54 protein-coding genes and 2 tRNA genes (1 of these 56 running past the window's edge) are annotated in these 56,834 nt (G+C 70.2%); 23 read left to right on the forward strand and 33 right to left on the reverse strand.

Annotated features, from left to right (window positions below):
- Both KZX17_RS00005 and KZX17_RS00010 read left to right on the forward strand, forming a co-directional pair.
- The coding region (locus KZX17_RS00005; RefSeq protein ID WP_248175548.1) for an HNH endonuclease signature motif containing protein at positions 1-1,183 on the forward strand (1,183 nt) is incomplete at its 5' end.
- Positions 1,184-1,302: 119 nt separating this feature from the next.
- On the forward strand, positions 1,303-1,701 hold the full coding sequence (locus tag KZX17_RS00010; protein WP_248171640.1) for a hypothetical protein: 399 nt from the start codon (positions 1,303-1,305) through the stop codon (positions 1,699-1,701).
- On the opposite strand, the gene KZX17_RS00015 is transcribed toward KZX17_RS00010, so the two are convergent.
- Positions 1,692-2,339, reverse strand: coding sequence for a TetR/AcrR family transcriptional regulator (locus tag KZX17_RS00015; protein WP_248171639.1), 648 nt, complete (start codon positions 2,337-2,339; stop codon positions 1,692-1,694). The two genes, KZX17_RS00010 and KZX17_RS00015, sit on opposite strands and share 10 nt — an antisense overlap.
- A 182-nt stretch (positions 2,340-2,521) precedes the next feature.
- Here KZX17_RS00015 and KZX17_RS00020 point away from each other — a divergent pair, with 182 nt between their 5' ends.
- From KZX17_RS00020 to KZX17_RS00045, 6 genes are all read left to right on the forward strand, one after another.
- Positions 2,522-4,186 carry an ABC transporter substrate-binding protein gene (locus tag KZX17_RS00020; protein ID WP_248171638.1) on the forward strand — a complete coding sequence of 555 codons (1,665 nt, stop codon included), beginning with the start codon at positions 2,522-2,524 and terminating at the stop codon, positions 4,184-4,186.
- A gap of 81 nt (positions 4,187-4,267) precedes the next feature.
- Positions 4,268-5,095 carry an ABC transporter ATP-binding protein gene (locus tag KZX17_RS00025; RefSeq protein WP_248171637.1) on the forward strand — a complete coding sequence of 276 codons (828 nt, stop codon included), beginning with the start codon at positions 4,268-4,270 and terminating at the stop codon, positions 5,093-5,095.
- Entirely contained in the window at positions 5,092-5,889 is a 798-nt protein-coding gene (locus KZX17_RS00030; RefSeq protein WP_248171636.1) for an ABC transporter ATP-binding protein, read from the forward strand. Before KZX17_RS00025 ends, KZX17_RS00030 begins: the two co-directional genes overlap by 4 nt.
- On the forward strand, positions 5,886-6,959 hold the full coding sequence (locus KZX17_RS00035; RefSeq protein ID WP_248171635.1) for an ABC transporter permease: 1,074 nt from the start codon (positions 5,886-5,888) through the stop codon (positions 6,957-6,959). The genes KZX17_RS00030 and KZX17_RS00035 overlap by 4 nt, the downstream gene beginning before the upstream one ends.
- 1 nt (position 6,960) lies before the next feature.
- The gene (locus KZX17_RS00040; protein WP_248171634.1) at positions 6,961-7,977 is read left to right on the forward strand and encodes an ABC transporter permease; all 1,017 of its coding nucleotides are present in this window, start codon (positions 6,961-6,963) and stop codon (positions 7,975-7,977) included.
- The gene (locus KZX17_RS00045) at positions 7,974-10,214 is read left to right on the forward strand and encodes a glycoside hydrolase family 3 N-terminal domain-containing protein (RefSeq protein ID WP_248171633.1); all 2,241 of its coding nucleotides are present in this window, start codon (positions 7,974-7,976) and stop codon (positions 10,212-10,214) included. The genes KZX17_RS00040 and KZX17_RS00045 overlap by 4 nt, the downstream gene beginning before the upstream one ends.
- Before the next feature lie 177 nt (positions 10,215-10,391).
- On the opposite strand, the gene KZX17_RS00050 is transcribed toward KZX17_RS00045, so the two are convergent.
- The 4 genes from KZX17_RS00050 to KZX17_RS00065 form a co-directional block, all read right to left on the reverse strand.
- Positions 10,392-10,580, reverse strand: coding sequence for a hypothetical protein (locus KZX17_RS00050; protein ID WP_248171632.1), 189 nt, complete (start codon positions 10,578-10,580; stop codon positions 10,392-10,394).
- 76 nt (positions 10,581-10,656) lie between these two features.
- Positions 10,657-11,550, reverse strand: a complete 894-nt coding sequence (locus KZX17_RS00055; RefSeq protein WP_248171631.1) for a carbohydrate ABC transporter permease — start codon at positions 11,548-11,550, stop codon at positions 10,657-10,659.
- Position 11,551: 1 nt separating this feature from the next.
- The gene (locus tag KZX17_RS00060) at positions 11,552-12,478 is read right to left on the reverse strand and encodes a carbohydrate ABC transporter permease (protein ID WP_157532618.1); all 927 of its coding nucleotides are present in this window, start codon (positions 12,476-12,478) and stop codon (positions 11,552-11,554) included.
- A gap of 5 nt (positions 12,479-12,483) precedes the next feature.
- Positions 12,484-13,764, reverse strand: coding sequence for an extracellular solute-binding protein (locus tag KZX17_RS00065; protein WP_248171689.1), 1,281 nt, complete (start codon positions 13,762-13,764; stop codon positions 12,484-12,486).
- Positions 13,765-13,890: 126 nt separating this feature from the next.
- Here KZX17_RS00065 and KZX17_RS00070 point away from each other — a divergent pair, with 126 nt between their 5' ends.
- The 3 genes from KZX17_RS00070 to KZX17_RS00080 are packed head-to-tail and all read left to right on the forward strand — an operon-like array spanning position 13,891 to position 15,713.
- Positions 13,891-14,550, forward strand: a complete 660-nt coding sequence (locus KZX17_RS00070) for a TetR/AcrR family transcriptional regulator (RefSeq protein ID WP_248171630.1) — start codon at positions 13,891-13,893, stop codon at positions 14,548-14,550.
- Between the two features lie 39 nt (positions 14,551-14,589).
- Complete coding sequence (locus tag KZX17_RS00075) at positions 14,590-15,123, forward strand: RNA polymerase sigma factor (protein ID WP_248171629.1); 534 nt, start codon at positions 14,590-14,592, stop codon at positions 15,121-15,123.
- Positions 15,120-15,713 (forward strand): hypothetical protein, encoded by a 594-nt coding sequence (locus KZX17_RS00080; RefSeq protein WP_248171628.1) that lies wholly within the window; start codon positions 15,120-15,122, stop codon positions 15,711-15,713. The genes KZX17_RS00075 and KZX17_RS00080 overlap by 4 nt, the downstream gene beginning before the upstream one ends.
- Before the next feature lie 24 nt (positions 15,714-15,737).
- Here the strand turns inward: KZX17_RS00080 and KZX17_RS15140 are convergent, their stop codons facing one another.
- The gene (locus KZX17_RS15140; RefSeq protein ID WP_248171627.1) at positions 15,738-16,457 is read right to left on the reverse strand and encodes a response regulator; all 720 of its coding nucleotides are present in this window, start codon (positions 16,455-16,457) and stop codon (positions 15,738-15,740) included.
- Positions 16,454-17,716, reverse strand: coding sequence for an ATP-binding protein (locus KZX17_RS00090; protein WP_248171626.1), 1,263 nt, complete (start codon positions 17,714-17,716; stop codon positions 16,454-16,456). The genes KZX17_RS15140 and KZX17_RS00090 overlap by 4 nt, the downstream gene beginning before the upstream one ends.
- A gap of 138 nt (positions 17,717-17,854) precedes the next feature.
- Here KZX17_RS00090 and KZX17_RS00095 point away from each other — a divergent pair, with 138 nt between their 5' ends.
- From KZX17_RS00095 to KZX17_RS00105, 3 genes are read left to right on the forward strand one after another with little or no spacing between them, the layout of a single operon-like run.
- On the forward strand, positions 17,855-18,877 hold the full coding sequence (locus KZX17_RS00095) for a tripartite tricarboxylate transporter substrate binding protein (RefSeq protein WP_248171625.1): 1,023 nt from the start codon (positions 17,855-17,857) through the stop codon (positions 18,875-18,877).
- Positions 18,874-19,437, forward strand: a complete 564-nt coding sequence (locus tag KZX17_RS00100) for a tripartite tricarboxylate transporter TctB family protein (protein WP_248171624.1) — start codon at positions 18,874-18,876, stop codon at positions 19,435-19,437. The genes KZX17_RS00095 and KZX17_RS00100 overlap by 4 nt, the downstream gene beginning before the upstream one ends.
- A 1-nt stretch (position 19,438) precedes the next feature.
- Positions 19,439-20,962: a tripartite tricarboxylate transporter permease gene (locus tag KZX17_RS00105; protein WP_248171623.1), complete on the forward strand. Its 1,524-nt coding sequence runs from the start codon at positions 19,439-19,441 to the stop codon at positions 20,960-20,962.
- Positions 20,963-21,023: 61 nt separating this feature from the next.
- Here KZX17_RS00105 and KZX17_RS00110 read toward each other — a convergent pair whose 3' ends face one another.
- From KZX17_RS00110 to KZX17_RS00150, 9 genes are all read right to left on the reverse strand, one after another.
- The gene (locus tag KZX17_RS00110) at positions 21,024-21,920 is read right to left on the reverse strand and encodes an SDR family oxidoreductase (RefSeq protein ID WP_248171622.1); all 897 of its coding nucleotides are present in this window, start codon (positions 21,918-21,920) and stop codon (positions 21,024-21,026) included.
- A 40-nt stretch (positions 21,921-21,960) separates the two neighbouring features.
- Positions 21,961-23,775 carry a glycoside hydrolase family 15 protein gene (locus tag KZX17_RS00115; protein WP_248171621.1) on the reverse strand — a complete coding sequence of 605 codons (1,815 nt, stop codon included), beginning with the start codon at positions 23,773-23,775 and terminating at the stop codon, positions 21,961-21,963.
- Between the two features lie 73 nt (positions 23,776-23,848).
- A complete protein-coding gene (locus KZX17_RS00120) occupies positions 23,849-25,360 on the reverse strand; it encodes a SulP family inorganic anion transporter (protein WP_248171620.1) in 1,512 nt (503 codons plus the stop codon).
- A gap of 61 nt (positions 25,361-25,421) precedes the next feature.
- Positions 25,422-26,609: a glycosyltransferase gene (locus KZX17_RS00125; RefSeq protein WP_248171619.1), complete on the reverse strand. Its 1,188-nt coding sequence runs from the start codon at positions 26,607-26,609 to the stop codon at positions 25,422-25,424.
- A gap of 85 nt (positions 26,610-26,694) precedes the next feature.
- On the reverse strand, positions 26,695-27,381 hold the full coding sequence (locus tag KZX17_RS00130; protein ID WP_248171618.1) for a DUF2510 domain-containing protein: 687 nt from the start codon (positions 27,379-27,381) through the stop codon (positions 26,695-26,697).
- A complete protein-coding gene (locus KZX17_RS00135) occupies positions 27,378-27,962 on the reverse strand; it encodes an isochorismatase family protein (RefSeq protein WP_248171617.1) in 585 nt (194 codons plus the stop codon). Before KZX17_RS00135 ends, KZX17_RS00130 begins: the two co-directional genes overlap by 4 nt.
- A complete protein-coding gene (locus KZX17_RS00140; RefSeq protein WP_248171616.1) occupies positions 27,959-30,187 on the reverse strand; it encodes an efflux RND transporter permease subunit in 2,229 nt (742 codons plus the stop codon). The genes KZX17_RS00135 and KZX17_RS00140 overlap by 4 nt, the downstream gene beginning before the upstream one ends.
- A 56-nt stretch (positions 30,188-30,243) precedes the next feature.
- Positions 30,244-30,630 carry a hypothetical protein gene (locus KZX17_RS00145; RefSeq protein ID WP_248171615.1) on the reverse strand — a complete coding sequence of 129 codons (387 nt, stop codon included), beginning with the start codon at positions 30,628-30,630 and terminating at the stop codon, positions 30,244-30,246.
- A 17-nt stretch (positions 30,631-30,647) separates the two neighbouring features.
- Positions 30,648-30,723: transfer RNA gene (locus tag KZX17_RS00150), tRNA-Thr, on the reverse strand.
- A gap of 221 nt (positions 30,724-30,944) precedes the next feature.
- Between KZX17_RS00150 and KZX17_RS00155 the strand changes: the two genes are divergently transcribed.
- The 3 genes from KZX17_RS00155 to KZX17_RS00165 all read left to right on the forward strand — a co-directional run bounded on the left by KZX17_RS00155 (position 30,945) and on the right by KZX17_RS00165 (position 33,601).
- Complete coding sequence (locus tag KZX17_RS00155; RefSeq protein ID WP_248171614.1) at positions 30,945-31,847, forward strand: MetQ/NlpA family ABC transporter substrate-binding protein; 903 nt, start codon at positions 30,945-30,947, stop codon at positions 31,845-31,847.
- A 64-nt stretch (positions 31,848-31,911) separates the two neighbouring features.
- Positions 31,912-32,949: a methionine ABC transporter ATP-binding protein gene (locus KZX17_RS00160; protein WP_248171613.1), complete on the forward strand. Its 1,038-nt coding sequence runs from the start codon at positions 31,912-31,914 to the stop codon at positions 32,947-32,949.
- Positions 32,942-33,601, forward strand: a complete 660-nt coding sequence (locus KZX17_RS00165) for an ABC transporter permease subunit (protein WP_248171612.1) — start codon at positions 32,942-32,944, stop codon at positions 33,599-33,601. Before KZX17_RS00160 ends, KZX17_RS00165 begins: the two co-directional genes overlap by 8 nt.
- An 83-nt stretch (positions 33,602-33,684) precedes the next feature.
- On the opposite strand, the gene KZX17_RS00170 is transcribed toward KZX17_RS00165, so the two are convergent.
- The 9 genes from KZX17_RS00170 to KZX17_RS00210 all read right to left on the reverse strand — a co-directional run bounded on the left by KZX17_RS00170 (position 33,685) and on the right by KZX17_RS00210 (position 42,597).
- Complete coding sequence (locus KZX17_RS00170) at positions 33,685-35,211, reverse strand: alpha/beta hydrolase (RefSeq protein ID WP_308194749.1); 1,527 nt, start codon at positions 35,209-35,211, stop codon at positions 33,685-33,687.
- Positions 35,208-36,362: a DNA polymerase III subunit delta' gene (locus KZX17_RS00175; protein ID WP_248171611.1), complete on the reverse strand. Its 1,155-nt coding sequence runs from the start codon at positions 36,360-36,362 to the stop codon at positions 35,208-35,210. Before KZX17_RS00175 ends, KZX17_RS00170 begins: the two co-directional genes overlap by 4 nt.
- Before the next feature lie 85 nt (positions 36,363-36,447).
- The gene (gene tmk / locus KZX17_RS00180; RefSeq protein WP_248171610.1) at positions 36,448-37,071 is read right to left on the reverse strand and encodes a dTMP kinase; all 624 of its coding nucleotides are present in this window, start codon (positions 37,069-37,071) and stop codon (positions 36,448-36,450) included.
- The gene (topA, locus tag KZX17_RS00185) at positions 37,068-39,734 is read right to left on the reverse strand and encodes a type I DNA topoisomerase (protein WP_248171609.1); all 2,667 of its coding nucleotides are present in this window, start codon (positions 39,732-39,734) and stop codon (positions 37,068-37,070) included. The genes tmk and topA overlap by 4 nt, the downstream gene beginning before the upstream one ends.
- Before the next feature lie 76 nt (positions 39,735-39,810).
- On the reverse strand, positions 39,811-40,137 hold the full coding sequence (locus KZX17_RS00190) for an Rv3654c family TadE-like protein (protein ID WP_248171608.1): 327 nt from the start codon (positions 40,135-40,137) through the stop codon (positions 39,811-39,813).
- The gene (locus KZX17_RS00195) at positions 40,137-40,475 is read right to left on the reverse strand and encodes a TadE family type IV pilus minor pilin (protein WP_248171607.1); all 339 of its coding nucleotides are present in this window, start codon (positions 40,473-40,475) and stop codon (positions 40,137-40,139) included. The genes KZX17_RS00190 and KZX17_RS00195 overlap by 1 nt, the downstream gene beginning before the upstream one ends.
- A complete protein-coding gene (locus KZX17_RS00200) occupies positions 40,472-40,675 on the reverse strand; it encodes a DUF4244 domain-containing protein (protein WP_248171606.1) in 204 nt (67 codons plus the stop codon). The genes KZX17_RS00195 and KZX17_RS00200 overlap by 4 nt, the downstream gene beginning before the upstream one ends.
- Positions 40,676-40,720: 45 nt before the next feature.
- Entirely contained in the window at positions 40,721-41,611 is an 891-nt protein-coding gene (locus KZX17_RS00205; protein WP_248171605.1) for a type II secretion system F family protein, read from the reverse strand.
- Positions 41,608-42,597 carry a TadA family conjugal transfer-associated ATPase gene (locus tag KZX17_RS00210; protein ID WP_248171604.1) on the reverse strand — a complete coding sequence of 330 codons (990 nt, stop codon included), beginning with the start codon at positions 42,595-42,597 and terminating at the stop codon, positions 41,608-41,610. Before KZX17_RS00210 ends, KZX17_RS00205 begins: the two co-directional genes overlap by 4 nt.
- 365 nt (positions 42,598-42,962) lie before the next feature.
- Between KZX17_RS00210 and acs the strand changes: the two genes are divergently transcribed.
- On the forward strand, positions 42,963-44,927 hold the full coding sequence (gene acs, locus KZX17_RS00215) for an acetate--CoA ligase (protein WP_248171603.1): 1,965 nt from the start codon (positions 42,963-42,965) through the stop codon (positions 44,925-44,927).
- A 5-nt stretch (positions 44,928-44,932) separates the two neighbouring features.
- On the opposite strand, the gene KZX17_RS00220 is transcribed toward acs, so the two are convergent.
- The 3 genes from KZX17_RS00220 to KZX17_RS00230 form a co-directional block, all read right to left on the reverse strand.
- The gene (locus KZX17_RS00220) at positions 44,933-45,397 is read right to left on the reverse strand and encodes a hypothetical protein (protein WP_248171602.1); all 465 of its coding nucleotides are present in this window, start codon (positions 45,395-45,397) and stop codon (positions 44,933-44,935) included.
- A gap of 75 nt (positions 45,398-45,472) precedes the next feature.
- Positions 45,473-45,940: a RidA family protein gene (locus KZX17_RS00225; RefSeq protein ID WP_248171601.1), complete on the reverse strand. Its 468-nt coding sequence runs from the start codon at positions 45,938-45,940 to the stop codon at positions 45,473-45,475.
- Positions 45,940-46,158 (reverse strand): DUF4177 domain-containing protein, encoded by a 219-nt coding sequence (locus KZX17_RS00230; protein ID WP_248171600.1) that lies wholly within the window; start codon positions 46,156-46,158, stop codon positions 45,940-45,942. The genes KZX17_RS00225 and KZX17_RS00230 overlap by 1 nt, the downstream gene beginning before the upstream one ends.
- 97 nt (positions 46,159-46,255) lie before the next feature.
- Between KZX17_RS00230 and KZX17_RS00235 the strand changes: the two genes are divergently transcribed.
- From KZX17_RS00235 to KZX17_RS00250, 4 genes are all read left to right on the forward strand, one after another.
- Positions 46,256-48,946: a transglycosylase domain-containing protein gene (locus KZX17_RS00235; protein WP_248171599.1), complete on the forward strand. Its 2,691-nt coding sequence runs from the start codon at positions 46,256-46,258 to the stop codon at positions 48,944-48,946.
- Entirely contained in the window at positions 48,947-49,912 is a 966-nt protein-coding gene (locus KZX17_RS00240; RefSeq protein WP_248171598.1) for a metallophosphoesterase, read from the forward strand.
- Positions 49,913-49,928: 16 nt separating this feature from the next.
- Positions 49,929-50,002 (forward strand) — tRNA-Pro (locus KZX17_RS00245).
- Between the two features lie 86 nt (positions 50,003-50,088).
- Positions 50,089-50,853 carry an HAD-IIB family hydrolase gene (locus KZX17_RS00250; RefSeq protein ID WP_248171597.1) on the forward strand — a complete coding sequence of 255 codons (765 nt, stop codon included), beginning with the start codon at positions 50,089-50,091 and terminating at the stop codon, positions 50,851-50,853.
- Between the two features lie 6 nt (positions 50,854-50,859).
- Here KZX17_RS00250 and KZX17_RS00255 read toward each other — a convergent pair whose 3' ends face one another.
- From KZX17_RS00255 to sigJ, 4 genes are all read right to left on the reverse strand, one after another.
- Complete coding sequence (locus tag KZX17_RS00255) at positions 50,860-51,498, reverse strand: thymidine kinase (RefSeq protein WP_248171596.1); 639 nt, start codon at positions 51,496-51,498, stop codon at positions 50,860-50,862.
- Positions 51,499-51,505: 7 nt separating this feature from the next.
- On the reverse strand, positions 51,506-53,056 hold the full coding sequence (locus KZX17_RS00260; protein ID WP_248171595.1) for a malate:quinone oxidoreductase: 1,551 nt from the start codon (positions 53,054-53,056) through the stop codon (positions 51,506-51,508).
- A gap of 118 nt (positions 53,057-53,174) precedes the next feature.
- Entirely contained in the window at positions 53,175-54,245 is a 1,071-nt protein-coding gene (locus KZX17_RS00265) for an aspartate-semialdehyde dehydrogenase (protein ID WP_248171594.1), read from the reverse strand.
- Between the two features lie 153 nt (positions 54,246-54,398).
- Entirely contained in the window at positions 54,399-55,295 is an 897-nt protein-coding gene (sigJ, locus tag KZX17_RS00270) for an RNA polymerase sigma factor SigJ (protein ID WP_248171593.1), read from the reverse strand.
- A 75-nt stretch (positions 55,296-55,370) separates the two neighbouring features.
- On the opposite strand from sigJ, the gene KZX17_RS00275 reads away from it, so the two are divergent.
- Positions 55,371-56,114 carry an SDR family oxidoreductase gene (locus tag KZX17_RS00275; protein ID WP_248171592.1) on the forward strand — a complete coding sequence of 248 codons (744 nt, stop codon included), beginning with the start codon at positions 55,371-55,373 and terminating at the stop codon, positions 56,112-56,114.
- Between the two features lie 10 nt (positions 56,115-56,124).
- Here KZX17_RS00275 and KZX17_RS00280 read toward each other — a convergent pair whose 3' ends face one another.
- Positions 56,125-56,834, reverse strand: the 3' portion of a protein-coding gene (locus KZX17_RS00280; protein WP_248171687.1) for an aspartate kinase. 577 nt of this gene lie beyond the right edge of the window; the window shows 710 of its 1,287 coding nt (coding positions 578-1,287); its start codon lies off the right edge, out of view; its stop codon occupies positions 56,125-56,127.

Raw genomic sequence — 56,834 nt, forward strand, 5'->3', positions numbered from 1 at the left:
GCACGACATGGCGTTGCGGGCGATCGCGGCGGAAGTCGGCGGGGTCATGCGGGTCGCGGACCGGACCGTGCAACGGCGCATCGACGACGCCCTCGTCATCATCGACGGCTACCCGGCCGCCGTCGCCGCGTGGGAGGCGGGACGGATCGTGCGGGGACACGTGCAGGCGATCGTCGAGGCCGGGAACGCGGTGCCGTTCGAACTGCGGGGTGAGTTCGAAGCGCTCGCGATCGTGCGGTGCGAGCAGGACACGCCCAACCGGGTTCGGGCGGAGCTGCAGATCCTGGCGCAGCGGATGCACCCCCGCTCGTTCGCGGAGCGGCACGAGGATGCCGCCGCCGGGCGGTGCGTGCGGGTGATCCCCGGGCGGGACGGGATGAGCGACCTGATCGCCACCCTGCCGACGGTGATCGCCGAGGGGATCCACGACCGGCTCACGCAACAAGCACGGGCGATCATCGACACCCGGGGCGAGCGGACCACGCCCGACGACGACGTCGCCGCGTCCGACGCGCGCTCGACGGACCAGGTCCGCGCCGATGTGCTCGCCGACCTGCTCCTCGCCGGCACCCCGGCGCTCGATGACACCCGTGACACGACCGCGGGGCCACTCGGGGCGATCCGCGCCCGCGTGCAGATCCTCGTCCCCGCGGCCACACTCACCGGTGCGGACGACGGGCCGTGCGACCTCGTCGGCCGGTCGCCCATCGACCCGAACACCGCGCGGCGTCTCGCAGGTGACACCCGGATCTGGGAACGCTTGTTCCACGACCCCGTCACGAAGGTCACGACCGCGGTCGACTCATACCGGGTCCCGGCCGGGATGCGCCGGTTCCTGCAAGCCCGGGACCAGCACTGCCGGTTCCCCGGATGTCGCGTCCCCGCGATCCGCTGCGAGATCGACCACACCCACGACCACGCCCTCGGCGGCCGCACCGAAACCTGCAACCTCGCCCACCTCTGCCAACGACACCACTCCATGAAGCAATTCACGAAATGGCGGGTCCGACAACTGTCGGGTGGTGTCCTGGAATGGACCTCACCCGCAGGCAGGACCTATAGAGAAGACGCACCCACACCGGCCGTCGCCTTCACCCCTGCCACGCCTCCGGGGTCCGGACCATCCGGAACCGGACCCGGCACACACCAGCCACCACCGGCATCCGACCCCGCACCGTTCTGACACGGGGTGTTCCGCCCGGCATCGATCCACGCATTGCTCCCCCGTCCTGCGCGGGCCCACGCCGTCCCGGTTCATACGGCTCGGCGCCCGCCATCCCACCGCGCGTTACCCTGACGGTCGTGACCTGGACCGCACGAAGCCGACGCACGGCGGCGCTCCTCACGGCGATCGCGTTCCTCACCGCCGCGCTCGTCGCATACGGGCTCCACGTAGCGAGGCTGTGGGTGATGTCCACCGAAGGCGACGTGCCACCGGCATCCGTCCTGCAACTGCCGCCGGGCGCGACCGTCACCTCCGACGAGATCGGGTGCGCCAGCGGCGGATGCAGGCGATCGCTGACGGTGGAGCCCGGGGCGGGCGTCTCATCTGAGCACCTCGCGGAGAGCCTCGACATCACGCCCCAGTTGCGCATCGAGGGGACGCTGCTCGACCCTCGGACCGTCTTCGTCTCGAGCACACCTTGCGATGCGACGCTCGTGATCAGCCTCGACTACTTCTCCGGGCCGAATCAGCCCTGAGCCGGCGCAGCGAGCACCGAGCCTCGAGGCTCCAACACGGCCGCGACGATCGCCTCGATCGCGAACTCCGATGACCGCCCCAAATCGACCGCCGTCGGGTCGAGCAGCCACTGCACCTGCAAACCGTCCATCACCGCGAGGATGCTCGCCGCGCCATCCGCGATCGCGCCCGGCGACGTGATGCCGCGCTCCCTGCACACCCGTTCGAATGCGGTCGTCACCTCGAGGCGCAGATTGCGATACCGCTCCTCGAAGTACGCCCGCCCCGGGTGGTCCTCCGTCACCGACTCCGCCGAGAGCACCGCGAACGCCTGCACGATCCCCGCCCGCCGAGCGTTCGCGAACGCTGTCCGCACGAGGTGACGGAACAGGTCGATGCCACCCGGGATGTGCTGATCCTCGAGATCCGCGACGTCCGTCTCGTCCCGACGCGTCAGCACCTCCAGCAGCAGCTGATCCTTCGAACCGAAGTGATGGAGGATGCCGGCGTGCGTCATCCCGACCTGATCGGCGATGTCCTGCAGCGTCCCGCCGCTGTAGCCCTTCGCGCCGAAGATGTCGAGCGCGGCATCCAGGATGTCGCGGCGGCGCGCGATCGTCGCGGGCCGCGACCGCGGCTGACGGCGGGTGTCGACCATGATCCACCTCTCCTTCGATGCCGGATCAGAGTTTACGCACGGCCCCGACAGCGTTTGCCAGGGGCGCTCTTGAAAACTTACTTACTAGATTGTAAGTTAACTCACGCAATCACACTCAACGCCGAGTGGGACTTCTTCGAAGGGCTCTGCGCGGCGACGTGACCACCCACGAAGGAGAAGCAATGAGGCTCAAGACCTCCCTCGCCGCCGCCGGTCTCACCGCGGCTCTGATCCTCACCGGCTGCGCTGCCGGCGGAGGCTCGAACAACAGCAACGGGGGCGAAGGCTCCGGCGCCGCCCTCACGATCGCCAAGCCCGACGGCGCGATCACCACCGAGTCGCACAACCCCTACCTCGGCGACTCGTCGGCATCGAAGTACGGCTACGCCAAGGTCATCTTCGAGCCGCTCGCCCTGGTCAACCCCACCGGCGACCTCGGCACGACCCCGTGGCTGGCCGAGTCCGTCGAATGGAACGACGACTACACCCAGCTCACCGTCATCCCGCGCAGCGGCGTCACCTGGAGCGACGGCACCGACTTCACCGCCGACGACATCGTCTTCACCTTCGAGCAGTACCTCAGCGGCACCCTCACCGACAGCGCCGGCCTGAACCTGACCGACGTCACCGCCGACGGCGACGCCGTGACGCTCTCCTTCGGCAACTCGAAGTTCACGGCCCAGGCCCGCGTCCTCCACACCCCCATCGTCCCGAAGCACATCTGGGAGGGCATCGACGACCCGAACACCGACCCCCTCACCGGTGAGGGCATGGCCGTCGGCACGGGACCGTACGTCCTCGACAACTGGTCCACCGAGTCGGTCAGCCTCACCGCCAACCCCGACTACTGGGGCGGCGACCTCGCCGTGCCGCAGCTCAACTACATCTCGTACGGCGACAACGCCGCCCTCACCACCGCGCTCGTCTCGGGCGAGGCCGATTGGGCGCAAGCGTTCATCCCGCAGATCGAGTCGAGCTACCTCTCGGCCGACGAAGACAACCAGTTCCTCGTCTCGCCGACCGCCGGCGCCGGCACGCTCTTCATGAACCTGCAGACGAAGCCGTTCAACGATCCCGCGCTCCGCGAGGCGCTCGCGTGGACGATCGACCGCCAGGCCTATGTCGACATCGCCCGCGAAGGCGCGAGCGAGCCCATCTGGAACGTCACCGGCCTCGGCAGCGTCCTCGAGAGCGAGATCATCGACGAGTACCAGGGCGTCGACTACTCGGTCGACGTCGACAAGGCACGCGGTGTGCTCGAGGACGCCGGCTACACGTGGGAGAACGATGCACTCATCGACCCCGACGGCGAAGCGGTGTCGTTCTCGATCTCGGTCCCGGCCGGCTGGAGCGACTGGAACACCGAGCAGGCCCTGCTCGCCGAAGAGCTCGACGAGGCCCTCGGCATCGAGGTCAAGGTCGACCAGCCCGACTGGGGCGGCTGGGATGCCGCTCGCCAGGAGGGCACCTTCCAGGCGATCATCCACTGGCTCGAGGACACCGGCAACGCGTACGGCCTGTACACGTCGACGATGGACCCCAAGTGGATCGTCGACGGGAAGGCCGCCTTCAACTTCGGCCGCTTCGACGACCCGAAGGTGACCGAGGCGCTCAACACCTACGCCAACGCGGCCTCCGACGAGGACCGTCAGGCGGCCTCCGCCGTCCTGCAGACCGCCTTCGCCGAGGAGGTGCCCGCGATTCCGCTCGGCGCCCACCCGCTGCTCGGCGAGTTCAACACCCGCAACTACGTGGGCTGGCCGTCCGAGGACGACCAGTACGCCTCGGGCGACCCGACGCAGCCGGGGATCGTGCAGATCCTCACCGCGCTCGAGCCCGCGGAGTAACACTCCCCTCGCGGGGCGGGTGCCACCGGCATCCGCCCCGCCCTCCCCCTGCCCGCGCCAGCCGAAAGCGAGCCCGCACCGATGCGCGACCCGTTGCTCTCCGTCCGCGACTTCTCCGTCGTGTACGACGTCGACCCTCCCGTCGAAGCCGTGAAGAACGTCAGCCTCGAACTCCGCCGCGGCGAGATCCTCGGTCTCGCGGGTGAGAGCGGATGCGGCAAGACGACACTCGCCTACGGCATCCAACGTCTCCTCAAAGCCCCGGCGATCATCTCCAGCGGCTCCGTCGAGTTCCACGACGGGACGACCGGCGAGACCGTCGACGTGAACGCGCTCCATCCCGAGCAGATGCGCCGATTCCGGTGGGACAAGGTCTCGATGGTGTTCCAGGGGGCGATGAACGCCCTCAACCCCGTCGCGACCATCGGATCCCAACTCGAGGACGTCTTCGAGATCCACCGCCCCGGCATGTCGCGCTTCGAGCGCCGGCGGGCGGTCGTCGAGCTGCTCGAGATCGTGAAAGTCGGCGGCGACCGCATCCGATCGTTCCCCCACGAGCTCTCGGGCGGCATGCGCCAGCGGGTCATGATCGCCATGGCGCTGGCGCTGCGACCCCAGCTCATGGTCATGGACGAACCGACCACCGCGCTCGACGTGCTCGTGCAGCGCGAGATCCTGGCGCAGATCTCGCAGCTGCGCCACGAGTTCGGCTTCTCGGTCATCTTCATCACCCACGACCTGCCCCTCCTCCTCGAGATCAGCGACCGCATCGCGATCATGCGCGAGGGCGAGATCGTCGAGCTCGACACCGCCGAGCGCATCTGGAACGCACCGAAGCACGACTACACGAGGACCCTCCTGTCGTCGTTCCCGAGGCTCACCGGCGAGCGCGGGGTGGTGGCGCGATGACCACCCTCGAGTTCGACGGCGTCACGAAGATCTACAACGTCCGCGGCGCCGGGCAGATCACGGCCCTCGACGACGTCAGCTTCACCCTGACCTCGGGCCGGACGATCGGCCTCGTCGGGCAGTCGGGCAGCGGCAAGTCCACGATCGCGAAGATCCTCACCCAGCTCGAGACGCCCTCGCGCGGCGAGGTCCGACTCGACGGCGCGCCGATCCCCCGGCGCGGCGCGGGCCTGCGCGCCTACCGCCAGCAGCTGCGCATGGTCTTCCAGGACCCCTTCGCCTCACTCAACCCGTACCACTCCATCCGTCACCACGTGGAGCGGCCGCTGCGCCTCGACAAGGTCGTCCCGAAGGACGAGATGGATGCCGAGGTCCGGCGCCTGCTCGACCGCGTCCGTCTGCAGTCCGACGTCATCGACCGCCGCCCGCACGAGCTCTCGGGCGGCCAGCGCCAGCGCGTCGCGATCGCCCGCGCCCTCGCGTCGCGGCCGCGCCTGCTCGTCGCCGACGAACCGGTGTCGATGCTCGACGTCTCCATCCGCCTCGGCGTTCTCAACCTCCTCGCCGACCTGCAGCGCGAAGAGGGGCTCGGGGTGCTCTACATCACCCACGACCTCGCGACCGCACGGCACTTCAGCGACGAGATCCTCGTCCTGAACCAGGGTCGTGTCGTCGAGCGCGGGAGCGCCGACGACGTCATCCTGCGGCCGCAGCATCCGTACACCCAGCAGCTGCGCGCCGCCTCCCCCGACCCCGAGAGCCACTTCGCCGACTACACCGGAGGTGCCAGGTGACCGCCGTCGAACCCCAGATCCCCGTCGAGGACGCACTCGAGGCGGGGACGACGTCCACCGTCGCCGTGAAGGGGCGCAGCCGCATCCCGTGGCGCTTCCTCGGTGGTCGCGCCGCGTTCTACCTGTTCACGCTGTGGGCGGCGATCACGATCAACTTCTTCCTTCCCCGGCTCATGAAGGGCGACGCGGTCGACCAGTACCTCGCCCGCAACCGCAACGTCAGCCCCGAGGCCGCCGACGCACTCCGCTCACTGCTCGGCATCGACACCGACAAGAGCATGTGGCAGCAGTACCTCGACTACTGGGCGCTGCTGCTGCGCGGCGACCTCGGCGTCTCGCTGCTGCACGGCCTGCGCCCCGTCACCGAGGTCATCTCGCAGGCGCTCCCCTGGACCGTCGGCCTCGTCGGCTTCGCGACCATCCTCTCGTTCCTCATCGGGACGATCGGCGGCGCGATCGTCGGGTGGCGCCGCGGCAGCCGGGCGGAGGTCCTCATCCCGATCACGACGTTCCTCAGTACCATCCCCTATTTCTGGCTCGGCCTGCTCGCAATCGCGCTCTTCTCGGTCAACCTCGGCTGGTTCCCGATCGGCAAGGCCTACGGCGTGGGCATGTCGCCCGAGCTCACCCCGGAGTTCATCGGTCAGGTGATCCACCACGGCACCCTCCCGGCCCTCACGATCGTCATCGCCTCGCTCGGCGGCTGGATGCTCGGCATGCGCAACATGATGCTCACCGTCCTCGACGAGGACTACATCACGGTCGCGCAGGCCAAGGGGATGCCGAACTCCCGCGTCCTCTGGCGCTACGCCGCCCGCAACGCGGTCCTCCCGCAGATCCAGAGCTTCGCCCTGTCGATCGGCTTCATCGTCGGCGGCACGATCGTCATGGAGATGGTCTTCAGCTACCCGGGCGTCGGGAAGCTCCTGCTCGACGCCACGAACGCGAAGGACTACGCGCTCATGCAGGGCGTCTTCCTCGTGATCACGCTCTCGGTGCTCGTCGCGAACATCCTCGCCGACGTCGCCTACGCGTTCCTCGACCCGCGCACCCGTCAGACGGAGGCCTGAGATGACGACCACCGCCACCATCCGCATGGCACGCGAGAGCGAGCCCGCCCCGACCACCTTCCTCGCGCGGCTCGGCGCGGCGTTCGCGATGTTCCGCAACGGCAAGTCGATCACGGGGCTCGCGATCCTCGGCTTCTTCGTGCTCGTCGCGATCTTCGCCGACGTTCTCGCGCCGTACTCGCCGACGAAGGTCGACAACACCGCGCGCTTCCAGCCGCCGTCGCCGGAGCACTGGCTCGGCACCACCCACATCGGCGAGGACGTCCTCAGCCAGGTCATCCACGGCACCCGCGGCGTGATCGTGGTCGGCTTCCTCGCCGCCCTCATCGCGACGATCATCGCGATCGTGGTCGGGGTCATCTCCGGGTATCTGAAGGGGTGGCGCAGCGAGAGCCTCTCCGCCCTCACGAACGTCTTCCTCGTCATCCCCGGCCTGCCGCTCATCATCATCGTGGCGTCGATGTTCGAGTCGCCGCCGCTCGTCCTCATCGCCGCCGTCCTCGGCATCACCGGGTGGGCATGGGGCGCACGCGTCCTGCGCGCGCAGACGATGTCGCTCCGCAATCGCGACTTCATCCAGGCGGCCCGAGCCAACGGCGAGCCGCTCGCTCGCATCATCGCGGTCGAGATGCTGCCGAACCTCATGGCACTCATCGCCGCGAGCTTCGTCGGCACCGTCACCGCCGCGATCCTCGGCCTTACGACGCTCTCGTACATCGGCGTCATCCCCGTCGACACGTACAACTGGGGAACGATCCTCAACTGGGCGAGCGCCCAGGGCGCGTTCCGTCAGAACCAGTGGTGGTGGTACCTGCCCCCGGGCCTGTGCATCGCCGCCATCGGCGTTGCGCTCTCGCTCATCAACTTCGGCATCGACGAGTACGTCAACCCGCGTCTGCGGTCGGCCGGCGAGCGCGCCCGCGCCATGAAGAAGAAGGGGCTCGACGTGAACGACGCCGTCACGGCCGTCCGCGCCCCCTCCGCATCCGTCTCCACCTCGAAGGACACCACCGCATGACCGTCGTCGACCTGTCGACCGCCCCCTACCTGGACGCCTCGCTGCCCGTCGAGGAACGGGTCGCCGACCTGCTCGGCCGCATGACCCTCCCCGAGAAGGTCGGGCAGATGATGCAGTTCGACGCCCGCGAAGACCTCGAGCACATCGTGCTCGAGCGCCACGCCGGGTCGATCCTGCACACGTCCCCCGAGAAGGTGCTCCGCGCCGCCGAGCTCACCGCGCAGACGCGGCTGCGCATCCCGCTCCTGGTGGCCGAGGACTGCATCCACGGGCACTCGTTCTGGGAGGGCGCCACGATCTTCCCGACACAGCTCGGCATGGCCTCGACGTGGGATCCCGAGCTCGTCGAGCAGGTCGCGACGGCGACCGCGGCCGAGGTGGCGGCCACCGGCATCCACTGGACCTTCTCCCCCGTCCTCTGCATCGCGCGCGACCTGCGCTGGGGCCGTGTGAACGAGACGTTCGGCGAGGACCCGTTCCTCATCGGCGAGCTCGCCTCGGCGATGGTGCGCGGGTACCAGGGCGACGGCCTGGACGACCCCGACGCGATCCTCGCGACCGCGAAGCACTTCGCCGGCTACTCCGAGACGCAGGGCGGGCGCGACGCGAGCGAGGCCGACATCTCGCGCCGCAAGCTCCGCTCGTGGTTCCTGCCGCCGTTCGAACGTGTCGCTCGGGAGGGATGCCGCACCTTCATGCTCGGCTACCAGACCACCGACGGCGTGCCGATCACCGTGAACGACTGGCTGCTCAGCGACGTCCTCCGCGGCGAGTGGGGCTACACCGGCACCCTCATCACCGACTGGGACAACGTCGGCCGCATGGTGTGGGAGCAGAAGGTGCAGCCCGACTTCGTGCACGCCGCGGCCGCCGCCGTGAAGGCCGGCAACGACATGGTCATGACCACGCCCGGGTTCTTCTCCGGCGCGCTCGAGGCCGTCGAACGCGGGATGCTGACCGAGGCCGACATCGATCAGGCCGTCGCGCGCATCCTGTCGCTCAAGTTCCGCTTCGGTCTGTTCGAGAACCCCCGCCTGCCCGACCGCGAGCGCATCGCCGCGGTCGTCGCCCGCAGCGCCCACACCGACCTCAACCTCGAGGTGACCCGCCGCTCGCTCGTGCTGCTGCGCAACGACGGCACCCTGCCGCTGGCCGCCGGCACCCGCCGGATCGCCGTCGTCGGCCCCCTCGCCGATGACGCGCAGACCCAGCTGGGCGACTGGGCCGGGTCGTCCGGACAGGTCGATTGGATGCCGGACGGCCACCCGCGTGCGCAGATCACGACGGTCCTCGACGGGCTGCGTGGACGCTCGAGCGGGGCGGTCGAGTACGCGCGGGGCGCCGACATCCTGCGCCTGACCGACGACCCCGCCGGCACGTTCCCCGACGGGCAGCCGCGCCCGCCGATCGTCGTCCCGAGCGACCCCGACGAGGAGGGGATCGCCGAGGCGGTCGCCCTCGCCGAGCGCTCCGACGTCGTCGTCGCCGTCGTCGGCGACCGGATCGAGCTCGTCGGCGAGGGCCGGTCGACCGCGACCCTCGAGCTCATCGGCGGGCAGCGCGCACTCCTCGAGGCCCTCGCGGCGACGGGCACGCCGCTCGTCGTCGTGCTCATGGCGTCGAAGCCGCTCATCCTGCCCGCGTCGGTGCGCGAGGCATCCGTCGTCTGGGTCGCGAACCCCGGCATGCAGGGCGGTCGCGCGATCGCCGAGTTGCTGCTCGGCGAGATCGAACCCGCCGGACGCCTGCCGATCTCGTTCGCCCGTCACGCCGGCCAGCAGCCGACGTACTACAACCAGATCCGCGGCCAGCACGGCGACCGCTACGCCGACCTCACCCAGGAACCGGCGTTCGCGTTCGGCGACGGCCTCTCGTACACGACCGTCGAGTACGACGAGCCCGAGATCCTGACGCCCGTGGTCTCCGGCGGGGACACCGTCCGCGCCCGCGTGACCGTCCGCAACACCGGCACGCGCCCCGCGCACGAGGTCGTCCAGGTCTACGTGCGCGACACCGTGACCTCGGTCAGCTGGGCCGACAAAGAGCTGAAGACGTACCGCCACGTCGACCTCGCCCCAGCGGCTGCGGCGACGGTCGAGATCGAGTTGCCGGCGTCCGACTGCACGATCGTGGATGCGGCCGGCCGCCGCATCGTGGAACCCGGGGAGTTCGACCTCCTCATCGGGCCGTCGTCCCGCGACGAGGTGCTGCGGGCGGTCTCGTTCGAGATCCGCTGACACGACGGAACAGCGAGGGGCGGGTGCGTGGTGTCACCCGCCCCTCGCTCGCGTCACGTGCCCCGCGCTTCAGCGGGAATCTGCGCTCCAGCGGACATTCGGCGTCGGTTCAACCGCTGGAACGCGGATCCCCGCCGTTATGACGAGCCGACCGCACCTCGTGTTGTGAGGCGGAGGTCAAACTGCGCCGCCACCGCCGATGCGGGTCCACGCCGTGCTGCCCTCGGCGCGACGCGAAGCCTGCCTCGGATCGGTTGATATGGGGCCGCCGGCGCGCTTCGTATCGTCGCGGCGCGTCGACGACGCCGGTCCGAGCAGACGGTCGAACACCCTGGCGATGCTGCGGACGATCCGAGACCTGGTCATGCCCGCAGGCTAGTCCCAGATCGGTACCCCGTTCGGTGAACGATCGGTGAACCACGACGCCGAGCCGCCGGGCGACCTACTTCAGTCCGGTCATCGCGATGCCCTGCACGAAGTAGCGCTGCAGGAACAGGAACAGCAGCAGGATCGGCGTCACGACGAGGACCGACCCCGCCATCAGCAGCCCGTAGTACGTGCCGTTCGACCCGACCGAGTAGAGCGACAGCGCCACCGGCAGGGTGTACATCTGCTCGGTCTGGGCCACCACGAGCGGCCAGAGGAAGTTGTTCCACGAGCCGAGGAAGGTGAGGATCGCGAGCGTGGCGATCGGGGGGCCGCACTGCGGCAGCACGACGCGCAAGAAGATGCGCCACTCCCCCGCCCCGTCGATGCGCGCCGCCTCGATCAGCGCGTCCGGCACGCCCATGATGAACTGCCGCATGAGGAACACGCCGAGCGGTCCCGCCAGGAACGGCAGGATGAGCGCCGGATACGTGTTGACGAGGCCCATGTTCGCGACGAGGACGAACATCGGCACGAGCGTCACGACACCCGGGACCATCAAGGTCAGCAGCACGAGGCCGAACAGCACCTTCTTGCCGGGGAACTCCAGCTTCGCGAGCGCATACGCGACCATCGAGCAGAACACGATGTTGCCGACCACGACGACGAGCGCCACGACCACCGAATTCAGGAAGAACTGTCCGTAGTCCAGCTGCGTCAGCCACTGCGAGTAGTTGTCGAGCGTCGCCTGCTCGGGCCACCACGTGATGGGCCGCTGCAGCAGCTCGCCCTGCGTCTTGAAGCTGCCGAGCAGCATCCACATGAACGGCGCGAGGGTCAAGAGCAGCCCGATCGTCAGCGCGAGGTAGGTGACGCCGCGCGACCAGCCGATCGGCCGTCGACGCCGGCGGGGCGCGGCATCCGTCGTCACCGCGGCCTTCTCGGGCTCGGTCACCGTCGTGATCGCCATGTCAGTTGTCCTTCGATCGCAGCAACCGGAACTGCACGGCCGACAGCGCTGCGATGAACGCGAACAGCACGTAGGCCGCCGCGGACGCGAGCGAGTAGTCGCCGTATCCGAACTGGTTGTAGACGTAGTAGCTGATGGTGAGGGTCGAGTTCAGCGGACCACCCTGGGTCATCACGAAGGGCTCCTCGAAGACCTGCAGGAAGCCGACCGACAGGAGGACCGCGCCGAGCAGCAGCGTCGGCCGCATGAGCGGCAGCGTCATGCTCGTGAAACGACGCCAGGCGCTCGCGCCGTCGACCTCGGCGGCCTCGTAGACGTCCCGCGGGATCGCCTGCAGGCCCGCCAGGAAGATGATCATGAGCGTGCCCATGTTGCGCCAGGCGCCCATCACGATGATCGACGGCATCGCCCAGACCGGGTCGTTCAGCCAATCCGGGCCGTTGATCCCGACCCAGGACAGCACCGTGTTGAGCAGCCCTGAGTCCTGCAGGATGAACTTCCACACGACGGCGACCGCGACGATCGATGTCACGACCGGCGTGTAGAAGCCCACCCGGAAGACGCTGCGGAACTTCTCGATGCCCGAGTTCAGCGCGACCGCCAGCAGCAGTCCGAGCGCCATCGTGAGCGGGATGCCGACACCGACGAAGTAGAAGGTGTTGACGATCGACTTCACGAACAGTTCGTCCTGGAACAGCGCGACGAAGTTGTCGAACCCGATCACGTTGACCGAGAACGGCGAGCGCAGGTCCCGCACGCCGAGATCGGTGAACGACATCGCGAACGAGCCCAGCAGCGGGCCGAGCATGAAGACAGCGAAGATGACGAGGAACGGCAGGGCGAACAGCCACGCCACCACCGCGGTGCGGCGCCGCTGGGCGGCGAAGCCTCCTCGCCGCCCAGCCGCGCTCGTCGAGACGAGCGCCACGATGGTTACCAGCCCGTGCCGAGCGACTCGGCCTTGGCGATGATGGCGGATGCCGCATCCGCCGCACTGCTGCCGTTGGCGACCTTCTCGGCCTCGGTCTCGATGAACGCCGACATCTCGTTCCAGCTCGGCACCGACGGCGGAGCCACGGTGTCCTCGAGCTGCTCGTTCAGGACCGACAGGCGCGGGTCGGAGGTGAACGGCTCGGAGTCGAGGGCGGAGGTCACGGCCGGCAAGGCGTTGACCGTCTCGAACCATTGCTGCTGCGTCTCGGGGTCGGAGAGCCACTTGATGAGCTTCCAGGCGCCGTCGGCGTTCTCCGCGTCCTCGAACACACCGAGGTGCCCGCCGCCGAGGTACGAGTCGTTGTTGTCGGCGCCAGCCGGCACCGGCGCGGTGCCGACGTTCTCGTCGACCCACTCCGGCGACTCCTGGTCGCCCAGCACGCCGACCATCCACGGGCCGGAGATGAACGCGGGGTTCGAACCGCTCGCGAACGCGGCCGTCTGCTCGTCGCCATAACCGGACATGGGCGCGAGACCTTCGGTGAAGAACGAGGCGTAGTACTCGAGCGCGTCGGTGAGGGCAGCCTCGTCCCACGCATAGGCGGTGCCGTCGTCGTTCAGCACCTCGCCGCCGGCCTGCGCGTAGAACGGCAGGATGACCTGCGTCGAGTCCTCGGCGTCACCCATCGGCAACTGGATGCCGTAGTCCGACCCGTTCTCCTGCATCGCCGTCGCGAAGGCGGTCAGGTCGTCCCACGTCTTCGGAGCCTCGACTCCCGCCTGCTCGGCGAGGTCGGTCCGGTAGTACATGACGCGCGTCTCGACGTACCACGGCACGGCGTACGCCGTGCCCTCGACCTCGGTCGACTCGAGCGCGGTCTCGTTGAACGAGTCGTCGTCGACGAGGTCGTCGGGCACCTGTGCGAGGCCACCCGCTGCGACCATCGAGGGCAGCAGCGACGAGCCGATCATGATCGCATCGGGAACGGTGCCGGCGGCGACGGCGGTCTGGTACTTGGTCATCACGTCCGTCCACGGGATGGACGTGACGGTGACGCTCGCCTCGGGATTGTCCTCGACGAAGGCGTCGGCGAAGTCGCCGAGGTTCTCGCCCTCCTCACCCATCGCCCAGATCTCGATCTCACCGGTCGCGGGGGAATCGTCGACCGTGACGGCCTCGCCGCCACCGCCCTGGCCGGCGTCGTCCGCCCGGCCGCATCCGGCGAGGGCCAGCATGCCCACCACACCGATCGCTCCGAACGCGAGTGCCTTGTTCCGCATCTTCACGGGATCCTCCTCATCGAGTCTTGACGCCGCGGCAGCTGATCGGGAAACTAACTTAGCAACTGCTCGCTTAGTTTGTTGAGCATAGACTGGCGGCAACCCCCCTCGCAAGAGAGCAGGCCGATGAGCAACGCAGCCGAGAACGCCGAGCCCGATGCCCCCGAGCCCGATGTCCCTGAGCGCCCCGACCTCCGACGGGTGCGCGGCGACAAGCGGCGGTCCACGATCCTCGAGACCGCCGTCGAGGTGTTCGGCGAACAGGGCTACCGCGGCACGTCGCTGCGTGAGATCGCCCGCCGTGTCGGCATCTCGGATGCCGGCCTGCTGCACCACTTCGGATCGAAGATGGGCCTGCTCGCGGCCACGATCGCCGCGCGCGACGAGATCGACCGCGACCGCCGCGAGCAATCCGAGGCCGCAGGTGTCGCCTTCGTCGACACCATGCGCGAGCAGGTCGCCCGCAACACCCGCTCCCCCGGTCTCGTGGCGCTGCACGTCGTGCTCTCGGCCGAAGCGACCGACCCGCAGCATCCGGCGCACGAGTCCTTCCGCGAGCGCTACCGAGCCATCCGCCATCAGGACGACGAGTCGTTCTCCCGCCTGCAGGAGCAGGGCGAGCTGCGCACCGACCTCGACCCGGAGCGCGTCGGCCAACTGGTGACCGCCATGATGGACGGCCTCCAGCTGCAGTGGCTGCTCGACCCGGACGCCGTCGACATGGAGGGCCTGTTCGAGGACTTCCTGCACCTGCTCGAGATTCCGCCGGCGTCGCACGGCGAGTAAGAACCGTCCCAGTGCCGGACATGGGTCAGCATGGTGGCCATGTCCCACGCAGACCGTCGTCGGCGCTTCGAAGAGATCGCAGCCGACGTCACCGAGCCCGTGCGGCGCTATGTCGCGCGCCGGGCGGCGGCTGCCGACGTCGACGACGTCCTGTCCGAGACGCTCCTCGCGCTGTGGCGGCGACTGGACGACGTCCCCGCCGAGCACATCGCGTGGGCGATCGGGGTGGCCCGCCTGCAGCTCGCCAACGCCGATCGAGCCTCACGGCGTCGGGACCGCCTGGCGAACCGCATCCGCGCGATCGATCCACCGTGCGCGCATTCGGAACCGAGCGACGAGGTCGACGACGCCGTCCGTGCCGTCCTCGCGACGCTGAGACCGCCGGATGCCGAGGTGCTGCGACTGTGGTCGTGGGAGCAGCTCGAGCCGCGCGAGATCGCGGTCGCACTCGGGATCACGGCGAACGCCGCCGCCGTCAGGCTGCACCGGGCGCGGGGACGATTCGCCCAGGCCTGGCGTAAGGAACAGGCGGCGGACGGACATGTCGGAGTGAAGGAGAGGAGCGGACGATGACTCGTGGCGAACAGGACGACCTGCGACAGCTGATCCGTCGCGCCGACCCCTCCGCGTCGCTCGCACCCCTGCGAGGCGATCAGCACACCCGACTCGTGGAGGACACCATGACCCGCACCGACACCGCACCCCCGAGCCCGCGCGTCCGCATCCCGCGGCGGGCCTGGGCCCTCGGCGGCGGCATCGCCGTCGCCGCCGCCGCGGCAGCGTTCGTGCTGCCGGCGACGCTGACGCCGCCCGCACCCGCCACCCGGCTCGAGCTCGCGCCGGACGGTGGCGCGATGGCCAGCTGCGCGGAGATCACCCCCGAGGTGATCGCGCAGGCCGACGACGCCTTCCGCGCGACCGTCACCTCCATCGAGGGCGGTGTCGTGACGCTCACCGTGGCGGAGCGCTTCGCCGGCGACATCGGCGACACCGTGGAGGTGGCCCAGGGCGAGGACAGCGCGATTGACGGCGCGCCGATCGTCTTCGAGGACGACACGACCTATCTGATCGCGGCGACCGACGGCGTCGTCGCGACGTGCGGCGTGAGCGGCGAGGACTCCCCGGAGCTCGACACGCTCTACCGCGACGCGTTCGGCGGCTGAGCGCGACCGGGCGCCCCGTCCGCGCTAGACCGGCGCGAGGCGGTACAGCACCTCGGGGCGCCCTCGCCGGCCATACCGATGCGCCACCACGATGGCCCCCGTCTCCGCGAGATGCGCCAGGTACCGGTGCGCCGTCGCGCGCGACATCGCGCAGTCCTCCGCCACCTCGGCGACCGAGCGCCCCGTGACGGCATCGAGCGCCGCGAGCACGCGGTCGAGCGTCGGGAGCGCCAGCCCTTTCGGCAGCGGCCTCGTGCCGCTCTCGCGTGTCGCGGCCGCGACGGTGCGGATGCCGCCGGTCGCCAGCAGTCGATCGATCTCGCCCTGGGCGAGCGGGCGCTCACGACCGGCATCCGACCGCGCCTGCACCTGCTCGCGGTACCGCTCGAGCCGGGCACGCAGCGCCGCCTCGGTGAACGGCTTCACGAGATACCCCACGACGCGGGCGGCGAGCGCCTGTCGAACGGTCGTCTGATCGTTCGACGAGCTGATCACCAGCACATCCGGACCGTCCCCGCCGAGCGTCCGCAGCCGGTGCAGTACCTCCACACCGCTGATGTCGGGCAGGCGCATGTCGAGCAGCACGAGGTCGACGCCCGAAGCGCTGCGGGCGACGGCATCCTCCCCCGTTCCGGCCGCACCCGCGACCGTGAACCCGGACACGTCGTCGACGAAACCGCAGTGCAGTGCCCGTGCACCGCGGTCGTCGTCGACGACGAGCACCCGGATCGACGCTTCGCTCACACCCGCTCCATCTCGAACGCGAACCGCGCACCGCCGAGCGGCGACGGACCGACCTCGATCGTCCCCCCGCGCGAGGTGACCGTCCGGCGGACCGTCTCGAGCCCGTATCCGCGGCCGAACCCCGACCCGTCGGGCTTCGTCGTGACGCCCTGCCCGAAGATGCGGCCGGCCATCCGAGGATCGACGCCCGGGCCGTCGTCGTCCACCGCGCCCGCGAGCACTCCGGCGGTGTCACGGAGCACGCAGCGCACGCGGGTCGCGCCCGCCTCGCCGGCGTTGCGGCAGAGGTTCGTGACGACCGTGACCGCGGCGTCGTCCAGATCGCCCTCGAGCGCCATGTCGAATTCCGCCTGCGCACCCCATTCGAGCAGCTCCGCCCGCACCGCGTGCATCGTTGCTGACGCGAGCGGCCGGCCGTCGCCGCTGTCGACGTCGGCCGTCGCGACGGGGACCACATCCTCGATGTAGCCGAGCGCCTCGGCGGCGTCGCCCCGTGAGACCAGTCCGTGGATCACATGCAGTCGTGTGCCGAACTCATGGGCCTGCTCGCCCAGCGCCGCCGTCGTCCGGCGCATCTGCGCATTCTCGGCGGCCACCACGTCCGCGCGCCGGAACCGCCGCTCGACCGCGGCCGTCAGCGCGGAGCTCGCCAGCGTCGCGATCACGAGCGCGCCGATCCCCCACGGCAGCAGGGCGGCGAGCGCCGCATCCCGATCGGCCGCGATGCTCGACTCCAACACGCCCACCGCCACCATGCCGACGATGCGCTCCCCGTCGCGCACGGGGACCTTCGCACGCAGCGACGGCCCGGAGGCGCCGCGTTCGGTGCCGAGGAACGTCTCGCCCGCGAGCACGGGGGCGCCTGTCGTCTCCACCTGCACGCCGCGCTCGGATGCCGACGGATGCGTGATCCGGACCCCCTCGTCGTCCGTGATGACGACGTAGTACACCCCGGCCGACTCGCCCACCAGCTCGGCGAGCGGCTGCAGCGCCGCCGTCGCCGAGGCGAGATCGGCGGCGTCCGCGAGGTCGGTCGGGGTCCCGGCATCCGTCGTCGCCGAAAGGGTCGCTCGCACGTCGTCGAGGCCCGCGAGGCTCTCCGCGACACCCATGACCCGCTCGGCCGTCGCGTCGCGGATCGTGCGCTCCTGGACCGTCATGGCCACCGCGACCGTCACCGACAGCGCCGCGAGCGTGACGATCGACGGCAGGACGAGCAGCAGCAACCGCACCACACGGGGCCGCAGCGGAGACGCCATCGTGCACCACTCCTCGTCGGTCGCGCGGTCCGTGAACGTTTAAGAGAACAACCACCGACGGATGCCGACTCGGCACCGCGCGCTGACATCCTATTTCGATCTCGCGGAGACGACGATGTCCGCGCGAACGGAGCGATGATGACCCCCACAGACACCCCCACGACCCGCGCGACCCGCGCGACCCCGCGGACCGTCATCGGCCGCGTCATCGGCGGCGCGATCGCCGTCGCCGCCATCGGGACCGCGGCCGTCGGTTCGATCTCGTCGGCCGCGTCCGGGCAGGAGGTGGGCGCCTCGATGACGATCATCGCGCCCGCCGCAGCCGGCGGCGGCTGGGACGGCGTCGCTCGCGAACTGCAGCAGGCGCAGAAGGCGAACGGCCTCGTCAACAACGTGCAGGTCGTGAACATGCCAGGCGCCGGCGGCACCATCGCCCTCGGCAACGTGTCGGTCCTCGAGGGCCAGCCGAACAACATGCTGGTCGGCGGCACGGGCCTGTTGGCGGCGACGATCCAGTTCGACTCGGCGGCGACCCTCGACGACGTGACGCCGCTGGCCGTCGTCGTCGAGGAGTACGACGTGATCGTCGTCCCCGCCGACTCGCCCTACGATTCCCTCGACGACCTCGTCGCGGCGTGGAAGGAGGATCCGAAGTCGATCCCGTGGACCGGCGGCGGCTCCTTCGACCAGCTCGTCGTCACCGACCTCGCCCTCGCGGCCGGCATCGATCCGATCGACACGACCTACATCTCCTCCGACGGCGGCGGTGAGGCCATCCAGGCACTCCTGAACGGCACCGCCCAGGCGGCTGCGGGCGGGTACCCCGACAACATCGACCAGATCGAGGCGGGCCGCCTCCGCGCCCTGGCGCTCGTCGCGAGCCAGCCCATCGACGGCATCGACATCCCGACGGCGAAGGACCAGGGGTTCGACGTCTCGCTCACGAACTGGCGGTCACTCTCGGCCCCGACCGGTCTCGACGAGGACGACCGCGAGGCGCTCACCGACCTCGTGCTCGACAGCGTCGCGACCCCCCAGTGGGCAGACGCGATGGACCGCTACCACTGGACCGAGCGCATCATCACCGGCGACGACCTCGACGCCTTCCTGCAGGACGAGGAATCCCGCATCCGCGCACTCTACGAGGAGATGGGCCTGTGACCTTCCCCGCCAACCCCACCTCGGCCTCGGCCGTCATCGGCGAACGCCTGCGCCTCGTCTCGGGTCCCGGCCTCGCCGCCCTGCTGAAGGGCCTGACGATGCCGGTGATCCTCGCCGCGTTCGCAACCTACCTCGTCGTCGGCATCGTCACGATGCGGGTTCCCGAAGGCACCGCGTTCCCCGGACCGCAGTTCTTCCCCGGCATCATCGCAGCGGGCCTCTACGCCTTCGCAGCGGCCCTGGTCGTCTCGGCGATCCGCGAGATCCGTGCGACGCCCGATCCCGTCGCATCGGGCGACGAGCCCGCGCGCGCCGTCCGCGTCGACATCCGGTCGTTCGCGTGGGTCGTCCTGTCGTTCCTGGCCTTCGCGTTCCTGCTCGAGTTCCTCGGATGGGTGATCGCGGCGGGCCTGCTCTTCTGGTGCGTGGCGCGCGCGTTCGGAGCCGCGCGGCCGCTCCAGAGCCTTGCGGTCGGGTTCACCCTGAGCTCGCTGGCGTACATCGGTTTCGACATGCTGCTCGGGATGCCCCTCCCGTCCGGTCTTCTCGGAGGGTTCTGACATGGATGTCCTGACACTGCTCGGCGAGGGCTTCGCCGGCGCGCTCACCCCCGCGAACCTCCTCTGGGTGCTGATCGGATGCCTCCTCGGCACCGCCGTCGGCGTGCTCCCCGGTCTCGGATCGTCGATGGCCGTCGCGCTCCTGCTGCCCATCACCTTCTCGCTCGACCCGACGGCCGCGTTCATCATGTTCGCCGGCGTCTACTTCGGGGGCCTGTTCGGCGACTCGACGATGGGCATCCTGATGAACACGCCGGGCCAGGCATCCGCCATCGCCTCGACGTTCGAGGGGCACAAGATGGCGCTGAACGGCCGCGCCGCACAGGCGCTCGCCACCGCCGCCATCGGCGCGTTCATCGGCGGCATGGTGGCCTCGATCGTCGTGGTGTTCGTGGCCCCCGCCCTCGCGGACTTCTCGAGCCGGTTCGGTCCCGCGGAGTTCTTCGCCCTCGCGGTCTTCGCGTTCGCCGCCACGTCGTCGGTCGTCGCCGACAGTGCGATCAAGGGCCTGACATCGCTGTTCATCGGCCTCGGCATCGCGGTCATCGGCGTCGACGGCGTCTCGGGTGCACCGCGCTTCACGATGGACTCCCCGAACCTGTTCGACGGCATCTCGCTCGTCACCGTCACCGTCGCGATCCTCGCGCTCGGCGAGGTCATCTACGTCGCGTGCCTCGAGCGTCACATGACCGACAAGGCGCTCATCAGACCGACGGGACGCCCGTGGCTCAGCCGTCGCGAGCTGAAGGAGGCGGCGCCCGCGTGGCTCCGGGGCACCGCGATCGGCCTCCCCTTCGGCGTCGTCCCCGCCGGTGGCTCCGAGATCCCGACCTTCCTCGCCTACGGCCTCGAGAAGCGTCTCGACCAGCGCCGCAGGAACCCCATGTTCGGCAAGGGCGCCATCCGCGGTCTCGCCGCCCCCGAGGCGGCGGGCAACTCCACCACCGGCATGGCGATGGGCGCCCTCCTGGCCCTCGGGCTGCCGGTCTCGGCCACGGCGGCGATCATGCTCGCCGCCTTCCGGCAGTACGGTCTGCAGCCGGGACCGCTGCTGTTCGACCGCGCACCCGACCTCGTCTGGTCGCTGCTGGCGAGCTTCTTCATCGCGATGGTGGTGCTCCTCATCCTGAACCTGCCGTTCGCGATGCTGTGGGCGAAGCTGCTGCTCATCCCCCGCCCCTACCTCTACGCCGGCATCACGATGTTCTGCGGGCTCGGCATCTACGCCACGTCGGGCTCGACCTTCGATCTGGTGATGCTCCTCGGCATCGGACTGCTCGGCTTCCTGATGCGGGCGCTCGACTTCCCCCTCGCGCCCCTCATCATCGGCATGGTCCTCGGGCCCCTGGCCGAGACGAGCCTGCGGGATGCCGCGATGAGCGCCAACGGCGACTTCTCGGTGCTCGTGCAGGGACCGATCTCGATCACCCTGTACGCGCTGCTCGCGATCGTGCTGGTGTTCTCGGTCCGCGGCAAGGTCGTCGCACGGAAGCGGGCGAAGGCAGCCGAGCTCATCGACGCCTGACGCCCAGCGGACGAACGAGGGCCCCGACGCGCGATGCGCCGGGGCCCTCGTCATGCGGACATCACGGCGTCGGCATGCCGCCGTTCACGTTGAGGGTCTCGCCGATGACGTAACTCGACTCCGCCGAGGCGAGGAAGACGTATGCCGGTGCGAGCTCGGCGGGCTGGCCCATGCGTCCGAGCGGCGTCTCCTCGCCGAACGACGCGATCTTCTCCTGGGGCTGGCCGTCGGAGACCTGCAGCGGCGTCCAGATGGGCCCGGGGGCGACCGCGTTCACCCGGATGCCCTTCGGCGCGAGCTGCTGGGCGAGCGCCTTCGTGAAGGCGTTGATGGTCGCCTTGGTCGACGCGTAGTCGACGAGCGTCTCGGACGGCGAGTACGCCTGGATCGACGTGGTGTTGATGATCGTCGCGCCGGCGGGAAGGTGCGGCAGGGCCGCCTTCGTGATCCAGAACATCGCGTCGACGTTCGTGGTGAAGGTGTCGTCGAACTGCTGGTCGTCGAGGGTCGTGAGGTCCTCGTTGAAGATCTGCTTGCCGCCGTTGTTCACGAGGATGTCGAGGCCGCCCAGGCCCTCGACGGTCTTCGCGACGAGCTCGACGCAGTAGTCCTTCTGGCGCAGGTCGCCCGGCAGGGTGAGGACGGTGGCACCGGCCTCCCGCAGAATGCCGGCGATGCGCTCGGCGTCCTCCGCCTCTTCGGGCAGGTACGACAGTGCGACGTCCGCACCCTCGCGGGCGAAGGCGATCGCGGTCGCCGCGCCGATGCCCGAGTCACCGCCGGTGATGAGGGCCTTCCGCCCCGTGAGACGCCCGGTGCCGCGGTAGGACGCTTCGCCCAGGTCCGCCTTGGGTGCGAGGTCGGCGTCGAGGCCGGGCTCGTCCTGGTGCCCCTTCCGGGGCTCGATGTCGGCGTACAGCTCCGCGGGGTTCGTGAACGTGTACTGGTCGCGTGACATGGTGTCTCCTCGGTCTCGTGGATGTGGTGCCGGAGTGCGGTCACGAACGGTCGGCGTCGTCGCCGACCAGCTCGCGGATGGTGAGGGCCGCGCGGATGAGCGCGAGGTGGCTGAGTGCCTGCGGAAGGTTGCCGAGGAAGGCGCCGTCCTCGGGGTCGATCATCTCGGCGAACATCCCGACGTCGTTGCCCGCCTCGACGAGCTCGTTCATCGCGGCGATCCCCTCGTCGTGCCGGCCGACGCACACGAGGGCGGCCGCCCGCCAGAACCCGCAGGCGACGAAGGTCGCCTCCTCGTCGCGCATCCCGGTGTAGCGGTAGAGGTGGGGCCCCTCGCCGAGCTCGCCGCTCAGCGCGTCGATCGTCCGAGACATCCGCTCGCCGCGGTCGAAACCGCTGAGCGAGTGGAGCAGGACGGATGCGTCGAGGTCTCGGCTCCCCTGCGCCATGACGTACGCCCCGCGGGACTCCGACCAACCGTGCTCGTCGACCCAGTCGCGCACCATCTCGGCCTCGGCCGCCCAGCGCTCGCTGCTGCCGGGGATCTGACCGATCTCGGACAGGTGCACCGCATCTCGGAGCGCCTGCCAGCACCCCATCTTCGACGACGTGTAGTGCCGTTCCTCGGGGAGCTCCCACATCCCCGAGTCGGGGTTCCGCCATTCGTCGCACACCTTGTCGGCGTACATCGACAGCATGCGGGCGGTCTGGACGTCGAGGGCGTTCCCGGCGTCGACGTACGCACGGCAGATGGCGAAGAGGTCGCCGTAGACCCCGAGCTGCAGCTGCTCATGGGCGGGGTTGCCCGTGACGACCGGGCCGATCCCCCGCCAGCCGGGGACGTCGTAGAAGCGCACATCGCCGTCGAGCTCGCCGTCGAGCGTGTACATGACGTGCAGCTCGGGTCCGTGACGCCGGATGGTCCGCAGCATCCACGACATCGCCGCGTGCGTCTCCTCGCGCAGGCCGAAGCCGATGAGCGCCTCGAGCGTGTAGGCGAGGTCGCGGATCCACGCGAGGCGGTAGTCCCAGTTCTTGCCGCCGGACAGGCTCTCGGGCAGCGAGGTCGTCGCGGCGGCCGCGATCGACCCGGTAGGGCTGTGGATGAGGAGCTTCAGCATCAGCGCGCTGCGCTGCACGTGCGTCGCCCAGGGGCCCTCGTACGAGAACTCTCGCGACCATGCGCGCCACGCCTCGATCGTCCGGTCGATGCCCCGGTCGACGTTCTCGGGGACCGGGAAGTGTATCGGCTCGTCGTGCGTGCCGACGACGATCAACAGGTGCTTGCTGCCCCTCGACGTCGTGAAGCGGCCCGACAGCCCCGGCCCCTCGACGTCGCCCTTGCCTGCGGAATCCGGACCGTAGTCGAGTCCCGTCACCCCGATGGTCGTGAGTCCCGAGCGGAGGATGCTGTGGCCGTTGCCCTCGTCGTGCCACGGCGCCGCGGTCTTCAGCGAGGTGCCGGGCTGCACCCGCCACCGGAACGCGACCTCACCCTCGATCCCCTCGACGCGTCGGGCGAGCTCGGCCCACGGCAGGCGGCCGGCGACACCCGTGACGAGGGCGTCGGTGATCGTCGCCTGGCCGGTGTCGGTCAGGAAGGTCGTGACCAGCACGTTGGTGCGCGCGAGGTAGCGGCGGCGCACCCGGTACTCGCCGACGGGCTCGAGCTCGATGCAGCCGCCGGCGTCGTCGTCGAGGAGGCGCCCGAAGATGGGCAGGTCGTCGATGCCGGGCAGCGGCATCCAATCGATCTGTCCTCGCAGGCCCACCAGGGCCACGGTGCGCCCGTCCCCGATCGGTGCGTAGCTGCGCAGATCCTGGCCGGGGCCGGGTTCGGCGTTCGTCGAGGGCATGCGGCGAGTCTTGCCGCTGCGCCCGCACGGTGCCCGCCGGTTGACAGCCCGCGCGGGATGTGTGACGCGCGGACTACGCTCCCGAGCCGAGCCCGCCCGAGAGCCGTCCGTGGAAGTCGCTCGTCTCGGCGTTCATACCCGTGAAGCGCACCCGCTTGCCGAGCCGCGCGTACTTCGCCTCGATCGCATCGAGCGCGGCGACGGTCGAGGCATCCCACACGTGGGAGCGGGAGAAGTCCACGACGACCTCATCGGGGTCGCGGCTGTAGTCGAACTGCGTCGTCAGGTCGTTGCTCGAGGCGAAGAACAGCTCGCCGTCGACCGTGTAGCGCGCCGTCTCGCCGTCGACCCGGCGGGTCACGCGCGTCAGATGGGCGACCCGTCGGGCGAACAGCACCATGGCCGCGACGACGCCGACCCCGACGCCGATCGCGAGGTTGTGCGTCCACACGGTCGCGACGACGGTCAGCACCATGACGGCCGTCTCGCTGCGCGGCATCCGCCGCAGCGTCGCGAACCGGATGCTGTGCCAGTCGAACGTGGCGATGCAGACGACCACCATCACCGCGACGAGTGCCGCCATCGGGATGACCGCCACGACGTCACCGAACACCAGCACGAGGACGAGGAGGAAGGTGCCCGCAAGGAAGGTCGAGATGCGCGTCCGCGCGCCGGACGCCTTCACGTTGATCATCGTCTGGCCGATCATGGCGCAGCCGCCCATGCCGCCGAACATGCCCGACAGCACGTTCGCGGCGCCCTGTCCCCACGCCTCGCGGGTCTTGCGCGAGTGGGTGTCGGTGATGTCGTCGACGAGCTTCGCCGTCATCAGCGACTCGAGCAGCCCGACGACGGCCATCGCCGCCGCGTACGGGAGGATGATGCCCAGCGTCTCGCCCGTGAGCGGCACCTGCGGGATGAACAGCGACGGCAGGCTCTCGGGCAGGGCGCCCTGATCGCCGACCGTCGGGACGGAGATCCCCAGCAGGAGCGCGGCCGCGGTGACGACGACGATCGTCACGAGCGGCGCCGGGACGACCTTCGTCAGTCGCGGCATGAGGAACAGGATGAGCAGGCCCGCGGCGGTCAGCGGGTAGACCGCCCACGGCACGCCGATCAGATGCGGCACCTGTGCGATGAAGATGAGGATCGCGAGCGCGTTCACGAAGCCGACCATGACGCTGCGCGGGATGAACCGCATGAGCTTCGCGACGCCGAGGACGGCGAAGACGACCTGCAGGATGCCGGCGAGGATGACCGTCGCGATGAAGTAGTCGATGCCGTGCTCGCGGGCCACCGGGGCGATCACGAGCGCGACCGCACCGGTCGCCGCCGTGATCATGGCGGGGCGCCCACCGAGGAACGAGATCGCGACCGCCATGACGAACGACGAGAAGAGCCCGAGCCGCGGGTCGACGCCCGCGATGATCGAGAACGCGATCGCCTCGGGGATGAGAGCGATCGCGACGACGAGCCCAGCGAGCACCTCGCGGGTCAGCAGCCGCGGACTCCGCAGGGCCTGCAGCACGGTCGGCTCGATACGGTAGCGGGCGGCATCGTCCCGCGCGGGGGTGACGGCGGTCATGGGGCTCCTCGGCGCGCTGCCCCGGACGGGCAGACCCTCCAGGGTACGCCGCCGTCGCACGTCACGCCGCGGCTGCCACCCGCTGCGCCAATCCGTCGATCGCGGACCGGTACGCGTCGAGCATCCGGTCCGCTCCCATCCGCGGCCGCGCGGCGAGTGCGGCGGCACGGTAGTCCGGCCGTCGGGCGATCACCTTCGCCCACGCCGAGGCGATCGCCTGCGCGTCGCGCGGAGTGACCAGCCCGATGCCCGCCACCACCTGCGCCGAGTCCCCCACATCCGTCGTCACAGGCGTCGCACCACTCGCCGCGCCCTCGATGAGACACAGCGGCGACGCCTCACCGAAAGCGCTCGTGAGTGCCACGATGTCGGCTGCTCGGTAGACGTGCGGCATGTCGTCCCGGATGCCGAGCAGGTGGAGGCGGTCGGCGGGTGCCCCCGCGTCCGCGATGGCCGACTGCAGCGCCGGGTTCTCCGGGACCATCCCCGCACCGCACAGGATGTACCGGGTGCGGCCGTCGTGGGCGGCGTGGGCGGCGACGGCTCGCAGGAACAGCCCGGGATCCTTCATCGCGTCGAAGCGCGCGGCGAAGAGGATCACCGGCGCGGACGGGGCGATCCCGAGGCGGGTGCGCAGCGGCATCCGCTCGTGCGGTTTGGGGCGGAAGCGCGCGAGGTCGATCCCGTTGGGGATCACCAGGCGTTCCGTGAACGGAGGCGTGAACCGCGCATAGGCGTCGCTGGTCGATTCGGCGCACGCGATCGTCGAAGAGAGCCGGCCGGATGCCGCCAGCTCGCCCAGCCAGCGCATTGCGGGTCCGGAGTGGGTCGGATCCGATCGGTGCAGACAGACGGCGACGGGGACGTCCGGCAGCATCCCCCGTCGCACCAACGCCAAGATCAGGCCGAGCGGCTGCTCCTTCAGGGTGAGGACGACGTCCGTCCGCGCGATGGCGGCGGCGGCCACCTCGAGCTCGACGTCGGTGTAGCTCTCCGGCTCCGGCGCGACCGCCCCCGCTTCACGTCCGAGCGTCGACACCTCGACGCCCGCCTCGCGCAGCCACCGGTGGCGGGAGTCGTCCGTCATCTCCTGGACGGTCCCCTCGCGGCGGGCGCGCGAGGCGATCGAGAGCACGGAGTGCTCGTGGGACCCGTCGAGATGCAGCGACGTCACGACGCTGCTGTGGAGCACGCGGGCTCCCCCGGCGAAGAGCCCTTCGTACAGCGAGAGCACACGAGGTCGGATCATTCCCCCATGCTCGGGCTCCGTCGCCGGGGCGCGATGAACCGCAGATGTCCATCCTGTGAAGATCAGCCCGGGGCCGCGGGCACGGTCAGTGCGCGGTCGTGACCGCCAGCCACAGGGACTCGAAGAACCACACGACCCAGACGGACGCCACGGCCACGCCCACGACCGTGGCGACGAGCCAGCCCCAGAGCGGTGCGAGCCCGCGACCGGTGCGCCCGTGCACGACGATGCTGCGGCCGACGACGTACACACCGAGGGTCGCGACGAACGCGAGGACCGACCAGCCCCAGGCGAACGGCGCCTCGACCCCCCGGCGTCGGAGTGACCGGTGGTCGAGCCACGAGAAGACGATCGACGCTGCGACGACGCACACGTTCAGCAGGGCGAGGAGGACGAGCCCTGCTGATGCCCAGCCCGAGACACCGGGATCGTACGACGGGCCCACCGCGAGGTACCCGACGAAGCGAGCCGTCGTGATCGGGTCGAACAGCGACCCCGTGAAGAACGGCAGCGTCGAGAAGACGATCGCCAGCCAGATCCAGACGGTCCCCGTCCCCAGCCGGTCCCGGTTCCGCGGAGGTCGCCACGGCGTCTTCGAAGGACGAACCGAGGGCTCAGGGGCGGATGCCGGCGGGGCGGGCGCGGCTGCCGGCGCAGCATCCTCGGCGACGGGCGCGACCGTGCCCTCCGCCCAGTCCGTCCCGTCCCACCAGCGCAGCTGCCCGGGCACCCCGGGGTCGGCGTACCAGCCCGCCGGGGCCTGCGGGCTCACCGACCGCTCTCGGACGACACGAGCGCTGCGCCGGCGTGCGCCATCTCGGCCAGCGCGGCGTCGCTCGGCTCCGGCGCGACCCCCGCGATCAGGTCGGTGAGCACCCGGACGCGGCGGCCGTGGGCGATGGCGTCGAGCGCCGACGCGCGGACGCAGTGGTCGGTCGCGATCCCGGTGACGTCGACCTCGACCACCCCGTGGGCGGTGAGCAGCTCGGCGACGGTCTCACCGGCATCCGTCGTCCCCTCGAAGAGCGAGTAGGCGGGCCGCCCCTGCCCCTTCTTGACGTGGTGCGTGACGGCCGAGGTGTCGAGCCCCGGGTCGTACGCCGCTCCGTCGGATCCCGCGACGCAGTGCACGGGCCACGAGTCCACGAAATCGGGCGACGGCGAGAAGTGCCCGCCGTTGTCACCGTCGGCGTCGTGCCAGTCACGCGACGCGATGACGAGGTCGTAGTCGCCGGCGTGGGCGGCGAGGTGGCGGCTGATCGCGGCCGCGACAGCGTCGCCGCCGTCCACGCCGAGGGCACCGCCCTCGGTGAAGTCGTTCTGGACGTCGACGATGAACAGCGCTCGCGTCATGCGTCGAGCGTACGACGGTACTCCGCTCTGGTCATACCACCGGCATCCCCCTGCGCGTCCTCGTCCTCGACGTGCGCGAGCTTCGACGGCCACCAGATCGCGCGCCCGATGTCGTACGCGAGCGCCGGGACGAGCAGCGAGCGCACGATGAAGGTGTCCAGCAGCACGCCGAACGCGACGATGAACGCCAGCTGGACCAGGAACAGGATCTGGATGACGCCGAGCGCGGCGAACGTGGCGGCGAGCACGAGACCGGCCGAGGTGATGACGCCGCCGGTGGCGACGAGCCCGCGAAGGATGCCACGCCTCGTTCCATGGCGCAGCGACTCCTCGCGCACCCGCGACATCAGGAAGATGTTGTAGTCGATGCCGAGCGCCACGAGGAAGACGAACCCGTAGAGGGGCACGGCCGGGTCGCCGCCGGGGAACCCGAAGACGCCGTCGAAGACGAGGGCGCTGACTCCGAGGGCTGCGGCGAAGGACACGATGACGCTGAGGATCAGGAGCACCGGGGCGAGGATCGAGCGGAGCAGGAGCATCAGGATCAGCAGGACCACGACGAGGATCACCGGGATGATGACCGTGCGGTCGCGGATCGAGGTGTCGTTGGTGTCGAGGTCGACGGCGGTCGTGCCACCGACGATCGCGCCGGTGGTCCCCTCGGCAAGCGTCGCGCGCAGGTCGCGGACGGTTTGCTCGGCCTCGAGCGAGTCCGCCGCGTCGGTCAGCGTCGCGACGAGCATGACGTCGCCGCCGTCCACGGTCGGCTCGGGGGCCGCCGTTCCCGGCGGGCCCGCGGCGGTGAGCACCAGCTCGCCGTCCTTCGCCGCGACTCCCGCCTGACCGGCGGGGGTGTCGTCGGCGATGACGCCCACGCCGTCGACGCCCGGCTGGTCCTGCAGGACGGTCGCGGTGTCGGCCGCCCGGTCCTCGGCCACGATGACGTAGAGCGGGCTCCCGGAACCTGCGGCGAAGTGCTCGGCGAGCACGGCCTGTCCGTCGCGCGCCTGCGACTCGCCGAGGACGAGCTCGCTGGCCGGTACGCCGTCCGCCTTCAGCTGCGTGACGCCGACCGCCGCGACGAGGAGCACGACGGTGGAGAGAATCCAGACGACGCGCGCGCGTCGCGCGACGAACCGCGCCAGACGCGCCCAGACCCCCTTCGTCGGCTGGGTCAGGTCGGCGGGGAGTTCCACCATGCCGGTCTTCGGGATGAACGGCCAGAACGCGGCCCGGCCGGTCAGCGCGAGGAGCGCCGGGAGGAAGGTGAGGGCCGAGAGCATCGCGAACGCGATGCCGATGGAGGCGATGGGGCCGAGTGCCCGGTTGCTCGCGAGATCGCTCAGCAGCAGGCACAGCAGACCCGCGATCACCGTACCGCCCGACGCGAGGATGGGCTCGACCGCCCCCCTCCAGGCCGTCGTCACCGCGTCCCAGCGGGCGCGACCCTCGCCGATCGCCTCTCGGAACCGTGCGACGTAGAGGAGCGCGTAGTCGGTGGCCGCGCCGATCACCAGGATGAAGAGGATGCCTTGGACCTGGCCGTTCAGCACGACGATCTGGGCCTTCGCGAGCCACCAGACCGTGAGCAGCGCGACGCACAGCGCGAACACCGAGGTCAGCAGGACGAGCAGCGGCAGCAGGGGCGACCGGTAGACGACCACGAGGATCACGAACACCGCACCGAGCGCGACGAGCAGCAGCAGCCCGTCGATGCCGGTGAAGCCGGTGGCCAGATCCGCGGTGAACCCGGCGGGGCCGGTCACCCAGCCCTCGAGGCCCGGCGGCGCATCCGCCTCGACGATCTCGCGGAGCTCGGCGACGACGTCGTTCACCTCGCCCGTCGCGTCGATCGAGACGACGATCTGCGCGGCCTCCCCGTCCTCCGACGGGATGGCGGGCGACACCTCGAGCACGCCGGGAAGGTCGGCTGCGGCATCCGCCACGTCCCGCACCCCCGTCAGCTGATCGGCGTCCAGGTCGCCACCGGCGTCGAAGACCACGAGCGCCGGGATCGCGTCGCCCCCGGTGAAATCGTCCAGCCGCTCCTGCACCTGGGTCGACTCGGCGCTCTGCGGCAGGAAGCTCGACTGGTCGTTCGTCGAGACCTCTTCGACCTTGCCGAAGTACGGGCCGCCGATGGTGCCGCCGGCGAGCCAGATGACGACGAGGACGATCGGGAGTGCGATGCGCAACCAGCGCGACGGAGCCGGAGTCGAGGACATATGGCTAGCTTATCTAGTTATTCGCTTTTTCAGCAAAACCACACGGCCGGAGTCGGTCATCTGAAGAAGAAGGCGATGATGGATGCCGCCGATGCGACGACCCCCAGCGCGAGACCGGCGGCGGCGAGCCCGATCAACAGTTTGAGGTGCGGCGGTCGCCGGGTCAGCCGCATCCTGTCGTGCCAGCCGTGGCGATACCAGATGTCGGCCCTGTGGTCGGCGCCGAAGTGCTCGCGCTCGTGCTCCGACAGTGCGACGGAGTTGACCTCGCGGTCGCCGTCCACCCAGCGGGCGGTCGCGCCGTCGTCGTCGAGGTATGCCTCGGCAGGGAGCCAGGTCCCGTCGGCGGCCCAGACGGCGACCGCAGCGATCCCGAATGCGACGGCGGCGCCGAAGCCCACCCACGTGAAGATCTCGAGAATCGCATCCAGGGTCTGTGTCACCCGTGTGTCCTCTGTTCTGGAGCCACCTAAGGGAATCGAACCCTTGACCTATTCATTACGAGTGAATCGCTCTGCCGTCTGAGCTAAGGTGGCGCGCTTCGCTCGCGCGTTGCACGATCATCGATCCTACAGGGTCGAAGGGGATGCTGCGAACGCGCCCCGTCTCCGCGGACCGTGTCAAGGTGTTACGGCCGATACGACATCCTGCGGACGAGTACGTACGGTGGTCGAGGCACCGCGAAGAGGCGAGCGCGGTTCCGCCCGTGCTCTGCGCGTATCGCGCCGCGGTGTCTCCCACCCACAAGGAGAGCACCATGTCCCGTACGTCCTTCGCCGCGGCCGCCCTGGCCCTTCCCCTCGTCGTGCTGCTCGGCGCGTGCGCCTCGCCCGGTTCGAGCGCCGAGCCCAACGACGGCAGCAGCGCTGACGCGCCTGTCCGGATCGGCGTCGTCGGCGCCGGCGACCCGTACTGGGGCGAGTACGAGAAGGCCGCCGAGGCCGAGGGCATCGACGTCGAGATCGTCGACTTCACCGAATACACGCAGCCGAACCCCGCGCTCACCGCCGGGGAGCTGGACCTCAACCAGTTCCAGCACATCATCTACCTGGCCACCTACAACCAGCAGAGCGGCGAGGACCTCGTGCCGATCGGCTCGACGGCGATCTACCCGCTGGGCCTCTACTCGTCGAAGTACGCGTCGCCCGACGAGATCCCCGCCGGCGAGACCGTCGCCGTCCCCAACGACGACTCCAACCAGGCCCGCGCACTCCTCGTGCTGCAGTCAGCCGGTCTCGTCGAGCTCGCCGACGGCGGATCGGCGTTCTCGACCACCGCCGACGTGTTGGACAGCTCGAAGGTGCGGGTCGAGGCGGTCGACGCCGCGTTCACGGCGACCTCGCTGCCCGACGTCGCGGCATCCGTCGTGAACAACGACTTCCTCGATGAGGCGGACCTCACTGCCGACGACGCGATCGCGACCGACGACCCTGAGGACCCGAACGCCCTGCCGTACGTCAACATCTTCGCCGCCCGCGCCGACGACGCAGAGAACCCGACGTTCCAGAAGCTCGTGGAGATCTATCAGAACACCCAGTCCGTGCAGGACGGTGTGAAGGATGCCTCCGGCGGCACCGCCCTGCTGGTGCAGACGCCCGCTGAGGACCTACTGGCCTCGCTGAAGGACGTCGAAGAGGGCATCGCCGCGCAGAACGGCTGACATCGTTTCCGCGGTGCGGCCTGTCGATCCGACGGGCCGCACCGCGTTCGTTCGGGAGGACCACATGAGCTTCATCCGCCTGAGAGGCGTCACCAAGACGTATCCGCCGACCGCGAAGGGCGGCTCCCCCGTCCGGGCCGTCGATGACGTGTCCCTCGACATCGAGGCCGGATCCATCACCGGCATCATCGGGTACTCCGGCGCCGGCAAGTCGACGGTGCTGCGGCTCGTCAACGCCCTGGAGCTGCCGACGCGGGGGTCGGTCGAGGTCGACGGCCGCGACATCACACGACTGCGCGAGCGGGAGCTGCGCGCCCTCCGCGGCGACATCGGCATGATCTTCCAGCAGTTCAACCTCTTCGAGTCGCGGACGGTCGCCGGCAACATCGCCTACCCCCTCGAAGTCGCCGGCAGGCCGCGCGCCGAGATCCGGACGAGGGTCGAGGAGCTCCTCGCGTTCGTGGGTCTGGCCGGCAAGGCGCAGAGTTTCCCCGAGCAGCTCTCCGGCGGCCAGAAGCAGCGGGTGGGGATCGCCCGCGCGCTCGCCACGGAGCCGCGGATCCTGCTGGCCGACGAGGCCACCAGCGCGCTCGACCCCGAGACGACGCAGGAGGTGCTGACCCTGCTGCGGCGAGTGAACGCCGAGCTCGGCATCACCATCCTCGTCATCACCCACGAGATGGACGTGGTCCGCTCCATCGCCGACCGCGTTGTCGTCATGGAGGACGGCCGCGTCATCGAGGACGGTCCCGTCTTCGACATCCTGTCGTCGCCGCAGCACGCCGCGACGCGCCGCTTCGTGTCGAGCATCATCGAGGAGGTGCCGGCGGGCGGGCGGCTCGACGCGCTGCGCACACGGCATCCCGGACGCATCGTGACCTTCACCATCCGCGACGGCGACGCAGCCCAGTCGGAGGTGTTCGCCGCCATCGCCGGGGCGGGGGTGCGGTTCGAGCTCATCGCCGGGGGGATCAACGACATCGGCGGTCGGACCTTCGGCCATCTCACCCTGTCACTGACCGGTGAGCCGGGTGCGGTCGACCGCGCCGTCGCCGCCGCCCGTGTGCACGCCGACCTGATCGAGGAGGACGCCCGTGGATAGGCTCATCGACCTGCTGCCGGAGCTCTGGGCGGCGACGGCCGAGACCCTGTACGTCGTCACCTTCGCGCTCATCATCGGCGGCGCCATCGGGCTGCTGCTGGGACTCGCCCTCTACGCGACCCGCGCGGGCAGCCTGTTCCCCAACCGGGCCGTCTTCGCCGTGTTGAACGTCGTCGTGAACTTCTTCCGTCCGATCCCGTTCGTGATCCTGATCGGCGCGACGCAGCCGCTGGCACGCGCCTTCGGCATCCGCGGCATCGGTCCGGAGTTCGCCGTCTTCGCCATCAGCATCGCGTCGCTGTTCGCCATCAGCCGCATCGTCGAGCAGAACTTGCTGACGGTGAAACCGGGCGTCATCGAGGCCGCGCGCGCGGCGGGAGCCAGTCGCAGCCGCATCCTCTTCCGCCTCGTTCCTCGCGAGGCGCTCGCACCGCTCATCCTGGGCTACACGTTCATCGTCGTCGCGCTCGTCGACATGACCGCGATCGCCGGAGCCGTTGCCGCCGGCGGCCTGGGCGAGTTCGCGATCGTGTTCGGCTTCCGTCAGTCGAATGAGTGGGTGACGTGGGCGGCGGTGCTGATCATCGTGGTGGTGGTGCAGGCGGTCCAGTTCCTCGGCAACGGCCTGGCGCGGCGGATCCTTCGCCGCTGACGTTGCAGCACTGGCGCGGCGGATCCTCCGCCGCTGACGTTGCGGCACTGGCGCGGCGGATCCTCCGCCGCTGACGTTGCTGCTCAGTCGCAGCGGAGGTCGCCGTCCGGCACCGTGCCGTCGCGGAAGTATGCGACGACGGTGTCGTCGATGCAGGCGTTCCCCTTGTTGAAGCCGAGGTGCCCTTCCCCGACCCGCGTCAGGAGGATGCCGGATTCCAGCTGGTCTGCGAGCGCTGCCGACCATTCGTAGGGCGTGGCGGGGTCGTTCGTGGTCCCGATGAGCAGGATCGGATCGGCGCCCGCCGCGCGGATCTCGGCGCGTGTCCCGCTCGGCGGGAAGGGCCACGAGTCGCACAGGTCGACATCGGACGACCAGTACGGCGCGAAGGTCGGCGCATCGCGCTCGACGATGCGCTTCCCCTCCTCGAGCACGTCTGCCGAGTCGACGGGGTAGTCCATGCAGTTGTAGGCCGTGAACGCCTCGGTGGAGTTGTCGAGGTATCGGCCGCCGACCCGGTTGTAGTAGTTGTCGACGAGCGAGAACATGAGGTCCGGGTCGCCCTCCAGCACCGCGGAGAGGGCCGAGGACAGGTACGACCAGTTCCCCTCGCTGTAGAGCGCGGAGATGACGCCGAGGGTGAGCGCGTCGGCCCCCAGCACCCGACCGTCGCTCGCGGCGAGCGGGGTCGCCTCGACCGCAGCGAGGAGGTCGACGACCTGCTCGCCGGCCTCCGCGGCTGACCCGTCGAAGGGGCACTCCTCGGTGTCCACGCAGTCGGCGAGGTAGGCATCCAGCGCGGACTGGAATCCGACCGCCTGCCGCGCCCCGACCAGCGACCCGGGGATCGAGGGGTCGATGCCACCGTCGAGGACGACGCGACCGACCCGCTCGGGGAAGAGCTCGGCATAGGTGGCCCCGAGGAAGGATCCGTAGGAGTACCCCAGGTACGCGAGCTTCCGATCGCCGAGGACGCCGCGGAGGAGGTCGAGGTCGCGCGCCGCATCGACCGTCGTGACGTGCTCGAGCAGGTCGCCGCTCTGCGCGCCGCATGCTCGCGCGAAGCGCTCGGCCGAGGACTGCAGGTCGGCGTTCCACTCCGCGGTGCCGCGAGGCGCCGCGGGGATGCGGAAGAGGTAGTCGTCCATATCGGATGCGTCGAGGCAGCGGACGGCGCTCGATCGGCCGACGCCGCGGGGGTCGAAGCCCACGATGTCGTAGGCCTCCATGAGCTCGGGCCCGACGGCGAACCCGGCCGACTGCTGGATGAGGTCGACGCCGCTGGCGCCGGGGCCGCCCGGGTTGACGAACAGCGAGCCCTGCGCGTCGTCGGCGCCGGCGAGTCGCACGATCACCGCGAGGTCGATGTCCGACGTGTCGGGGTCCGACCAGTCCAGCGGCGCCGTGATCGTCCCGCAGAAGTACGAGCCGTCATCCGCACCGCGGCACTCCTCCCAGTCGACGTCCTGGCCGTAGTAGTCCTCGAACCCCGCCGGCGCGCCGTCGACGACGGGTGTCGGATCGGGAGCCGCTCGCTCGACAGGCGCGCAGGCCACGAGCGCACCGGCGGCGACCACGGCGGCCGTCAGCGCCGTGAGGATGCGCTTCACTGACCGCGCCCCGTCGCGACCGTGATGAGCATGCTCTCGAGCGCGAGCGCCGGGGCGGCGTTGCCCTGCAGGTTGGTGCGGGTGAGCGCGATCGCATCGAGCACCGTGAGCGTGTGCTGCGGGGTCCAGGCGGCTGCGAGCGCCTCGATGTCGGAGGTCATCTCGCGGTTGATGAGCTCGACGTCGCGCCCGAACTGACGCATGAGGGTGTCCCGGTACAGCGACTCGAGGTCGGTGAGGACCCGGTCGATGCCGTCGCGGAGGCTTCTGGTCGCGCGTCGCTTCTGCTCGTCCTCGAGCGCGCTCAGCTGTCCGCGCACGGCGGGCGGCACGGCGGAGCCCGGCGCGACGCCGAGGGTGCGCAGCAGCGTCTCGCGTTCGCCCTCGTCGCGCTCGGCGGTGAGGGCTTTGGCGTCGTCGGTCGCCAGCTGCACGATGCGCGCCGCGACCTCGACGGCGTCCCCGACGCCCCGCACACCGAGGACGCCGCGGAGCGTCTGCTCGCGGCGGTCGCGGGATGCCGCATCCGTCGCCAGGCGCTGCGCCATGCCGATGTGCCGCTGAGCGAGTCGCGCGGACTGCTCGGCGACGACCTCGTCGACGCCGGTCCGCGCGGCGATGAGGCGCGCGACATCGGCGACGTCCGGCTCGCGCAGGCGCAGGATCCGCACGCGGGAGCGGATGGTCGGCAGCAGGTCGGCGTCGCTGGGTGCGCAGAGGATCCAGACGGTCTGCTCGGGCGGCTCCTCGAGCGCCTTGAGGAGCACGTTGCTCGTGCGCTCGACCATGCGGTCGGCATCCTCCATGACCATGACGCGGTAGCGCCCGAGCGAGGGGGAGAAGTAGGAGCGTTCGACGAGGGCGCGCGCGTCCTTGATCGAGATGATGACGCCCTCGGTGCGGAGCGCCATGAGGTCGGGGTGGGTGCGGGCGACGACCTGCCGCATCGCGTGCTCGTCGCCGGGCTCGGCGATGAGTGCGGCGGCGAACGCATAGGCCAGCGTGGACCTGCCCGACCCGGGCGGGCCGGTGATCAGCCACGCGTGGGCGAGCTGGCGGGGGTCGGATGCCGCGGCCTGCAGCTGGGCGACGGCCTCATCCTGCCCCCAGACGTCCCCCCACGGCAGCGCGTCGACGGTGGCGGAGGTCATGCCGACCAGCCTACGAGGTGCCGGCGACGCCCTGAACGCCTGTGGACGTTCGAGACAGCCGGGCAGCTCAGGAGAGCCGTGCAGCTCAGGAGAGCCGCGCGGACACCCGTTCGCGGATGGCCGCCGCGATCACCTCGACGGGCTGCGTCGCATCGACGACCAGGAACCTGTCGGGCTCGGCATCCGCGAGGTCGAGGAAGGCGCGACGGACGCGTTCGTGGAACGCACCCTGCTCCGCTTCGAGCCGGTCGAACGGCTTGTCCGCAGCGTCCAGCCGCTCGCGCGCCACGTCGGGGTCGACGTCGAGCAGCACCGTGACGTCGGGGAGTGCACCGCCGGCCGCCCAGAGGGACAGCTCCCGGATCTCTCCACCGTCGAGGATGCGACCTGCGCCCTGGTAGGCCACGGAGCTGTCGAGGTAGCGGTCCTGGATCACCACCTCCCCCCGGTCGAGGGCGGGCCGCACGAGCGTCTCCACGTGATGCGCGCGGTCAGCGGCGTAGAGCAGCGCCTCGGCGCGCGGCGCGATGTCGCCGCGGTGGTGCAGCACGATCTCGCGGATGAGGATCCCCACCTCGGTGCCCCCCGGTTCGCGCGTCCGGACGACCCGACGGCCCCCCTCCCCGAGCCACTGCTCGAGGAGCGCCGCCTGCGTCGTCTTGCCCGAGCCGTCGCCGCCTTCGAGGGTGACCCAGAGGCCGCGGGTCACTTCTTCTTCGCCGCGGGCTTGCGGGTCGTCGTCGTCCGCCGTGTGGTGCGCTTGGGGGCCGGCCCCTTGGCGCGCTTGTCGGCGAGCATCTGCACCGCGGTCTCGAACGTGATGTCGTCCGGCGTCTGTCCGCGCGGGATCGTGACGTTCGTCGTGCCGTCGGTGACGTAGGCCCCGAACCGGCCGTCCTTGATGCGGATCGGCTTGCCGCTGACGGGGTCGGCTTCGAACTCCTTGAGCGAGGTGGCCGCGCGGTTCGCGTACTTCGGCTGCGCGTAGATCTCCAGGGCCTGCTCGAGGGTGATGTCGAAGATCATGTCCTCGCTCGCGATGCTCCGCGAGTCGGTGCCCTTCTTGATGTACGGACCGTACGGGCCGTTCTGCGCCGTGATGACGGTGCCCGTCTCGGGGTCGGCGCCCACCTCGCGCGGAAGCGACAGGAGCTTCAGGGCGGTCTCGAGGTCGATGGTCTCGGGCGACATGCTCTTGAACAGCGACGCGCGCTTCGGCTTCGGGGCGACCGCCTTCTTCGCGCCGCGCTTGGGCTTGACGTCCTCGGCGGGCGCCTCCTCCTCGGGCAGCGCCTCCTCGAGGTACGGCCCGAAACGCCCGTCCTTCACGACGACGTCACGACCGTTCTCGGGGTTCTGCCCGAGCACGCGATCGCCGCCGACGGGGGCGTCGATCAACTCCTGCGCCTTCTCGGGCGTCAGCTCGTCGGGGGCGAGGTCATCCGGCACGTTGATGCGGCGAGGCGTTTCGGGGTCGTCTCCCGGCGCCTCGAGGTACGGCCCGTAGCGGCCGAAGCGGAGCACCGCGACGTCGCCGATCTTCGTAGAGTTGATCTCCCGCGCGTCGATGTCACCCAGATTGTCGACGATGTTGCGCAGACCCACGTGGGCCTCGGAGCCGAAGTAGAACTCCCGCAGCCATGCCGCGCGGTTCTGCTCCCCGCGCGCGATGGCGTCCAGGTCGTCCTCGAGCGCTGCGGTGAAGTCGTAGTCGACGAGGTCGGCGAAGTGCTCCTCGAGCAGCCGGACGATGCTGAACGCGAGCCAGCTCGGCACGAGCGCCTGCCCCCGCTTGGAGACGTACCCGCGGTCGAGGATGACGTCGATGATGCTCGCGAACGTCGACGGTCGGCCGATGCCGCGCTCCTCGAGCGCCTTCACGAGCGAGGCCTCGGTGTACCGCGGCTTCGGGCTCGTGGCGTGCCCCTTCGGCTCGACGTCCTTCAGCCGCAGCGCGTCGCCGACGGCGAGCGCCGGGAGCGACTGGTCGTCGGCGCGGTCGCTGTCGCCGCGCTTCTCGTCGCGGCCCTCCTCGTACGCCTCGAGGAAGCCCTTAAAGGTGTAGACGGTGCCGGACGCCGTGAACGTCGCCGTGCGACCGGCGGCATCCGCGTCGATCGTGACCGTCGTCGTCTCGTACTTCGCGTCGGACATCTGACTGGCGACGGTCCGCTTCCAGATCAGCTCGTACAGGCGGAGCTCGTCGCGGTCGAGGCCGGAGGTGACCTCCTTGGGCGTGCGGAAGTGCTCGCCCGAAGGCCGGATCGCCTCGTGCGCCTCCTGCGCGTTCTTCGCGTTGTTGCGGTAGCTGCGCGGGTTCGCGGGCACGGCCTTGTCGCCGTAGAGCGCGACCGCCTGCGTGCGCGCGGCGGTGACCGCCTGCGCCGACAGCGCGGTCGAGTCGGTGCGCATATAGGTGATGTACCCCTTCTCGTAGAGCCGCTGCGCGACGCCCATGGCGTGCTTGGCGCTCATCGAGAGCTTCCGCCCCGCCTCCTGCTGGAGGGTGGAGGTGGTGAAGGGCGGCTTGGGGCTGCGCGTGCCGGGCTTGGCCTCGACGCTGACGACGGATGCCGCACCCGACGCCTCGAGCGCGGCGGCGAGCTCGCGGGCCTGGTCCTCGGTGAGGACGACGACGGCCTTCTTCAGCGAGCCGGTGTCGTCGAAGTCGGTGCCGCGGGCCAGCGGTGCGCCGTCGAGCCGCGCGAGGCGGATGGCGAAGGCATCCGATCCCTTCACGGCGGTGGAGTCGACGTCCCAGTACGACGCGGAGACGAACGCCATGCGCTCGCGCTCGCGCTCGACGACCATGCGGGTCGCGGCGGACTGCACGCGACCGGCGCTCGTGCCCTGGCCGACCTTGCGGCGGGTGACGTCGGAGACGTCCCACCCGTAGAGGCGGTCGAGGATGCGGCGGGTCTCCTGCGCATCGACGAGGGCCGTGTCGAGCTCGCGGGTGTTGTTCACCGCGGCCTGGATCGCGTCCTTCGTGATCTCGTGGAAGACCATCCGCTTGACGGGGACCTTCGGCTTCAGCGTCTCGAGGAGGTGCCACGCGATGGCCTCGCCCTCGCGGTCCTCATCAGTGGCGAGCAGGAGCTCGTCGGCGGTCTTCAGGGCGCGCTTCAGCTCGCTGACGGTCTTCTTGCCGCGATCGCTCTCCACATAAAGAGGAGTGAAGTCGTTCTCGATGTCGATGGAGTACTTCCCGACGGAGGTCTTCTTCAGATCTGCGGGGATGTCCTTCTTGTCGGCGAGGTCGCGGATGTGCCCCACCGAACTCATGACCTCGTATCCGTCACCCAGGTATCCCTGGATCGAGCGCATCTTCGTCGGAGACTCGACGATGACGAGCTTCTTGCCCTGTGCCACGTGGCGTCCTTTCTTCGTTGCACACCATACACACCGCCATGTCAAGAGGGCGCTGAGAGGCGGACTCCCCGAGGGCTCATGGCGCGGACGGAGGTGGCCCGGCGCGTGCCCGTGCTCGAGCGCCCAGCGCGCCGAACGGAAGGCGGACCTCGACGGTGGCGATGAGGCCGTCCACCCGGCATGAGAGGAGGTCGCCCCCGGATCGTTCCGCGAGGTCGGCGGCTCGCTCGCAGGGGACGCCGGCGACCAGCCCGGACGCAATGTCGGCCGCAGCGAGGGCCGCGGCATCCGCCGCCGCCGAGGCTCGGACCGACGTCACCGCCGCCGCCGCGGCGACACCGAGCCCGAGCGTGAGTGTCGCGGCGACGGCGATCACGCCGACGGCGGTGGCCGTGCCCGCCATCAGGGCTCCTCCGGCGCCGCGAGCGCGCAGGAAGATGCGCGCAGCGGCGGCAACGGCAGGGGCACGCCCGCATCGGTTCGCAGGTCGACGCAGACGACATCGCCGTCGCGACGCGTCGAGACAGCGGACCCGGGGGCGATCGCACCGGCGACGTCGCGGACGCGGTCGGCGGACTCCTCCCGAGCCGCCAGACGGGCCGCCTGCGACGCCGCCTGCTCGAGCCGCACGTGTCGGCCGCCGACCGAGAGGGCCGAGACGGCGAGGACGATGACGAGCACGACGGCGGGGAGGGTCACCGCGAACTCCGCAGCGACCGACCCCCGCTCGTCGCTCCTCATGCGACCGTCAGCGCGCGACGGACGAGGTCCGTCAGGATGCCGCGCACCTCGTCCGATCGCATGATGATCACGAGCAGACCGGCGAAGGCGACGGCCGCCATCGTGGCGATCGCGTACTCCGCGGTGGCCGCGCCGCTCTCGTCGGTGAACAGCGCCGCGGCACGGCGGCGGGTCAGCGTGGGGATGCGGGTGTCGAGCATGGATACCTCCGGTGGGTGGGTGTGGATGGGCGGGCACGTCGTGGCTCACAGGGTGAGTGAGGAACTGGTCAGGACGGAGAGGAGCATCGGACCGACGCCCAGAAGGAGGAAGGCCGGGAGCGTGCAGACGCCGAGCGGCAGCAGCAGTCGGCCTGACAAGGCCGACGCGGTGAGCCGCCCCTTTGTTCGCGACGCCTGACGTCGGGCGGCCGCCTCCGCGCGCAGGAGTTCGACCGCGGGCGCACCGGCCTTCGCCGAGAGGTCCAGGACGTCCCTCGTGTGCTCGTCGATCGCCGCCCCCGACGCAGCCTCGACAACGGCGACGGCGCGCGGAATCGACACGCCGCCGCTGAGAGCGACCGCCATCACCTCGTCGGAGAGCCCGGGGATCTCACCGCCGGGCTGCGCACGCCGGACGAGTGCGCGCGTCCACCGGTGGGTGATCACCATCAGCACGAGACCGGCGACGAGGCAGGCGACGCCGACCGGCGAGGCGAGGGCGACGAGCGGATCGAACCCGAGCGCGGCCCCGAGTGCCAGTGCGACGAGCGGCAGCCACCCGATCAGGCGTGCCGTCGCCTGCGGCTCGGCCAGCGCGATGCGCACATCATCCCGCGCCTGATGGGCGTCACGCAGCGCCTCGGCTGTGCCCCGCAGACTCTCGGCCAAGGGTGCGCCCACGGTGGTCGCCACCTGCCACGCGACACCGATCTGGCGCCACGCGTCACCACGTCCCGCCAGGACGGGGGCGACGGCGCCGCCGCGGTCGAGACTCCGCGCGACGAGTGCCGCCGTGGGATCGCCGGCGCCAGCGAGGTGGCGCCATGCCGTCGGCGGCGCAATCCCGGCCTGGAGGAGCACTGCGAGCCGCTGGACGACGCCCGCCACGGCGGCCGCGTCCGGGTGCGTGGCATGGTCGAGCTCGCGCCGGATCACGACATCTCCGAGACGCTCAGACGGTCACCGACGAGGGTGGGGCGCGCGATCCCGACGACCCGACGCACGCCGTCCCGCCCGCGCTCCACGTGGACGATGGCGCCGATCGCGCTGACGACCTGACGCGAGAGCGCGCGGTCGTTCATCCCCGCCAGCGCACCCAGCGCCTCGAGGCGCGCAGGCACGTCTGCGATGCCGCTCGCGTGCACGGTTCCGGCGCCGCCGTCGTGCCCGGTGTTGAGGGCGGTCAGCAGCTCCCGAACCTCCTCGCCGCGGCACTCCCCCACGACGAGCCGGTCGGGCCGCATCCGCAGGGCCTCCCGCAGCAGACGGCCGAGCGGGATGGCGCCGGCACCCTCGAGGTTCGCCTGCCTCGCCTCCAACCGCACGTGGTGCGGATGTGCGAGCCGAAGCTCCGCCACGTCCTCGATCGTCACGATCCGTTCGGCGACGGGGACCCGGCCGAGGAGCGCCGCGAGCAGCGTGGTCTTGCCCGCTCCGGTGGCGCCGGTCACCAGGACGTTGGTGCGCTCGGCGACGAGTCTCTCGAGGCGGCTCCCCATCACCGCGTCGAACGTCCCCCGTCGCCCGAGATCGTCCAGATCCGGGACACCGCTCCCCGGAAGGCGGATCGAGATGGTCGCTCCGCTGCAGGACACCGGCGGGAGCACGGCGTGGACGCGGACACCGTGCTCCCATCGGACGTCCGCGCAGGGCGTCGCGTCATCGAGGTGGCGCCCGCCCAGCGCGATCAGCCCGACGGCGAGGTCGCGGACGGCATCCTCGTCTGCAGCCCACTCGGGGATCCGCACCGGTCCCGCGCCCCTGTCCACATAAAGACCGTCCGTTCCGTTGACGAAGATGTCGGTGACAGCGGGGTCGGCCAGGAAGCGCCGCAACGGTGCGACCACGGGGTGCGACGGCACTGCGCGCGGCGGCTCCGAGTCCCGGGCGGTCCGGGGCGTGGCGACGAACGGATGCGGCATGACCCGACGATAAAGAGGGGCCGTCGGCGCGAAGGAAGCCCGACCTGCGTCGGTGGACGGACGCGAGGTGCCGCGACCTGTGCAGGAGCCGCCGGAAAAGAGGAAGGGCGGCACCCATTGGGGGAAAGGGTGCCGCCCACGCAGCCGCATCAGGGGGGATCAGCGGGCTGCGAAGCCGAATCGAATGTTCGGGCGATAACAATCTTACGCACGTCGGGCGGTTCTCGCGTCCCCCTCCCCTCCCCTTGCATCCCACCCACTATCGGAGGTAGTACACGTCGGGGCCCGAAACCTAGAGTGACCGCATCGCTCGGGCGCCACCACGACCGGGCGACGCACCGCCCGCTGACGCAAAGGAGCGCCGCATGAGCAGCCAGATCGACCACCTCCTCACCGAGACCCGCCGCTTCGCACCGTCGCCGGAGTTCGCGCAGCACGCCGTCGGCGATGCGGACCTTTACCGTCGCGCCGCGGAGGACCGGCTGCAGTTCTGGGCGGATCAGGCGCGTCAGCTGGAGTGGAAGCGGCCCTTCACGAAGGTGCTGGACTGGTCGAACCCGCCGTTCGCGACCTGGTTCGAGGACGGCGAGCTCAACGTGGCCTACAACTGCCTCGACCGCCACGTCGAAGCGGGGCACGGGGATCGCGTCGCGCTGCTGTGGGAGGGCGAGCCCGGCGACACGCGCCGGATCACGTACGCCGAGCTGACCGATGAGGTCAAGCGACTCGCGAACGTTCTGACCGACCTCGGCGTCTCGGCCGGGGACCGCGTCGCGATCTACATGCCGATGATCCCCGAGGCGGTGGCGGCGATGCTCGCCGTGGCTCGCATCGGCGCGATCCACTCGGTCGTCTTCGGCGGCTTCTCTGCCGACAGCCTGCGGGCCCGCATCGACGACGCCGGTGCGAAGCTCGTCATCACCAGCGACGGCGGATACCGCAAGGGCAAGGCCTCCCCCCTCAAGCCTGCGGTCGATCAGGCGCTCGGCGATCGCGGTCACGGACCGCAGGAGACGGTGGAGCACGTCCTCGTGGTGAAGCGCACACAGACCGAGGTGCCGTGGACGGACGGCCGCGACATCTGGTGGCACGACGTCGTCCCGGCCGCGTCCGCCGACCACGAGGCACAGGCGTTCCCCGCCGAGAACCCGCTGTTCATCCTCTACACCTCCGGCACGACCGGGAAGCCGAAGGGCATCCTGCACACGTCCGGCGGTTACCTCACCCAGGCGGCGTTCACGAACCGTGTGGTGCACGACATCCACCCGGAGTCCGACGTCTACTGGTGCACCGCCGACATCGGCTGGATCACCGGACACAGCTACGTGACCTACGGGCCGCTCGCCAACGGCGCGACGCAGGTCATCTACGAAGGGACGCCGGACACCCCGCATCCGGGTCGGTGGTGGGAGATCGTCGCGAAGTACGGCGTCACCGTCCTCTACACCGCGCCCACGGCCATCCGATCCTTCATGAAGCTCGGCCGCCGGATCCCCGAGCAGCACGACCTGTCGTCGCTCCGCCTCCTCGGCTCGGTCGGGGAGCCCATCAACCCCGAGGCCTGGATGTGGTACCGCCACGTGATCGGCGGCGACCGGACCCCGATCGTGGACACGTGGTGGCAGACCGAGACCGGCGGGATCATGGTCTCCGCGCTGCCCGGCGTCACCGAGACGAAGCCCGGGAGCGCCCAAGTGCCGCTGCCGGGCATCGCCGTCGACGTCGTGGACGACAAGGGCGAGAAAGTCGGCAACGGGAACGGCGGGCTGCTGGTGCTCACCGAACCGTGGCCGAGCATGCTGCGCGGGATCTGGGGCGATCCGGAGCGCTTCGTGGAGACCTACTGGGAGAAGTTCCAGAAGCAGGGCTACTACTTCGCCGGCGACGGCGCCCGCCTCGACGAGGACGGCGACGTCTGGTTCCTCGGGCGGGTCGACGACGTCATGAACGTCTCCGGCCACCGCCTGTCGACCACGGAGATCGAATCGGCTCTCGTCGGCAACGAGGCCGTCGCCGAAGCGGCGGTGGTGGGCGCCTCCGACGAGACGACCGGCCAGGCGGTCGTCGCGTTCGTGATCATCAAGCAGAGCTACCTCGACGCCAACTCGCCCGAGGGGCTCGCCGACACCCTCCGCCGGTGGGTCGGCGAGCAGATCGGCCCGATCGCCCGCCCCCGCGACGTCTACATCGTCGGCGAACTGCCGAAGACGCGCTCCGGCAAGATCATGCGGCGTCTGCTGCGGGACGTGGCGGAGGGCCGTGAAGTCGGTGACACCACGACCCTCGCCGACACGGCGGTGATGTCCGTCATCAGCGCCCAGGTGAAGTAGCCCGATCAGCCTCCGGTCGTGGGCACGACGTCCCAGTGCTCGCGGATGAGGCCGTCGTCGACGCGGAAGATGTCCGCCGCGAGATACGGGTCGTCCTCGCTCGCCCCGACCGAGTGGGAGAGGGTCCAGACGAGGTCGCCGTCCGCGACCGCGTCGTCCGCGACGGCGTCGGCGTCGGCGTCGGCGTCGGCGTCGGCGTCGGCGGCAGTCTGCTCCGCCGAGACCGAGCCGGGGTCCGCGAACGCCTGCGTGAAGAGCGAGCGTACGACCTCGGTGTTCGCGGCCTCGGTCGCGGTGTCGGAGCGGTCGGCGCGGGTGCCACCGTCGGAAGAGGCCGCCGTGGCGGCTGCGGGGATGTCGGCGTCGGCGGGCGCGGCCGGTGCGGCAGCGCAGCCGGCGAGGAGCGCCGCGCCCGAGAGGACGGCGGCTCCGCGGAGGATCAGGGTGGGGCGGGCGAGTCGTGCGGTCATGCGCACAGCGTCGCGCTGCGGTCTCTGGGCGGCTGAGGCGGTGCCGATCGGATCCCTGCGAGGGACCCGCGACGATCACGCGACAGTGAAGACGACCTCGACCTCGACGGGGCTGTCGAGCGGCAGAACGGGGACGCCGACGGCCGACCGGGCATGACGCCCGTCGTCGCCGAAGATCTCACCCAGCACATCGCTGGCGCCGTTGATGACGCCGGGCTGGCCGGTGAACTCCGGAACGGATGCCACGAATCCGGTCACCTTGAGGACCCCGGTGACCCGATCGACGCCACCCACGGCGTCCGCCGCCGCGGCCAGCGCATTGAGCGCGCACTGCCGGGCGAGGCCCGACGCATCCGCTGCCGGGACGAGGCCGGGACCATCGCCGACCTTGCCGACGGCGGGGAGCTCTCCCTCGATCATGGGGAGCTGACCGGCCGTGTAGACGAGGTCGCCGTGCGCCTTGGCCGGGACGTAGGACGCGACCGGACGGACGACGGGAGGCAGCTCGATGCCGAGTTCGCGCAGCCGCGCGGTGACCGACATCACGCCTCCCCGAACTGGCGGGCGGCCTGCGCAGCGGCGCCGAGGCCGGCGTTGGCCGATCCGTCGCCCCCAGCGGGGCGCTTGAAGTAGCCGACCAGGCCGCCTTCGGGGCCGGGCACCACCTGGACGAGCTCCCACCCCTGCTTGCCCCAGTTGTTGAGGATGGCCGCCGTGTTGTGGATCAGCAGCGGCGTGGTCATGTACTCCCACGTGGTCATGAAGGGCTCCCGGAGGTCGTCACGGCGCGGCCCTGGCGGGCTCGACACAGGGTGGGTCACCGAGGCATCCCCCAGCTATCTCCCTTACGATCAGCCTATGCCCCACTCGAAACGCACGGCCACCGGTGTGCTCGGAGGCGTCCTCGGCCTCATCGGCTTGAGCACCGTGGCCGGTCTTCTCGTCACGGCTACGGTCACTCCCGCCATCGCCGTCTCCGGCTACGCGGCCTCGAGCGCGATCGAGATGTTCGACAACATGCCGAGCTACCTCAAGATCGACAAGCTGATGCTGCCCTCGACGATCTACGTGAAGAACACCGAAGGCAAGAACGTCAAGCTGACGGAGTTCTACGACCAGAACCGCATCCCGGTGACCTTCGACGAGGTCAACCCCGTGGTCTACGACGCATTCCTCTCGAGTGAGGACAAGAACTTCTACTCGCACGGCGGCATCGATCTGCTCGGCACGGTGAGCGCGCTCGCGCGCAACGCGAGCTCGGGATCGAACCGCGGCGGGTCCTCGATCACGCAGCAGTACGTCAAGAACGTCCTGCAGCAGAACTGCGAAGCGCAGGCCGAGAACTCCGAACAGGTCACGGCTTGCTACGACGAGAGCACCGCGAACGAGGGCACCGAAGGCTACACGCGCAAGCTGCAAGAGATGCGGTACGCGATCCAGCTCGAGAAGGAGTACTCGAAGAACGAGATCCTCGTCGGGTACCTCAACATCGCCCACTTCGGTGGATCGACCTACGGCATCGGCGCCGCTGCCCGGCACTACTTCGACACGACGCCCGCCAAGCTGACGATCGGTCAGGCTGCGGTCATCGCCGGAATGGTGCAGTCTCCGAACACCCTCCGCATCGACAAGAAGGGCGGCACCCGCACGACAGCCGACGGCACCGCCGTCAACGGCGCGGAGGACGGGTACTCGCTCTCGAAGAACCGGCAGGTCTACGTTCTCGACCGCATGCTGCAGGACGGCAAGATCACGAAAGAGGAGCACGACGCCGCCGTCGACGCCCCGCTCGAACCGAAGATCACGTCGCGACCCCAGGGATGCTCCGAAGCCACGGGTGCGGGGGGCGCGCAGTTCTTCTGCTCGTACGTCACCTCCATCATCCGCAACGATCCTGCGTTCGGCGAGGACGAGAACGACGGGATCTCCGCTCTGCGGCGCGGCGGCCTGAAGATCTACACCACGCTCGACGCCGCCCTGCAGAAGGCCGCCAACGAAGCGATCTCGGTCGTGCCCGACAGCGTGGACTACATGGACCTCGGTTCTGCGGGCGTTCAGGTGGAAGTTGGGACCGGTCGGATCCTCTCCATGGTGCAGAACCGCCCGTGGGCCGACGATGCCGACGGGAAGACGACGACCCAGGTCAACTACAACGTCCGCGGGAAGAACGGCGGCGCGTCGGGCTTCTCCGCGGGCTCGACGTACAAGGTCTTCAGCCTGATCAACTGGCTGCAGCAGGGTCACTCGGTGAACGAGATCGTCAACGGTCGCGTCGGCGAGAAGCGCGTCGAGACGTGCGACGGCCAGTACACGGATCAACCGGCCGACAACTCCCAGATCCCCGGACACATCGGCAACTTCGAAGGCAACTCCGGGTACAACGGCTCGGTCTACAGATTCACCAAGGACTCGCTGAACTCCGGCTTCCTCGCGATGGCGGAGAAGATCTCGATCTGCAGCACGAACCGCCTGGCGATGGACCTCGGGGTCATGCGCGGCGACGGCAAGCCGCTCGACGACCAGAACGTGCCGTACGACGTCCTGGGGTCGGGGAACGTCGCGCCTCTCGACATGGCGCAGGTGTACGCCGCGATCGCGGGCAACGGCGTGCTGTGCGAGCCCAAGGCGATCGACCGCGTCGTGGACCAGGACGGGAACGACATGCCCATCCCGGAGACCACGTGCGAGCGGAAGATGACCGAGGCCGTCGCCTCGACGGCCGCGTACGCGCTGCGCGGCGTCATGCAGGGCGACGGCACCGGGTCCGGCGCGCGGACCTTCGACGGCGTCCCGATCATGGGCAAGACCGGCATCCACCAGTTCGAGCACACCTGGATGGACGGCGCCAGCACGAAGGTCGCCACGGTCGTCTGGGTGGGCAACGCGAACGCCACCAAGGTCGGCGACCGCGTGAAGAACATCAAGCTCGATGAGCACTGGGAGAGCGGCTACCGCCTGTCGCGCATCCGCAATGCGATCTGGCCGGACATGCAGCGTGCAGCCAATGCGCGGTACGGCGGCGACGCGTTCCCCGAACCGGATCGTGAACTCACCAAGCAGACCTACGTCACGCTCCCGAGCGTCATCGGTCTCGACACGGATGCAGCGACGGACCGCCTGCGGAATGCAGGCTTCAGCGTCAGCGTCGGCGACGCCGTGGACGCCACCGAGGCCGAGGGCACGATCGTCGAGCAGTCGCCGGGAGCCGGTCGGGTCGTCGCTGGGACGAACGTCACCATCCGCCCCAGCAACGGGCAGGGATCGACGGTGCCAGGCGTCGGGGGCACCCCGCAGCAGGCCGCGGACGCCCTCCGCGCAGCCGGGTTCACGAACCTCGCTCAGAGCTGCGAGCAGACCGAGGGTGCACCGCCCGAGGGCGTGGTGACCGGCACGGATCCGGCCGCGGGCGAGACCGTGTCGCGTTCGCAGACCATCACCATCGAGTTCCAGGCGCCCGACTGCGGCGGTGGCCAGGGCGGCGGCGAGAACGACGACGCACCCGGCAACGGCAATGGAAACGGCAACGGCCGTGGCAACGGCGACGGCTGAGTGACCACGCCGACACGCACCGCCCTCGCCGCGCTGAGCGCGGCGGGGGCGGTCGGCGTCGCCGCGGGCGTCTGGGGCGTCGGTATCGAGCGCTATCTGTTCACGGTTCGTCGTCACGATCTGCAGGTTCTGCCGTTCGGCTCGCCGTCGGTGACCGTCCTGCACCTCTCCGATGCCCACATGGCGCCGTGGCAGCACCGCAAGCAGCGATGGATCGCCGGGGTGGCCGAGGCGGTACAGCCGGACCTCGTGATCAACACGGGCGACAACCTCGGGCACGAGCGCGGATTGGACGGCATCCGTGACGCCTTCGCGCCCTTGCGGGGCGTTCCGGGCTTCGTCGTCCACGGATCCAATGACAAGGTCGCCCCCAGTGGGCGGAACCCGTTCAAGTACTTCACCGGCCCGTCGCACCACCCCGTCTTCGCGCCCTCCCTCGACGTCGATGCGCTCGACGACTACCTCGCCGGCCTCGGCCTGACGCTGCTCGACAACACCGCAGCGAGCCTCGTCGTCGGCAACCTCCGCATCGACGCACTCGGCGTCGACGACGCGCACCGCGAATGGGACGACCTGGACGCGGCCGAGGCCGCCTACGAGTCGCTCCCCGACACCGATGCGCCGCGCCTCCGCCTCGGGATCACGCACGCTCCGTACCGCCGCGTGCTCGACCGCTTCACGCGGACGGGCGTCGACATGATCTTCGGCGGGCACACCCACGGCGGTCAGGTGCGCATCCCGTTCGCCAAGAAGGCGCTGGTGGCCAATTGCGACATCCCGCTCGATCAGGCACGGGGTCTCAGCACCTGGACGCACGCCGGCCGACGGGTGCCGTTGAACGTCAGCGCCGGGCTCGGCCACTCCATCTACGCGCCAGTCCGCTTCGGATGCCTCCCAGAGGCATCCGTGCTGACGCTGCGGGCGCGAGCCGCCGCCGATTCGTCCGAGAGGCCCTCCACGGGGTAAGCTTGGAGGGTTGCCACGGGGTGTGGCGCAGCTTGGTAGCGCGCGTCGTTCGGGACGACGAGGCCGCAGGTTCAAATCCTGTCACCCCGACAGCAGAGAGGCTCCGCCGGACACCGGCGGGGCCTTTCGCATCCCTCCTCGGAGGGGCCATCCTCACTCCCGCAGAACGGAGCATCATGACCTCTCCGCGCCTCATCGCATTCGACCTCGACGACACGCTCGCCCCCTCGAAGACGGCGATCGATCCGCGCATGGGCGACCTCCTCCTCGGTCTCGCCGACCGCGTCGAGGTCGCGATCATCTCGGGCGGTCAGCTGCAGCAGTTCCAGTCCCAGGTGGTCGAGCGCCTGCCGCAGACGGACGCCGCGACCCTGTCGCGCTTCCACCTGATGCCGACCTGCGGAACCCAGTACTACCGTCTGACCGAGGACGGGATCGAGACGATCTACGCCCTCTCGCTCACCGAGGACGAGAAGGCACGCGCGCTGTCCGCCGTCGAGGAGGAGGCCGTGCGGCTGGGCCTCTGGGAGACCGAGACCTGGGGCCCGATCCTCGAGGACCGCGGATCCCAGATCACCTTCTCCGCGCTCGGCCAGGCAGCACCGTTGGACGCCAAAACCGCGTGGGATCCGACCGGTGCGAAGAAGAACGCGCTCCGCGACGCGGTGGCCGCCCGCATCCCGGATCTGGAGGTGCGTTCCGGAGGATCGACCTCGGTCGACATCACCCATCGCGGGATCGACAAGGCTTACGGCATGCGCAAGCTCGCCGAGCAGACCGGCATCCACCTCGACGACATGCTCTTCGTGGGCGACCGTCTCGACGAGCACGGCAACGACTACCCCGTGCTCGCCATGGGAGTGACCTGCCACGCCGTCGAGGGCTGGGAGGACACCGCCGCCTACCTCGACGACCTCATCCCGTCGCTGCCGGCGCGCTGAGACCGGTCAGCGCAGCCGTCCGCCGGACTCCCGCAGGTAGCACCGGGCGCACATCGACTCGTAGGTGACCCGGTCGGCCGTGAGCTCGTCGATCGCGACCTGGTCGCCGTCGAAGACGAACCGTCCGCCGACGAGTCGCGCGTTGAAGAGCGCCTTGCTGCCGCAGCGGCAGATGGTCTTGAGCTCCTCAAGACTGTGGCTCAGTTCCATCAGGCGCGCCGAGCCCGGGAACGCCCGCGTCTGGAAGTCGGTGCGGATGCCGTACGCGAGCACCGGGATGCCGTCCTCCACCGCGATCCGCAGCAGGTCGTCGGCCTGCTCGGGCGTCAGGAACTGGGCCTCGTCGACGAGCAGGCACGCGACGTCCTCGCGCGCGTCGGGGACGAGCGCCGCGCGGGCCTCGAGTTGGACGCGCTGACGATGCGTCGCGAAGCGCGCGCGGAGGTCGTCGTCGCGACCGACCAGGAAATCCACGGTCCGCTCGACACCGAGGCGGCTCGAGATCTGGTCGGCGCCCTTCGTGTCGATCTCGGGCTTGGCCAGCAGCACGTGCTGACCGCGCTCCTCGTAGTTGTAGGCCGCCTGCAGGAGCGCCGTCGACTTCCCGGAGTTCATCGCCCCGTAGCGGAAGTACAGTTTCGCCACGCGCGCCTCAGGGGTTGATGTGCAGCGCCGCGGCGGTGGCGTCCAGCACGCTGCGCGCCGTCTCGGGGTCGTCGTTGAGGGTCGTGCCGTACGTCGGGATGAGGGCCCGCAGTTTCGGCTCCCACGCGGGAAGACGGTCGGGGAAGCAGGTCCTCAGGAGCCCCAGCATGATGGATGCCCCGGTGGAGGCGCCCGGCGAGGCGCCCAAGAGGCCTGCGATGCTCCCGTCCGCGGAGCTCACGACCTCGGTGCCGAACTGCAGCACGCCGCCCTTCTTCGGGTCCTTCTTCATGACCTGCGCACGCTGCCCGGCCTGCAGGAGCTCCCAGTCCTCGCCCTTCGCGCTCGGCATGAAGTCGCGCAGCGAGTCCACCTTCTTCGCGTGACTCTTCAGCAGCTCGCTGACGAGGTACTTGATGAGGCCCGGGTTGTCGATCGCGACCTTGAGCATCGGCAGGATGTTGCCGGGGCGGACCTGCGCGACGATGTCGGTGACGCGCCCGTTCTTGAGGAACTTGGGGCTGAAGGTCGCGAACGGCCCGAACAGGAGCGAGGCCTCACCGTCGACGACGCGCGTGTCGAGGTGGGGCACCGACATGGGCGGAGCCCCCACGGACGCTTGCGAGTAGACCTTCGCCTTGTGCTGGGCGACGAGTGCCGGGTTCGAGGTCTTCAGCCACTGGCCGCCGATGGGGAACACGCCGTAGCCGGAGATCTCGGGGATGCCGGAGCGCTGCAGCAGCTTGATGGCCCAGCCGCCGGCGCCCACGAAGACGAACCGGGCACGCACCTTGCCGGGCGTCCGGCCGACGGTGTGCCGGTACGTGACCTCCCACGTGCCGTCCTTCCGGCGGTCGAGGTCGCGGACCTCGCGGTTCGTCTCGACGTCGACACCCTGCTCAGCGAGGTGGTCGAAAAGCTGTCGCGTGAGCGCACCGAAGTCGACGTCGGTCCCGGCGGGGACCCGGGTCGCCGCGAACGGCTCGCCCTTCCGTCGCTGCTGCATCAGCAGCGGCGCCCACTGGTTGATGACCCGGGAGTCCTCGGAGTACTCGATGCCCGCGAACAGGGGCTGCTCCTTCAGGACCTCGTAGCGCTTCTTGAGGAATGCGACGTCCTTCTCGCCCCGCACGAACGTCATGTGCGGCGTCGCGTTGATGAAGGTGGACGGCTCATCGAGCACGCCCTGCTCGACGAGGGCGCTCCACAGCTGACGGGACTGCTGGAACTGCTCGTTGATGCCGATCGCCTTCACGGGGTCGATCGTCCCGTCGGGCGCCTCGGGCGTGTAGTTCAGCTCGCAGAGGGCGGCGTGGCCGGTCCCCGCGTTGTTCCACGCGTTGGAGGACTCCTGAGCGACCTCCGACAGACGCTCGAAGACGCCGATCTTCCATCCCGGCTCGAGCTGGGTGAGGAGTGTCCCCAGCGTGGCGCTCATGATGCCGCCGCCGATGAGGATGGCGTCGTACGTGTCCTCCGGACTCACCGAGGCCGGACCCGCTGCGGCGGCGTTCTCGGCGGCGTTCTCGTCTGCTCCGGAGTTGTCAGTCACGGTCATCCAGTCTACGTCTCCCCCGCGCCGGCGATCGTCGTGGGCGGGCACTGCGGGGCGCAGGAAACCGGGTTCTTTCCGCAGGTGAAGGGGCGGATGCCGGAGGCGGGCACCCGGCATCCGGTCAGACGCGCGCGGAGAGACCCTCCGCGACGAGTTCGGCGATCTGGACCGCGTTCAGCGCGGCACCCTTGCGGAGGTTGTCGTTGCTGATGAACAGGACGAGCCCCCTGCCCTCGGGCGCGGACTGGTCGGCGCGGATCCGGCCGACGTAGCTCGGGTCCGAGCCCGCGGCGCCCAGCGGCGTGGGCACGTCGGCGAGCTCGACGCCGGGAGCGGCTGCGAGGAGCTCGGCGGCGCGTGCCGGGGTGATGTCGCGCGCGAACTCGGCGTGGATCGACAGCGAGTGACCCGTGAACACGGGGACGCGAACACAGGTGCCCGCGACACGGAGGTCCGGGAGCCCGAGGATCTTCCGGCTCTCGTTGCGGAGCTTCTTCTCCTCGTCCGTCTCGTCCTGCCCGTCGTCGACGATGCTGCCGGCGAGCGGGATGACGTTGAATGCGATCGGGGCGACGTACTTCTGCGGCTCGGGGAACTCGACTGCGCCGCCGTCGTGGACGAGGCCGATGGTCTCCCCCTGCGCGAGGACGGACTCGACCTGGCCCAAGAGCTCCTCGGCGCCGGCGAGGCCCGAGCCCGAGACCGCCTGATAGGTGCTCACCGTGAGGCGTTCGAGGCCCGCCTCGGCGTGCAGCGGCCCGAGGACCGGCATGGCGGCCATGGTCGTGCAGTTGGGGTTCGCGATGATGCCCTTGGGGAGGTCCTGGATCGCGTGCGGGTTGACCTCGCTGACGACCAGCGGCACCTCGGGATCCATCCGCCAGGCGCTGGAGTTGTCGATGACGACGGCTCCCGCCTCGGCGAAGCGGGGGGCGTGGGCGCGGGAGCCGGTCGCGCCGGCGGAGAACAGCGCGATGTCGATGCCCGTCGGGTCGGCGGTGGCGACGTCCTCGACGACGACGGCCTTTCCGTCGAAGTCGATCGTCGACCCGGCGGAGCGTGCGGTCGCGAACAGTCGGAGCTCGCGGATCGGGAAGCCTCGCTCGATGAGGATCTCGCGCATCACCGTGCCGACCTGGCCGGTGGCGCCCACGACGGCGACGGAGAATCCCGATTCGGAGATGACGGTCATGGCGGTTCCTCGAAGGTGCGGCGCGCTGCGACGGGCATGACGCAGGCGCGGAAGAGCGGGTTTCGGCGATTCTACCGGCGGCGCGGATGCGGGATCCCGCATGTGTCGTCGCAGGACCGTCGCGCACCGACCGGTTCCTGCCGATCGCGGGGCTCAGGTCCAGCTGCGCAGCTTCTCGGGGTTCCGCATGATCCAGACGTCGGTGACGCGGTCGGCATCCGTCGCGAAGGTCACGACGGCGGCGACCTCGCCGCCGAGCCGGATCGCGATACCGGCGCCGTCACCCGTCTCGACCGGCTCGTACCGCGCCGCGGGCTCCTTTCCAGCGAGCCCGATGAGGAAGCGCGCGACGTGGTCGGCGCCCCGCACCGGCCGCCGGGCCGCGGAGACCACCCCGCCGCCGTCCGACACGAGCACGACGCCGGGCGCGAGGACGCCCACGAGCGCGTCCAGACGACCCGTCGCACTCGCGGCCGCGAACGCGGCGACGACCTCGTCGTGCCGCCGCCTCGCGACCGACGCTCCGGCCCTGCGCCCGGCGTGCCGACGGGCGGATGCCGCGAGCTGCCGACACGCGGCGGACGAGCGCCCCAGCACCTCGCCGATCTCATCGAACGGGACGTCGAACACGTCGTGCAGCACGAATGCGACGCGCTCCGCGGGGGTGAGCGTCTCGAGGACGATGAGGAGCGCCGTCGAGACGCTCTCGGCCTGCACCGCGGCGCGCTCGGGATCCGGTGTCGCCGCGCTCGATCCGAGGGGCACCGGCTCGGGGAGCCACTCGCCCACGTAGTGCTCCCGTCTGCGGCGGGCCGAGCCGAGCACGTCGAGACAGATGCGTCCCGTCGTCCGCATGAGCCACGCGCCGGGCGACACGACGGACGCACGTGCGTCCGGCGCCAGCCGCACCCACCGGACGAAGGCCTCCTGCACGGCTTCCTCTGCATCGGCGAGGCTGCCGAGCATCCGGTAGGCCGCCGCGATCAGGACGGACCGGTGCGCGTCGACGTCCGCCGAGTCCCGCGCGGGGGTCGCCGCGGCATCCCTCATCGCATCTCCGTCCCGCACCTCACATCCGGGGAGGCTGCATCGTCATCACAGTGACACACCTTCGGAGGGAGCGACATGAGGATCGCAGTGGCAGGCGGAACGGGAACGGTCGGACGACTCGTGGTGGAGCACGCGCGACGCGAAGGGCACGACGCCGTCGTCCTGTCGCGGGCGGCCGGGGTCGACCTGCGCGACGCACAGGCGGTGAGGCGGGCGCTGCGCGGTGCGGACGCGGTGGTGGATGCGGCGAGTACCGCGACGACGAGCGGGCCGCGAGCGACGGAGTTCTTCACGGCGACGTCAAAGATCCTGCTCGCCGCGGCTGAGCAAGAGTCGGTCCCCCACGTCGTGCTGCTGTCGATCGTCGGGATCGATCGGAACCCGAACGGCTACTACGCCGGCAAGGTCGCGCAGGAGGCGCTGTACGAGGACGCCCCGGTGCCGTGGACGATCCTCCGGGCGACCCAGTTCCACGAATTCGCGGGGCAAGTGGCGGCGCAGGCCTCCCTCGGTCCGCTGCAGCTCGCACCCCGGGCGCGGGTACAGCCCATCGCGGCGGCCGAGGTGGCGGCGAGGCTCGTCGAGCTGGCCGCGGCAGGGGCCCAGGGCCGGGCTCGCGACATCGCCGGCCCGCACGAGGAGCGCCTCGAACGGATGATCCGCGCGTGGGTGCGTCGGCACGGTGCGAGACGACCCGTGGTGCCGCTCAACGTGCCGGGGGCGCAGATGCGCGGCCTGCGTCGCGGGCTGGCGCTGCCCGGCGCGCAGGCGAGTCTCATCGGGCCGACGTTCGATGAGTGGCTGACGGCGCTCGGGTGAGCGCCGCCCGTCAGCGTCCGGTGCCGGCGTAGACCACGGCCTCGGCGTCGCCGTCGAGCCCGTACGCCGTGTGCACGACGCGCGCGGCGTCGGCGAGGTCGTCGCCGCGCACCACGACGGAGATGCGGATCTCGGACGTCGAGATCATCTCGATGTTCACTCCCGAGGTCGACAGCGCCTCGAACAGGGTCGCCGAGACACCCGAGTGGGTGCGCATCCCGGCACCGACGACCGAGAGCTTGCCGATCTGATCGTCGTGGACGAGCTTGTCGAAGCCGACCGACTCCTGCTCGACCGACAGCGCGCGCAGGGCCGTCGACGCCTCGGCCTTGGGCAAGGTGAACGAGATGTCCGTGCGACCGGTCGCGGCAGCCGACACGTTCTGGACGATCATGTCGACGTTGGCGCCGGACTTCGCGACGATCTTGAAGATCTCGGCCGCCTTGCCGGGGACGTCCGGCACTCCGACGACGGTGATCTTCGCCTGACTGAGGTCGGTGGCGACACCGGTGACGATGGGCTCTTCCATCTCTTCTCCCTCCGGGTGGTGCGGGGCGGTCATCCCGGCACCGAGGACGTAGGTGCCGACGCCCGAGCTGAACGTCGAGCGGGCGTGGATCATGACGCCGTGACGGCGGGCGTATTCGACGGCGCGGATGTACAGCACCTTCGCACCGTTCGCCGCCAGTTCGAGCATCTCCTCGGCCTGCACGGTCGAGA

Origin of the sequence: Microbacterium sp. EYE_78, from assembly GCF_023149035.1 — a bacterium.
Taxonomy (GTDB): Bacteria; Actinomycetota; Actinomycetes; order Actinomycetales; family Microbacteriaceae; genus Microbacterium.

Coding starts and splice junctions, on each gene's coding strand:
- KZX17_RS00015 (WP_248171639.1), bottom strand. CDS start 2,339: ATGGTCGACACCCGCCGTCAGCCGCGGTCGCGGCCCGCGACGATCGCG.
- KZX17_RS00020 (WP_248171638.1), top strand. CDS start 2,522: ATGAGGCTCAAGACCTCCCTCGCCGCCGCCGGTCTCACCGCGGCTCTG.
- KZX17_RS00025 (WP_248171637.1), top strand. CDS start 4,268: ATGCGCGACCCGTTGCTCTCCGTCCGCGACTTCTCCGTCGTGTACGAC.
- KZX17_RS00030 (WP_248171636.1), top strand. CDS start 5,092: ATGACCACCCTCGAGTTCGACGGCGTCACGAAGATCTACAACGTCCGC.
- KZX17_RS00040 (WP_248171634.1), top strand. CDS start 6,961: ATGACGACCACCGCCACCATCCGCATGGCACGCGAGAGCGAGCCCGCC.
- KZX17_RS00045 (WP_248171633.1), top strand. CDS start 7,974: ATGACCGTCGTCGACCTGTCGACCGCCCCCTACCTGGACGCCTCGCTG.
- KZX17_RS00050 (WP_248171632.1), bottom strand. CDS start 10,580: ATGACCAGGTCTCGGATCGTCCGCAGCATCGCCAGGGTGTTCGACCGT.
- KZX17_RS00055 (WP_248171631.1), bottom strand. CDS start 11,550: ATGGCGATCACGACGGTGACCGAGCCCGAGAAGGCCGCGGTGACGACG.
- KZX17_RS00065 (WP_248171689.1), bottom strand. CDS start 13,764: ATGCGGAACAAGGCACTCGCGTTCGGAGCGATCGGTGTGGTGGGCATG.
- KZX17_RS00070 (WP_248171630.1), top strand. CDS start 13,891: ATGAGCAACGCAGCCGAGAACGCCGAGCCCGATGCCCCCGAGCCCGAT.
- KZX17_RS00075 (WP_248171629.1), top strand. CDS start 14,590: ATGTCCCACGCAGACCGTCGTCGGCGCTTCGAAGAGATCGCAGCCGAC.
- KZX17_RS00080 (WP_248171628.1), top strand. CDS start 15,120: ATGACTCGTGGCGAACAGGACGACCTGCGACAGCTGATCCGTCGCGCC.
- KZX17_RS00090 (WP_248171626.1), bottom strand. CDS start 17,716: ATGGCGTCTCCGCTGCGGCCCCGTGTGGTGCGGTTGCTGCTGCTCGTC.
- KZX17_RS00095 (WP_248171625.1), top strand. CDS start 17,855: ATGACCCCCACAGACACCCCCACGACCCGCGCGACCCGCGCGACCCCG.
- KZX17_RS00105 (WP_248171623.1), top strand. CDS start 19,439: ATGGATGTCCTGACACTGCTCGGCGAGGGCTTCGCCGGCGCGCTCACC.
- KZX17_RS00110 (WP_248171622.1), bottom strand. CDS start 21,920: ATGTCACGCGACCAGTACACGTTCACGAACCCCGCGGAGCTGTACGCC.
- KZX17_RS00115 (WP_248171621.1), bottom strand. CDS start 23,775: ATGCCCTCGACGAACGCCGAACCCGGCCCCGGCCAGGATCTGCGCAGC.
- KZX17_RS00120 (WP_248171620.1), bottom strand. CDS start 25,360: ATGACCGCCGTCACCCCCGCGCGGGACGATGCCGCCCGCTACCGTATC.
- KZX17_RS00125 (WP_248171619.1), bottom strand. CDS start 26,609: ATGATCCGACCTCGTGTGCTCTCGCTGTACGAAGGGCTCTTCGCCGGG.
- KZX17_RS00135 (WP_248171617.1), bottom strand. CDS start 27,962: ATGACGCGAGCGCTGTTCATCGTCGACGTCCAGAACGACTTCACCGAG.
- KZX17_RS00140 (WP_248171616.1), bottom strand. CDS start 30,187: ATGTCCTCGACTCCGGCTCCGTCGCGCTGGTTGCGCATCGCACTCCCG.
- KZX17_RS00155 (WP_248171614.1), top strand. CDS start 30,945: ATGTCCCGTACGTCCTTCGCCGCGGCCGCCCTGGCCCTTCCCCTCGTC.
- KZX17_RS00160 (WP_248171613.1), top strand. CDS start 31,912: ATGAGCTTCATCCGCCTGAGAGGCGTCACCAAGACGTATCCGCCGACC.
- KZX17_RS00175 (WP_248171611.1), bottom strand. CDS start 36,362: ATGACCTCCGCCACCGTCGACGCGCTGCCGTGGGGGGACGTCTGGGGG.
- KZX17_RS00190 (WP_248171608.1), bottom strand. CDS start 40,137: ATGGCGGGCACGGCCACCGCCGTCGGCGTGATCGCCGTCGCCGCGACA.
- KZX17_RS00195 (WP_248171607.1), bottom strand. CDS start 40,475: ATGAGGAGCGACGAGCGGGGGTCGGTCGCTGCGGAGTTCGCGGTGACC.
- KZX17_RS00200 (WP_248171606.1), bottom strand. CDS start 40,675: ATGCTCGACACCCGCATCCCCACGCTGACCCGCCGCCGTGCCGCGGCG.
- KZX17_RS00210 (WP_248171604.1), bottom strand. CDS start 42,597: ATGCCGCATCCGTTCGTCGCCACGCCCCGGACCGCCCGGGACTCGGAG.
- acs (WP_248171603.1), top strand. CDS start 42,963: ATGAGCAGCCAGATCGACCACCTCCTCACCGAGACCCGCCGCTTCGCA.
- KZX17_RS00220 (WP_248171602.1), bottom strand. CDS start 45,397: ATGACCGCACGACTCGCCCGCCCCACCCTGATCCTCCGCGGAGCCGCC.
- KZX17_RS00225 (WP_248171601.1), bottom strand. CDS start 45,940: ATGTCGGTCACCGCGCGGCTGCGCGAACTCGGCATCGAGCTGCCTCCC.
- KZX17_RS00230 (WP_248171600.1), bottom strand. CDS start 46,158: ATGACCACGTGGGAGTACATGACCACGCCGCTGCTGATCCACAACACG.
- KZX17_RS00235 (WP_248171599.1), top strand. CDS start 46,256: ATGCCCCACTCGAAACGCACGGCCACCGGTGTGCTCGGAGGCGTCCTC.
- KZX17_RS00250 (WP_248171597.1), top strand. CDS start 50,089: ATGACCTCTCCGCGCCTCATCGCATTCGACCTCGACGACACGCTCGCC.
- KZX17_RS00260 (WP_248171595.1), bottom strand. CDS start 53,056: ATGACCGTGACTGACAACTCCGGAGCAGACGAGAACGCCGCCGAGAAC.
- KZX17_RS00265 (WP_248171594.1), bottom strand. CDS start 54,245: ATGACCGTCATCTCCGAATCGGGATTCTCCGTCGCCGTCGTGGGCGCC.
- sigJ (WP_248171593.1), bottom strand. CDS start 55,295: ATGAGGGATGCCGCGGCGACCCCCGCGCGGGACTCGGCGGACGTCGAC.
- KZX17_RS00275 (WP_248171592.1), top strand. CDS start 55,371: ATGAGGATCGCAGTGGCAGGCGGAACGGGAACGGTCGGACGACTCGTG.